This window comes from Clavibacter michiganensis subsp. tessellarius (genome assembly GCF_021922985.1).
Lineage (GTDB): Bacteria > Actinomycetota > Actinomycetes > Actinomycetales > Microbacteriaceae > Clavibacter > Clavibacter tessellarius.
Window position 1 is genome coordinate 2926376 of record NZ_CP040788.1, and the last position, 55459, is coordinate 2981834.

At 75.0% G+C, this 55459-nt stretch carries 58 protein-coding genes (2 of these 58 cut by a window edge); 38 read left to right on the top strand and 20 right to left on the bottom strand.

From position 1 onward, the window contains the following. The 3 genes in view from FGG90_RS13920 to FGG90_RS13930 are tightly spaced (each overlapping or abutting the next) and all read left to right on the top strand, a layout consistent with a single transcriptional unit that may run on beyond the window. Positions 1-306 carry the 3' end of a LamB/YcsF family protein gene (locus tag FGG90_RS13920; RefSeq protein ID WP_094126438.1) on the top strand. It extends 495 nt beyond the left edge of the window, so only the last 306 of its 801 coding nucleotides appear in the window; its start codon lies off the left edge, out of view; its stop codon occupies positions 304-306. After that, positions 303-923: a 5-oxoprolinase subunit B family protein gene (locus FGG90_RS13925; RefSeq protein ID WP_094126437.1), complete on the top strand. Its 621-nt coding sequence runs from the start codon at positions 303-305 to the stop codon at positions 921-923. Before FGG90_RS13920 ends, FGG90_RS13925 begins: the two co-directional genes overlap by 4 nt. Continuing rightward, on the top strand, positions 920-1852 hold the full coding sequence (locus FGG90_RS13930; protein ID WP_165771352.1) for a 5-oxoprolinase subunit C family protein: 933 nt from the start codon (positions 920-922) through the stop codon (positions 1850-1852). The genes FGG90_RS13925 and FGG90_RS13930 overlap by 4 nt, the downstream gene beginning before the upstream one ends. A gap of 48 nt (positions 1853-1900) precedes the next feature. Here FGG90_RS13930 and FGG90_RS13935 read toward each other — a convergent pair whose 3' ends face one another. The 4 genes from FGG90_RS13935 to FGG90_RS13950 form a co-directional block, all read right to left on the bottom strand. Next, on the bottom strand, positions 1901-2719 hold the full coding sequence (locus tag FGG90_RS13935) for a DUF2510 domain-containing protein (RefSeq protein WP_094126436.1): 819 nt from the start codon (positions 2717-2719) through the stop codon (positions 1901-1903). Between the two features lie 74 nt (positions 2720-2793). Next, positions 2794-5334 (bottom strand): excinuclease ABC subunit UvrA, encoded by a 2541-nt coding sequence (locus FGG90_RS13940; RefSeq protein ID WP_094126435.1) that lies wholly within the window; start codon positions 5332-5334, stop codon positions 2794-2796. 111 nt (positions 5335-5445) lie between these two features. Beyond that, a complete protein-coding gene (locus tag FGG90_RS13945; protein WP_094126434.1) occupies positions 5446-5658 on the bottom strand; it encodes a hypothetical protein in 213 nt (70 codons plus the stop codon). Positions 5659-5908: 250 nt separating this feature from the next. After that, positions 5909-6955, bottom strand: coding sequence for a sigma-70 family RNA polymerase sigma factor (locus FGG90_RS13950; RefSeq protein WP_094126433.1), 1047 nt, complete (start codon positions 6953-6955; stop codon positions 5909-5911). Positions 6956-7271: 316 nt separating this feature from the next. On the opposite strand from FGG90_RS13950, the gene FGG90_RS13955 reads away from it, so the two are divergent. From FGG90_RS13955 to ccsB, 5 genes are read left to right on the top strand one after another with little or no spacing between them, the layout of a single operon-like run. Continuing rightward, positions 7272-7916 carry a histidine phosphatase family protein gene (locus tag FGG90_RS13955; RefSeq protein WP_086518109.1) on the top strand — a complete coding sequence of 215 codons (645 nt, stop codon included), beginning with the start codon at positions 7272-7274 and terminating at the stop codon, positions 7914-7916. Continuing rightward, complete coding sequence (locus tag FGG90_RS13960) at positions 7916-8518, top strand: TlpA family protein disulfide reductase (protein WP_094126432.1); 603 nt, start codon at positions 7916-7918, stop codon at positions 8516-8518. The genes FGG90_RS13955 and FGG90_RS13960 overlap by 1 nt, the downstream gene beginning before the upstream one ends. Beyond that, a complete protein-coding gene (locus tag FGG90_RS13965) occupies positions 8519-9259 on the top strand; it encodes a cytochrome c biogenesis CcdA family protein (RefSeq protein WP_094126431.1) in 741 nt (246 codons plus the stop codon). Then, positions 9243-10901 (top strand): cytochrome c biogenesis protein ResB, encoded by a 1659-nt coding sequence (gene resB, locus FGG90_RS13970; protein ID WP_094126430.1) that lies wholly within the window; start codon positions 9243-9245, stop codon positions 10899-10901. Before FGG90_RS13965 ends, resB begins: the two co-directional genes overlap by 17 nt. Beyond that, complete coding sequence (gene ccsB / locus FGG90_RS13975; protein WP_094126429.1) at positions 10898-11896, top strand: c-type cytochrome biogenesis protein CcsB; 999 nt, start codon at positions 10898-10900, stop codon at positions 11894-11896. Before resB ends, ccsB begins: the two co-directional genes overlap by 4 nt. Positions 11897-11936: 40 nt before the next feature. Here the strand turns inward: ccsB and FGG90_RS13980 are convergent, their stop codons facing one another. Continuing rightward, positions 11937-12923, bottom strand: a complete 987-nt coding sequence (locus tag FGG90_RS13980) for an o-succinylbenzoate synthase (RefSeq protein WP_094126428.1) — start codon at positions 12921-12923, stop codon at positions 11937-11939. A gap of 76 nt (positions 12924-12999) precedes the next feature. Here FGG90_RS13980 and FGG90_RS13985 point away from each other — a divergent pair, with 76 nt between their 5' ends. After that, positions 13000-13911: a 1,4-dihydroxy-2-naphthoyl-CoA synthase gene (locus tag FGG90_RS13985; RefSeq protein WP_094126427.1), complete on the top strand. Its 912-nt coding sequence runs from the start codon at positions 13000-13002 to the stop codon at positions 13909-13911. Positions 13912-13930: 19 nt separating this feature from the next. Continuing rightward, on the top strand, positions 13931-15115 hold the full coding sequence (locus tag FGG90_RS13990; protein ID WP_094126426.1) for an AMP-binding protein: 1185 nt from the start codon (positions 13931-13933) through the stop codon (positions 15113-15115). Positions 15116-15206: 91 nt separating this feature from the next. On the opposite strand, the gene FGG90_RS13995 is transcribed toward FGG90_RS13990, so the two are convergent. Continuing rightward, positions 15207-15380 carry a CsbD family protein gene (locus FGG90_RS13995; protein ID WP_094126425.1) on the bottom strand — a complete coding sequence of 58 codons (174 nt, stop codon included), beginning with the start codon at positions 15378-15380 and terminating at the stop codon, positions 15207-15209. Between the two features lie 168 nt (positions 15381-15548). Between FGG90_RS13995 and FGG90_RS14000 the strand changes: the two genes are divergently transcribed. Further along, on the top strand, positions 15549-15905 hold the full coding sequence (locus FGG90_RS14000; RefSeq protein WP_094126424.1) for a hypothetical protein: 357 nt from the start codon (positions 15549-15551) through the stop codon (positions 15903-15905). On the opposite strand, the gene FGG90_RS14005 is transcribed toward FGG90_RS14000, so the two are convergent. The 4 genes from FGG90_RS14005 to FGG90_RS14020 are packed head-to-tail and all read right to left on the bottom strand — an operon-like array spanning position 15895 to position 19031. Next, positions 15895-16440, bottom strand: a complete 546-nt coding sequence (locus FGG90_RS14005; RefSeq protein ID WP_210433011.1) for an NUDIX hydrolase — start codon at positions 16438-16440, stop codon at positions 15895-15897. The two genes, FGG90_RS14000 and FGG90_RS14005, sit on opposite strands and share 11 nt — an antisense overlap. Before the next feature lie 7 nt (positions 16441-16447). Further along, positions 16448-17065 carry a GNAT family N-acetyltransferase gene (locus FGG90_RS14010; protein ID WP_094131209.1) on the bottom strand — a complete coding sequence of 206 codons (618 nt, stop codon included), beginning with the start codon at positions 17063-17065 and terminating at the stop codon, positions 16448-16450. 14 nt (positions 17066-17079) lie between these two features. Then, positions 17080-17715, bottom strand: a complete 636-nt coding sequence (locus tag FGG90_RS14015; protein WP_237583433.1) for a GNAT family N-acetyltransferase — start codon at positions 17713-17715, stop codon at positions 17080-17082. Then, on the bottom strand, positions 17712-19031 hold the full coding sequence (locus tag FGG90_RS14020; RefSeq protein ID WP_094126423.1) for a glutamyl-tRNA reductase: 1320 nt from the start codon (positions 19029-19031) through the stop codon (positions 17712-17714). Before FGG90_RS14020 ends, FGG90_RS14015 begins: the two co-directional genes overlap by 4 nt. A 173-nt stretch (positions 19032-19204) precedes the next feature. Between FGG90_RS14020 and hemE the strand changes: the two genes are divergently transcribed. The 13 genes from hemE to hemL all read left to right on the top strand — a co-directional run bounded on the left by hemE (position 19205) and on the right by hemL (position 31656). Continuing rightward, on the top strand, positions 19205-20329 hold the full coding sequence (gene hemE, locus FGG90_RS14025; RefSeq protein ID WP_094126422.1) for a uroporphyrinogen decarboxylase: 1125 nt from the start codon (positions 19205-19207) through the stop codon (positions 20327-20329). After that, a complete protein-coding gene (hemG, locus tag FGG90_RS14030; protein ID WP_094126421.1) occupies positions 20322-21764 on the top strand; it encodes a protoporphyrinogen oxidase in 1443 nt (480 codons plus the stop codon). Before hemE ends, hemG begins: the two co-directional genes overlap by 8 nt. Before the next feature lie 124 nt (positions 21765-21888). Further along, positions 21889-22230 carry a hypothetical protein gene (locus FGG90_RS14035; RefSeq protein WP_094126420.1) on the top strand — a complete coding sequence of 114 codons (342 nt, stop codon included), beginning with the start codon at positions 21889-21891 and terminating at the stop codon, positions 22228-22230. Positions 22231-22262: 32 nt separating this feature from the next. Then, positions 22263-22679: a phage holin family protein gene (locus FGG90_RS14040; RefSeq protein ID WP_063072416.1), complete on the top strand. Its 417-nt coding sequence runs from the start codon at positions 22263-22265 to the stop codon at positions 22677-22679. After that, the gene (locus FGG90_RS14045; protein WP_094126419.1) at positions 22669-22944 is read left to right on the top strand and encodes a DUF3618 domain-containing protein; all 276 of its coding nucleotides are present in this window, start codon (positions 22669-22671) and stop codon (positions 22942-22944) included. The genes FGG90_RS14040 and FGG90_RS14045 overlap by 11 nt, the downstream gene beginning before the upstream one ends. 119 nt (positions 22945-23063) lie before the next feature. Beyond that, positions 23064-24626: a polyprenol phosphomannose-dependent alpha 1,6 mannosyltransferase MptB gene (gene mptB, locus FGG90_RS14050; protein ID WP_165771351.1), complete on the top strand. Its 1563-nt coding sequence runs from the start codon at positions 23064-23066 to the stop codon at positions 24624-24626. 142 nt (positions 24627-24768) lie between these two features. Next, positions 24769-25332 (top strand): TIGR03086 family metal-binding protein, encoded by a 564-nt coding sequence (locus FGG90_RS14055; RefSeq protein ID WP_094126418.1) that lies wholly within the window; start codon positions 24769-24771, stop codon positions 25330-25332. An 88-nt stretch (positions 25333-25420) separates the two neighbouring features. Further along, positions 25421-26161 (top strand): hydrogen peroxide-dependent heme synthase, encoded by a 741-nt coding sequence (gene hemQ, locus FGG90_RS14060; protein ID WP_094131203.1) that lies wholly within the window; start codon positions 25421-25423, stop codon positions 26159-26161. Beyond that, complete coding sequence (locus tag FGG90_RS14065) at positions 26161-27411, top strand: ferrochelatase (protein ID WP_094126417.1); 1251 nt, start codon at positions 26161-26163, stop codon at positions 27409-27411. Before hemQ ends, FGG90_RS14065 begins: the two co-directional genes overlap by 1 nt. Then, positions 27408-28394: a hydroxymethylbilane synthase gene (gene hemC, locus FGG90_RS14070; protein WP_094126416.1), complete on the top strand. Its 987-nt coding sequence runs from the start codon at positions 27408-27410 to the stop codon at positions 28392-28394. Before FGG90_RS14065 ends, hemC begins: the two co-directional genes overlap by 4 nt. After that, positions 28391-29230 carry a uroporphyrinogen-III synthase gene (locus FGG90_RS14075; RefSeq protein WP_094126415.1) on the top strand — a complete coding sequence of 280 codons (840 nt, stop codon included), beginning with the start codon at positions 28391-28393 and terminating at the stop codon, positions 29228-29230. The genes hemC and FGG90_RS14075 overlap by 4 nt, the downstream gene beginning before the upstream one ends. Further along, positions 29227-30207, top strand: coding sequence for a porphobilinogen synthase (gene hemB, locus FGG90_RS14080; RefSeq protein ID WP_094126414.1), 981 nt, complete (start codon positions 29227-29229; stop codon positions 30205-30207). Before FGG90_RS14075 ends, hemB begins: the two co-directional genes overlap by 4 nt. A gap of 81 nt (positions 30208-30288) precedes the next feature. Next, positions 30289-31656, top strand: coding sequence for a glutamate-1-semialdehyde 2,1-aminomutase (gene hemL / locus FGG90_RS14085; RefSeq protein ID WP_094126413.1), 1368 nt, complete (start codon positions 30289-30291; stop codon positions 31654-31656). 64 nt (positions 31657-31720) lie between these two features. On the opposite strand, the gene FGG90_RS14090 is transcribed toward hemL, so the two are convergent. From FGG90_RS14090 to FGG90_RS14110, 5 genes are all read right to left on the bottom strand, one after another. Continuing rightward, positions 31721-32542 (bottom strand): DNA/RNA non-specific endonuclease, encoded by an 822-nt coding sequence (locus FGG90_RS14090; RefSeq protein ID WP_094126412.1) that lies wholly within the window; start codon positions 32540-32542, stop codon positions 31721-31723. A gap of 161 nt (positions 32543-32703) precedes the next feature. After that, complete coding sequence (locus FGG90_RS14095) at positions 32704-33363, bottom strand: biliverdin-producing heme oxygenase (protein WP_094126411.1); 660 nt, start codon at positions 33361-33363, stop codon at positions 32704-32706. A 79-nt stretch (positions 33364-33442) separates the two neighbouring features. Next, positions 33443-33835 carry a DUF1304 domain-containing protein gene (locus tag FGG90_RS14100; RefSeq protein ID WP_094126410.1) on the bottom strand — a complete coding sequence of 131 codons (393 nt, stop codon included), beginning with the start codon at positions 33833-33835 and terminating at the stop codon, positions 33443-33445. Between the two features lie 84 nt (positions 33836-33919). Beyond that, complete coding sequence (locus tag FGG90_RS14105) at positions 33920-34945, bottom strand: acrylyl-CoA reductase family protein (RefSeq protein WP_094126409.1); 1026 nt, start codon at positions 34943-34945, stop codon at positions 33920-33922. A 64-nt stretch (positions 34946-35009) separates the two neighbouring features. After that, the gene (locus FGG90_RS14110; RefSeq protein WP_043585234.1) at positions 35010-36035 is read right to left on the bottom strand and encodes a 6-phosphofructokinase; all 1026 of its coding nucleotides are present in this window, start codon (positions 36033-36035) and stop codon (positions 35010-35012) included. Between the two features lie 38 nt (positions 36036-36073). On the opposite strand from FGG90_RS14110, the gene FGG90_RS14115 reads away from it, so the two are divergent. Beyond that, positions 36074-36781, top strand: a complete 708-nt coding sequence (locus tag FGG90_RS14115) for a nucleoside/nucleotide kinase family protein (RefSeq protein WP_094126408.1) — start codon at positions 36074-36076, stop codon at positions 36779-36781. A gap of 93 nt (positions 36782-36874) precedes the next feature. Here FGG90_RS14115 and FGG90_RS14120 read toward each other — a convergent pair whose 3' ends face one another. Beyond that, the gene (locus FGG90_RS14120; protein WP_094126407.1) at positions 36875-37375 is read right to left on the bottom strand and encodes a pyridoxamine 5'-phosphate oxidase family protein; all 501 of its coding nucleotides are present in this window, start codon (positions 37373-37375) and stop codon (positions 36875-36877) included. A gap of 65 nt (positions 37376-37440) precedes the next feature. Here FGG90_RS14120 and FGG90_RS14125 point away from each other — a divergent pair, with 65 nt between their 5' ends. After that, positions 37441-38406, top strand: coding sequence for a DNA-3-methyladenine glycosylase family protein (locus FGG90_RS14125; protein ID WP_094126406.1), 966 nt, complete (start codon positions 37441-37443; stop codon positions 38404-38406). A gap of 26 nt (positions 38407-38432) precedes the next feature. Here FGG90_RS14125 and FGG90_RS14130 read toward each other — a convergent pair whose 3' ends face one another. Continuing rightward, positions 38433-39233, bottom strand: coding sequence for a DsbA family protein (locus FGG90_RS14130; protein ID WP_094126405.1), 801 nt, complete (start codon positions 39231-39233; stop codon positions 38433-38435). A 75-nt stretch (positions 39234-39308) separates the two neighbouring features. Here FGG90_RS14130 and FGG90_RS14135 point away from each other — a divergent pair, with 75 nt between their 5' ends. The 3 genes from FGG90_RS14135 to FGG90_RS14145 all read left to right on the top strand — a co-directional run bounded on the left by FGG90_RS14135 (position 39309) and on the right by FGG90_RS14145 (position 41380). Beyond that, positions 39309-40262 (top strand): aldose 1-epimerase family protein, encoded by a 954-nt coding sequence (locus FGG90_RS14135; protein WP_094126404.1) that lies wholly within the window; start codon positions 39309-39311, stop codon positions 40260-40262. 110 nt (positions 40263-40372) lie between these two features. Then, positions 40373-40831, top strand: a complete 459-nt coding sequence (locus tag FGG90_RS14140) for a VOC family protein (RefSeq protein ID WP_094126403.1) — start codon at positions 40373-40375, stop codon at positions 40829-40831. Between the two features lie 90 nt (positions 40832-40921). Beyond that, complete coding sequence (locus FGG90_RS14145) at positions 40922-41380, top strand: MarR family winged helix-turn-helix transcriptional regulator (protein WP_094126402.1); 459 nt, start codon at positions 40922-40924, stop codon at positions 41378-41380. A gap of 52 nt (positions 41381-41432) precedes the next feature. On the opposite strand, the gene FGG90_RS14150 is transcribed toward FGG90_RS14145, so the two are convergent. Then, on the bottom strand, positions 41433-43139 hold the full coding sequence (locus FGG90_RS14150; protein WP_094126401.1) for a glycoside hydrolase family 32 protein: 1707 nt from the start codon (positions 43137-43139) through the stop codon (positions 41433-41435). A gap of 265 nt (positions 43140-43404) precedes the next feature. Here FGG90_RS14150 and FGG90_RS14155 point away from each other — a divergent pair, with 265 nt between their 5' ends. Continuing rightward, complete coding sequence (locus FGG90_RS14155) at positions 43405-44970, top strand: glycoside hydrolase family 68 protein (RefSeq protein ID WP_094126400.1); 1566 nt, start codon at positions 43405-43407, stop codon at positions 44968-44970. A 61-nt stretch (positions 44971-45031) separates the two neighbouring features. Here FGG90_RS14155 and FGG90_RS14160 read toward each other — a convergent pair whose 3' ends face one another. Further along, positions 45032-45790 carry a hypothetical protein gene (locus FGG90_RS14160; RefSeq protein WP_094126399.1) on the bottom strand — a complete coding sequence of 253 codons (759 nt, stop codon included), beginning with the start codon at positions 45788-45790 and terminating at the stop codon, positions 45032-45034. Between the two features lie 113 nt (positions 45791-45903). Here FGG90_RS14160 and FGG90_RS14165 point away from each other — a divergent pair, with 113 nt between their 5' ends. The 3 genes from FGG90_RS14165 to FGG90_RS14175 all read left to right on the top strand — a co-directional run bounded on the left by FGG90_RS14165 (position 45904) and on the right by FGG90_RS14175 (position 48294). Continuing rightward, positions 45904-46548, top strand: a complete 645-nt coding sequence (locus FGG90_RS14165) for a hypothetical protein (RefSeq protein ID WP_094126398.1) — start codon at positions 45904-45906, stop codon at positions 46546-46548. 136 nt (positions 46549-46684) lie between these two features. Next, positions 46685-47452, top strand: a complete 768-nt coding sequence (locus FGG90_RS14170) for a YcnI family copper-binding membrane protein (RefSeq protein ID WP_094126397.1) — start codon at positions 46685-46687, stop codon at positions 47450-47452. Positions 47453-47466: 14 nt separating this feature from the next. Next, positions 47467-48294, top strand: coding sequence for a copper resistance CopC family protein (locus tag FGG90_RS14175; protein ID WP_094126396.1), 828 nt, complete (start codon positions 47467-47469; stop codon positions 48292-48294). A gap of 102 nt (positions 48295-48396) precedes the next feature. Here the strand turns inward: FGG90_RS14175 and FGG90_RS14180 are convergent, their stop codons facing one another. Continuing rightward, a complete protein-coding gene (locus FGG90_RS14180) occupies positions 48397-49299 on the bottom strand; it encodes a LysR substrate-binding domain-containing protein (protein ID WP_094126395.1) in 903 nt (300 codons plus the stop codon). A gap of 175 nt (positions 49300-49474) precedes the next feature. Here FGG90_RS14180 and FGG90_RS14185 point away from each other — a divergent pair, with 175 nt between their 5' ends. The 5 genes from FGG90_RS14185 to FGG90_RS14205 form a co-directional block, all read left to right on the top strand. Continuing rightward, positions 49475-53122: a proline dehydrogenase family protein gene (locus FGG90_RS14185; protein WP_094126394.1), complete on the top strand. Its 3648-nt coding sequence runs from the start codon at positions 49475-49477 to the stop codon at positions 53120-53122. Beyond that, positions 53123-53581, top strand: coding sequence for a GNAT family N-acetyltransferase (locus FGG90_RS14190; RefSeq protein ID WP_094126393.1), 459 nt, complete (start codon positions 53123-53125; stop codon positions 53579-53581). Between the two features lie 36 nt (positions 53582-53617). Continuing rightward, complete coding sequence (locus FGG90_RS14195) at positions 53618-54286, top strand: hypothetical protein (RefSeq protein WP_094126392.1); 669 nt, start codon at positions 53618-53620, stop codon at positions 54284-54286. 83 nt (positions 54287-54369) lie between these two features. Next, a complete protein-coding gene (locus FGG90_RS14200; protein WP_237583435.1) occupies positions 54370-55032 on the top strand; it encodes a hypothetical protein in 663 nt (220 codons plus the stop codon). A gap of 20 nt (positions 55033-55052) precedes the next feature. After that, positions 55053-55459, top strand: partial view of a 4'-phosphopantetheinyl transferase family protein gene (locus FGG90_RS14205; RefSeq protein ID WP_094126390.1) — the 5' portion only. It continues 175 nt past the right edge of the window; the window shows 407 of its 582 coding nt (coding positions 1-407); it begins with the start codon at positions 55053-55055; the stop codon falls past the right edge of the window.

The following is a 55459-nucleotide window of genomic DNA, read 5'->3' on the forward strand; positions in this document are numbered from 1 at the left end:
GCCGACCGCGCCTACACGCCCGAGGGCGCGCTGGTCTCCCGGCGGCAGGAGGGCGCGGTGGTCCACGACCCGGCCGAGGTCGCGGCGCGCTCGGTGCGCATGGCGACGGAGGGCACGGTCGTGGCGGTCGACGGATCCGTCGTGCGGCTCGACCCCGACTCCATCTGCCTGCACAGCGACACCCCCGGCGCCGTGGGCCTCGCCCGGGCCGTGCGCGCGGCCCTCGAGGAGGCGGGCGTCGAGATCCGCCCGGTGCCCGACGCGGACGAGCGCTCCCTCCCGGCCCGCGACCGGCGCGCCCTGTGACGCTCCGGCTCCTGCCGTGCGGCGACGCCGCCGTGATGCTCGACCTCGACTCCCTCGACGAGGTCCTCCGCCTGCAGCCCGTGCTCGACGCGACCCGGCCGCGCGGCGTCGTCGACGTGGTGCCGGGCGCGCGCAGCATCCTCGTCACGGTGGATCCGCGCGTGCTCCCGCTCGCCGCCGCGCGCTCCTGGGCGCTCGCCGCCACGCCCGAGTCGGAGGCGGGCGCCCGCGGCGGCGCCCCCGTCGAGATCGAGGTGGTCTACGACGGCGAGGACCTGGCCGACGTCGCCGCGCTCCTCGGCGTCGACGCGCGCGAGGTCGTCGCGCGGCACACGGCCGGCACCTGGACGGTCGCGTTCGGCGGCTTCGCGCCCGGATTCGGGTACCTCGCCGGGGTGCCCGGCCTCGAGGTGCCGCGCCGCACGTCGCCGCGGCCGCGCGTCCCGGCGGGCGCCGTCGCGCTCGCGGGCGAGTTCAGCGGCATCTACCCGCGCGCCTCCCCGGGCGGCTGGCAGCTCATCGGCACGACGCGGGCGGTGCTGTGGGATCCCGAGCGCGAGCCGGCGGCGCTCCTGCAGCCCGGATCGTCCGTGCGCTTCCGCGAGGTGGGCGCGTGACCGGGCCCGCGCCGCTCGACCCGGCGCCCGCCCGCCGAGGACGCCGCGCCACGGCCGCCGCCGCGCCCGCGCTCGTCGTCGAGCGCACCGGCCCGCTGATGCTCGTGCAGGACGCCGGCCGCCCCGGCCACGGCGGCATCGGCGTCTCGCCCTCCGGCGCCCTGGATCCCCGGGCCCTCGCCGACGCCAACCTCCTCGTCGGCAACGCGCCCGGTGCCGCGGGCCTCGAGATCGTGCTCGGCGGCGCCGTGCTGCGCGCGACCGCCGCCGTGTGGGTGGCCGTGACGGGAGCCGTCGGCCCGCTCACGCGCACGGTGGGCCGCGCGGCGCGCCCCGCGCCCTACGCCCGGGCGATGCTGCTCGACGCGGGCGACGTGCTCGAGGTCGGCACGGCCGAGCGCGGCATCCGCTGGTACCTCGCCGTACGCGGCGGAGTGGACGTGCCGCCCGTGCTCGGATCGCGCGCCACCGACCTGCTCTCCCGCGTGGGACCCGCGCCGGTGGCGGTCGGCGACGCGCTGCCCGTGGGATCCGCCGTCGCGGGCCCCGTCCCGCCCGTCGACTCCCTGGCCGTCTCGGCGCCCGCCGACGGCGAGGTGGTCCTCCGCGTCGCGCCGGGCCCGCGTCTCGACTGGTTCGTCGACGGATCCTGGGACGCCCTCCTCGACGGCACGTGGGAGGTCACGGCCGAGGCCGACCGCGTGGGCGTCCGCCTCGACGGCCGACCCCTCGAGCGGCGGGTCGCCGGCGAGCTCCCCAGCGAGGGCGTCGTCACGGGCGCGCTCCAGGTCCCGCCCTCGGGCCGTCCGATCCTGTTCCTCGCCGACCACCCCATGACGGGCGGCTATCCGGTGATCGGCGTGGTCGCGCGCGACGACGTCCGGCTGGCGGCGCAGCTGCGCCCCGGCCAGCGCATCCGTCTCGTGTGAGCGGACGCGCCGACCGGGGCGCGGGTGGGGCGGCGGAGCGCGCGTGGATCAGTAGCCGTAGGTGCCGTACCGCTGCATGACGCCCACGAAGGCCTCCAGCCACTTCACGGCGCCGACCAGGAGCACGAGGAAGGTCAGGGCGGCCCAGACCCAGATCGGGGACAGCGCGCGGCCCGGCGAGCCCTCGATGCGGCGCCGGACGATGACGGACCGGCCGATCACGTAGACGCCGCTGCCGAGGAAGGTCCACGCCCAGTGGAAGGGGCGGACGATGCCGCGTCGCCCGAGGTCGCGCCAGTCGAGGTAGGCGATCAGGACGCCGACGCCGTAGACGAGGAAGCTCACGAGCTGCAGCACCACCATGCCGAGGTCGGGCATGATCGGCCCGCGGTCGTACGGCGACGCGGGGATGGCGCTGCGGAAGTCGGCGCTCGACGCGAGGATCAGGGAGACCACCGGCAGCGCCGCCAGCACCCAGATCGCCCAGGTCCACGGCGACGTGCCCGCGGGCACCTTCGGCGGCGGGGTCGGGGCGCCGTAGCCGGCCGGGGAGTAGGGCTGCTGGGCGTACGGCTGCTGCGAGCGGGGCTGCTGGGCGTAGGGCTGCTGCGAGTACGGCTGCTGCGCGTACGCGGGCGGCGACGCGACCGGCGGCACGTGCGCCGTGGCCGGCGCGGTCGCGGCGTCCGCGGCCCGCTCCCCGGATCCGGACGCGGTCTCCGACGCCGACGCGCCCGCGCCCGCCGTCGGCGCGTCCGTCAGGTGGTCGGTCCAGCGGGTGCCGTCCCACCAGCGCAGGCGGTCGGATCCGGCGGGGTCCGCGTACCAGCCCGCGGGCGTGGAGGGTGTTCCGGTCGAATCAGTCACGAGGTGCTCCTAGGAGAGAGGTGCGGGATGCCGTCGGGCGTCGACGCGCGCGGGCGATGGCGCCGGAGGTCAGACTACCGACGCCCGTCGGGCGTCGCACCGACCCGCGCGGCCCCCGTCCCGGACGCGTCGAGCCGCCGGGCGAGGTAGGGCGCGGTGCGGCTCCCGGCCGTGTCGGCGACCTCGCGCGGGGTGCCCTGCGCGACGATGCGGCCGCCCTGGTCGCCGCCGGACGGCCCGAGGTCGATCACGCGGTCGGCGTCCGCCACGACGTCCATCTCGTGCTCCACGACGACGACCGTGTTGCCCGCGTCGACGAGCCCCTGCAGCTGGCGGAGGAGCAGCACGACGTCCGCCGGGTGCAGCCCGGTCGTCGGCTCGTCGAGCAGGTAGAGGGTGTGGCCGCGTGGGGCGCGCTGCAGCTCGGTGGCCAGCTTGATCCGCTGGGCCTCGCCGCCCGACAGCTCCGTCGCGGGCTGGCCGAGCCGCAGGTAGCCGAGGCCCACGTCGCGGAGCGTCGCGAGCGCGCGGGCGGCGAGCGGCACGTCGGCGAGGAAGCCGTGCGCCTCGTCCACCGTCATGGCGAGCACGTCCGCGATCGAGCGTCCGTGGTACTCGATCTCCAGGGTCGCCGGCTCGTACCGGGCGCCGTGGCACGTGGGGCACGGTCCGTACGAGCCGGGCAGGAAGAGGAGCTCGACGGTCACGGACCCCTCCCCCTGGCAGGTCTCGCACCGCCCGCCCGCGACGTTGAAGGAGAACCGGCCGGCGCCGTATCCGCGCGCCCGCGCCTCGTCCGTCGCCGCGTAGGTGCGCCGCACCGCGTCGAACAGGCCCGTGTAGGTGGCGAGCGTCGAGCGCGGCGTGCGGCCGATGGGGCGCTGGTCGACCGCGACGAGCCGGTCCACGGCCTCCGCGCCCTCGACCCGGGCGATGCGCGCGGGCCCCGAGGCGTCGTCGGCGGGCTCGCCGTCGCCCGCGTCCCCGGGCTCGACCACGACGCGGTCGGGTGCGAGCGACGCCCGCAGCAGGTCCGGCAGCACGCGGCTCACGAGCGTCGACTTCCCGGATCCCGAGACGCCCGTCACCGCCACCATCACGCCGAGCGGGATCTCGATGTCGAGGTCGACGAGGTTGTGCAGCGTCACGCCCGTGGCGCGGATGCTGCCGACGGGCGTCCGCGGCGTCCGCTCGACGCGCGCCGGCGCGAGGTCGGGGAAGAGGTGCGGCCGCGTCGCCGATCCCTCCACCTCGCGGAGGCCCTCGACGGGACCGCTGTAGACGACGGATCCGCCGGCCTGCCCCGCGCCCGGCCCCACGTCCACGATCCAGTCGGCCCGCCGCACGACGTCCATGTCGTGCTCCACCACGAACACCGAGTTGCCGGAGTCGCGCAGCTGCTCGAGCACCTCGAGGAGCGGCTCGGCGTCGGCGGGATGCAGCCCCGCGGACGGCTCGTCGAGCACGTAGACGACGCCGAACAGCCCGGACCGCAGCTGCGTCGCGAGCCGCAGCCGCTGCATCTCGCCGGGCGACAGCGTCGTGGTCACGCGCCCGAGGCTCAGGTAGCCGAGCCCGAGGTCCACGAGCACGGCGAGGCGCGCGACGAGGTCGGTCGTGATCGTCACGGCCACGTCGCCCATGCCGTCCGTCGGCGCGATGGCCGCGGCGAGGTCCGCGAGCGTGAGCGCGTTGAGCTGCTGGATGCTGCGGCCGGCGAAGGTCACGGCCAGCGCCTCGGGCGTCAGCCCGCTGCCGCCGCACCGCTCGCACGTGCCGGAGACCATGTGCGCGAGCGCGGCCTCGCGCAGGCGCGGGCTCGACGAGTCGGCGAGCGTGTGCAGCACGTAGGAGCGCGCGCTCCAGAAGCGCCCGTTGTAGGGCTTCGCCACGCGGTCCCGCTGCGGCGTGATCTGCACCACGGGCTGCTCCTCCGTGAAGAGGATCCAGTCCCGTCGCTCCTGCGGCAGCTCGCGCCACGGCACGTCCACGTCGTAGCCGAGGGCGATCGCGATGTCGCGCAGGTTCTTGCCCTGCCAGGCGCCGGGCCACGCGGCGATCGCGCCGTCGCGGATCGACAGCGACGGATCCGGCACGAGCGACGCCTCGGTCACGGTGTGCGCGACCCCGAGGCCGTGGCACACGGGACAGGCGCCCGCGGCGGTGTTGGGGGAGAAGGCGTCGGAGTCGAGCCGGCCCTGGCCGGCGGGGTAGGCGCCCGCGCGCGACATCAGCATCCGCAGGGAGTTGGAGAGCGTCGTCACGGTGCCGACGGTGGAGCGCGTGCTCGGCGCCCCGCGGCGCTGCTGGAGCGCGACCGCGGGCGGGAGGCCGGTGATGCTCTCGACGTGCGGCGTCTGCTCCTGCCGGATCAGCCGGCGCGCGTACGGCGCGACCGACTCGAAGAACCGGCGCTGCGCCTCCGCGTAGACGGTGCCGAACGCGAGCGACGACTTGCCGGATCCGGAGACGCCCGTGAAGGCGACGATGCGGTCGCGCGGGATGTCGACGTCCACGTCGCGGAGCGTGTTCTCCGATGCCCCGCGGACCCGGACGAATCCGTCCGAGCGGTCGTCGGCGGCGGATGCGGGCGGGCGGATCTCGGAGGAAGGCACCTGCTCGACCCTAGGCCCGCGCGTGCGCGACCGCGGGGTCGGTGCGCTCGCCGCACGGAGGTGGTAGCGGTCCCCGGGCGCGCGGCCTGCGCCGCGCACCCGGCCGACGGGTCAGGACAGGGCGGCGCGCGCCTCGGTCAGGGTGGGGAAGTCGCCGACGTCGCGGCCGAGGCGGTCGGTGACGTGGAAGCCCACGCCCCACCGCTCCTCGCTCATGCCGGCGAATTCGTCGCCGCGTCGGGCGACCCAGAGGCCCGCGGCGACGGGGGACCAGCTGATGCGGGGGACGTGCGTCTGGCCGGGTGCGGCCTGCGTGAGAGCCATGGCTCCTCCTTCATCGCGGCTCGTCGTCGAGCTCGCGTCATGTCGTCCGCGGCGTGGATGCGCGCCGTCGGAGGGGTGGGAATTGACTGTATGCGCACTAACGGCTAGCGCGCATGGTTTTCGGCGGATCCGCAGGAACGCGGGCCCGAACGGGACTCCGCGGCCCGCGACGAGCGCGGCGAGCGAGGTCCCGAGACGCCCGAGGGCCGTCCGCGCCGAAGCGCGGACGGCCCTCGTGGTCGCGACGGGATCAGCCGCGGATGTACGTCTCCAGCTCCGGGATGCGGAGCTTCGCGAGGCACTTCTTCTCGATCTGGCGCACGCGCTCGCGCGTCACGCCGAGCTGCTGGCTGACGTACGCGAGCGAGCGGGGCTCGAGGCCCGCGAGGCCGAAGCGCATCCGCACGACCTCGGCGTCGCGCTCGGCGAGCCCGTCGATGAGGCGCGTGACGTGCGCGGCCATGAGCTGCTGCGTCACCACGTCGATGGGCTGCGTGACGTCGGCGTCCTCGATGAGGTCGGCCATCTCGGTGTCGCCGTCGCCGCCGCTGCCGCCCACGAGGACCTGCAGCGACATGGGCTCCTGCGCGCGGTCGAGCAGGTAGCGCACCTTGGTGACGGGCGTGTCCGACTCGCGCGCGATCTCCTCCATGGAGGGGTCGCGGCCGAGCTCCACCGCGAGCTCACGCTGCACGGCGTTGATCCGGTTGATGTGCTCCACCGTGTGCACGGGGATCCGGATGGTGCGGCTCGTGTCGGCCATGCCCCGGGTGATGGACTGCTTGATCCACCACGACGCGTAGGTCGAGAACTTGAAGCCGGCCTGGTAGTCGAACTTCTCGACCGCCCGGACGAGGCCCATGTTGCCCTCCTGGATGAGGTCCAGGAACGGCAGGCCGCGGCCCGTGTAGCGCTTGGCGATGCTCACGACGAGGCGCAGGTTCGCGTTCACGAGGTGCTGCTTCGCGCGCATCCCGTCCTGGGCGAGCGTCTGGTACTCGCGGCGCTCGGACGCCGTCAGGTCGGTGCGGGTGTCCAGCACCTCCTGGGAGAGGACGCCCACCTCGATGCGGCGGGCGACGCTCACCTCCAGCTCGGCGGTGAGCAGGGGGACGCGGCCGATCTGGCGCAGGTAGTCCTTGACGGCGTCGGTGCTGGCGCCGGGCGTGACGAGCGACGGCTCGGGGAGGTCGGAGTCCGCGTACGGATCCACGGGGCCGACGGCCTCGATCGGATCGAGGGCGGAGTCGGTGCTGGTGGTGTCGGTGGCCGTGGGCCTGGTCGGTGTCATCGTCATGGTGCCCGTTCCTTCCGCGCCGTCCCGGACGGCATCGTCATGCGGGCCCGCGTCCGTTCGACGGGGGTCTCTGCGAGGTCCCGTGTGCCACGGGGCTCTCGCCGGGAGGCCGGATCACGACCTCGAGCACCTAACTTAGCGTGCGATTCCTTTGGGGCCCAAACGTTCGTATACGCATGTAATAACCGGTCGGAGCCGGTGCCGGAGCGCCGGCCCCCGCCGGTGCGCCCAATCGTATTGCGGACGAATGATTCGCGCATGGGGTTGCGCTCGCTGCTCGGCGGTTGTACATCCGCACGACACCTACACTTGACGGGTGGTCGCCTCACGAATCCATCTCGTCCGTCACGGCGAGGTGCACAACCCCGACGGAGTGCTCTACGGACGCATCCCGGGGTTCGGCCTCTCCGAGCTCGGCCACCGCATGGCCGACGCCGCCGCGCAGGCGCTGGAGGAGTCCGGGGCTCCCGTCAACCGGATCATCGCCTCGCCCCTGCAGCGTGCGCAAGAGTCCGCTGCTCCCTGGGCCGAGCGCTTCGCCCTCGAGGTCACGACCGACGAGCGCGTCATCGAGCCCACCAACCGCTTCGAGGGCTCCCGCTTCCCCTCGCCCGCCCGCATCGCGAGCTCCCCGCGGCTCTGGCCGCTCGTCGTCGACCCGGTGAAGCCGAGCTGGGGCGAGTCCTACCGCTCCATCGCGGCCCGCATGGCCGAGGCCGTCAAGGCCGCGCACCGGTCGGTGCCGGACGGCGACGTCGTCATCGTCAGCCACCAGCTGCCCATCTGGATGGTGCACCTCTCCCTCGCGGGCGAGCGCCTCTTCCACGACCCGCGCAAGCGCCGCTGCGCGCTGTCGAGCATCACCACCGTCGAGCGCGTGGGCGACCGGTTCGTCGAGACCGGCTACGTCGACGCGGCGGCCGGCCTGTCCGACCTCGCGGTCGACGAGGGGGCGGTCTGATGCCCGTCCGCCGCCGCACCCTCCTCGCCGCCGCGGGATCCGCGCTCGCCGCCGTCGCGCTGAGCGGCTGCACGCAGGATCCGCTCGCCGCCGAGTTCCGCGCGGGCGACAACAAGCGCTACATCGCGGGCGACGGCACGTTCACGGAGGTCCCGCTGGCCGACCGCGCCGCCCCCGTCGACTTCTCCGGCACCCTCTCCGACGGCACCGAGATCACGTCCGCCGAGTACCGCGGATCCGTCACGGTGGTCAACTTCTGGTACGCCGAGTGCCCGCCCTGCCGCCTCGAGGCGAAGGACCTGCAGGCCGCGAGCGAGGAGCACGCGGCCGACGGCGTGAAGTTCCTCGGCGTGAACACGCGCGACCAGGCGCCCAACGTCGACTCGTTCGACTCCACGTACGGCATCACCTACCCGTCCGTCCTCGACGTCGAGGACACGCGCATGCAGCTCGCGTTCGCCGGCACCATCGCGCCGAACGCCGTGCCCGCCACCATCGTGCTCGACCGCCAGGGCCGCGTCGCGTCCCGGGTGCTCGGGCAGATCGACCCCGGGGTGCTCCGCACGCTCGTCTCCGACACCGTCGCGGAGCCGGCGGGCTAGGTGGACCAGATCCAGGGCGCCCTCTCGGGCCAGCTCCTCGTCGCGGTGCCGCTGGCGCTGCTCGCGGGACTGGTCTCGTTCGCCTCCCCCTGCGTGCTGCCGCTCGTGCCGGGCTACCTCGGGTACATCGGCGGCATGGCCGAGGCCAAGGGCGGATCCGCCACGCGTCGCCGCCTGCTCCTCGGCACGGCGCTGTTCGTGCTCGGCTTCTCCGCCGTGTTCATCGTCACCACGCTCGTCTCGGCCACCGCCGGCTTCTGGCTCATGCGCTGGCAGGACCTCATCACGCGGATCCTCGGGGTCGTCCTCATCGTCATGGGGCTCGTCTTCACCGGGCGGCTCGGCTTCCTCCAGCGCCAGGTGAAGAGCTCGTGGCGGCCGGCCACCGGGCTCGCGGGCGCGCCGCTGCTCGGCGTCGTGTTCGGCGTCGGCTGGGCGCCCTGCATCGGCCCGACCCTCGCCGTCGTCATCTCGATGAGCCTCACCTCCGCCGACGCGGGCCGCGGCGTCCTGCTCGGCGTCGCCTACTGCATCGGGCTCGGCGTGCCGTTCCTCCTCGTGGCCCTCGGCCTCGGCTGGATGACGCGCACCGTCGGGTTCCTCCGTCGTCACATCCGCACCGTCAACCTCGTCGGGGGAGCGCTGCTCGTGCTCATCGGCGTGCTGATGGTCTCCGGCCTCTGGTCGGCGTGGATGCTCCAGCTCCAGGGGGTGATCGCCTCGTATGTCCCGGCCATCTGACCACGTCGACTCGCCGCGCCAGGCGCCGCGCCCGTCCTCCGCCGACGGCGCGCCCATCGCGCAGCCCAAGCTCGGGTTCCTCGGCACGCTCCGCTGGTTCTGGCGTCAGCTCACGAGCATGCGCACGGCGCTGTTCCTGCTCCTCATGCTCGCGTTCGCGGCCATCCCCGGGTCGCTCGTGCCGCAGCGCAGCTCCGACCCGAACGGCGTCACGCAGTTCCGCGCGGACAACCCGGACCTCTACCCGGTCCTCGACAAGCTCCAGGTGTTCGACACCTACAGCTCGGTCTGGTTCTCCTCCATCTACCTGCTGCTGTTCATCAGCCTCATCGGCTGCGTCGTGCCGCGCGCCAAGCACCACTTCGACGCGCTGCGCCAGGCGCCGCCCAAGACGCCCGCGCGCCTGTCCCGGCTGGCGGGGTACACGACGCGGACGACCACGGCGGATCCGGTCGACGCCATCCGCCAGGCCCGCGCGCTCCTCAAGCGCCAGCGGTACCGCACCCTGCTCGTGGACGACGCGTCGGCGGCGGGCGGCGTCCTCTCCGTGTCGGCCGAGCGCGGCTACCTGCGCGAGACCGGCAACCTCGTGTTCCACTCGGCGCTGGTGGGGATCCTCGTCACGGTCGGCATCGGCGGCGGCTTCGGCTACTCCGGGCAGAAGGTGCTCGTCGAGGGCCAGTCGTTCGTCAACACGCTCTCGACCTTCGACTCGTTCAACCCCGGCCGGTTCTTCGACGACTCCTCGCTCACCCCGTACCGCGTGAAGCTCGACGCGCTGCACGTCGAGTACGAGCAGGAGAACCCGAACGCCATCGGGCAGCCGCTCGACTTCACGGCCGACGTCACCGCCGACGTGCCCGGCGGCCAGCCGCAGGACCGCGAGGTCAAGGTCAACGACCCGCTCGCCATCGGCGGCACCGACATGTACCTGCTCGGCAACGGGTACGCGCCGCACGTGACCGTGCGCGACCCCGAGGGGAAGAGCGTCTACAGCGCGGACGTGCCGTTCCTGCCGCAGGACGCGAAGCTGAAGTCCCTCGGCGTCGTGAAGGTCCCGGACGGACTGCGCGAGCAGGTGGGCATGATCGGCTTCTTCTACCCGACGCTCGACGACTCCCGGACGCCGTTCACGTCCTCCTACCCGGATCTCGACGACCCCGTGCTGACGCTGAACGTCTACACCGGCGACCTCGGGATCAACACGGGAGTGCCCACCTCCGTCTACACGCTCCAGGTCGACACGCTGACCCAGCTCACGGGCGGGCAGACGGGGGTCCAGGGCCTCCGGATGGCCCCGGGCCAGACCGTCGACCTGCCGGACGGGCTCGGCACCGTCACCCTCGACTCCGTCCCGCGCTTCGTCTCGTTCGACGTGCACCACGACCCGACGCAGGGCTGGGTGCTGCTCTTCGCCATCCTGATCCTCGGCGGCCTGCTCACGTCCCTCTTCGTGCCGCGTCGGCGCGTGTGGGTCAAGGCCGTGCCGCAGGCGGACGGATCCACCACCCTCGAGTACGCGGGCCTGGCCCGCGGCGAGGACCCCACGCTGGAGGCCGCGGTCGCGGCCCTGGCGGACAAGCACGCGTCCGGCCTCGCGCCGGGCGCGATGTCAGAAGCGGAAGTTAGGCTCCCCTCGTGAACACGGCCATGCTCGACGACGTCTCCCTCATCGCGCTCCTCGTCGCGATGGGCCTCTACGCGGCCGCATTCATCGCGTTCGCCCTCGACCTCGCCCGCCGCTCGGCGCTCGTGGCCGACGCGGCCACCGCGCGGCAGCCCTCCGCCGTCGGCGCCACCGCGGCCCGCCGGGGCGGCACCGCCACCCTCGAGCGCCAGCCCGCCTCCTCCGGTCCGGACGCGCCCGTCGCAGCCGGCCGGTCGATCAGCCTCAACGTGGCCATGGTGATGCTCGTCGTCGGCTTCGTGGTGCACGCCGTCGCCACCGTGCTCCGCGGCCTCGCGGCCTCCCGGGTGCCGTGGGCGAACATGTACGAGTTCGCCATGACGGGCACGCTGCTCATCCTCAGCGTCTACCTCATCGTGCTCACGCGCCGCGACCTGCGCTTCCTCGGCACGTTCGTCACCGGGCTCATCCTCATCCTGCTCGGCATCGCCGTGGTCCAGTACCGCGTCGAGGTGTCGCCGCTGCCGCCGTCGCTGCAGTCGTACTGGCTCGTGATCCACGTCTTCGTCGCCGCCCTCGGCACCGGGTTCTTCGCGCTCGCCTTCGCGCTCTCGGGCGTGCAGCTGCTGCAGTTCCGGCGCGAGTCGCTCGCCGCCGACGCGCAGGCCGTGAAGATGCGCTTCCTCGCGACGCTGCCCGACTCCGTCACGCTGGAGTCGATGGCGTACCGCCTCAACATCGTGGGCTTCATCTTCTGGACCTTCACGCTCATGGCCGGCGCCATCTGGGCCGAGCGCGCATGGGGTCGCTACTGGGGGTGGGACACCAAGGAGGTCTGGACCTTCATCATCTGGGTGCTCTACGCCGGGTACATCCACGCGCGGGCCACGCGCGGTTGGCGTGGGTCGCGGTCGGCGTGGCTGGCCATCATCGGGTTTTCCGCCGTCATGTTCAACTTCGGCGTCGTGAACGTGTTCTTCAAGGGCCTGCACACCTACAGCGGCCTGTAGGCCCGCGGCCGCTCGAGCTCGGTCGACCGCCTCGGCGGGTTCAGCCGCGCGTCGCGAGCACGGCGTGCGTGCGGCGGATCCGGTCGAGCCACCAGTCGCGGCGGTCCGGGTCCGCGGCGTGCGCGTCGAGGAGCCGGGCGTCCGGCGTCACCCGGCGCACCGGGATCCGGCCGTCGACCGGCAGGAGCGGCTCCGCCACGACGTCCTCCACGAAGAGCGACACCGTGCCGAGCCCGCAGTCGTGCGGCAGGTCGGGGATCGCGGCCGCGAGGTGCGCGGCCATGGAGATGCCGACGCTCGTGTCGAGCGCGCTGGACACGACCACGGGCAGGCCCGCGTCGCGCGTGATGCCGAGCGCGCGGTGGATCCCACCGAGTGGCTGCGCCTTGATGACCAGCAGGTCCGCGGCGCCGGCGCGCGCCACCCGCAACGGGTCCTCGGCCTTGCGGACGCTCTCGTCGGCGGCGACGGGCACGCCGAGGTGGCGGATCCGGTCGCGCAGCTCCGCGAGCTCCTCCACCGACGCGCAGGGCTGCTCCACGTACTCGAGGTCGTGCTCGGCGAGGGCGTGGATCGCGTGCTCGGCCTCGTCGACCTTCCAGGCCGCGTTCGCGTCGATGCGCACGCGGCCCTCGGGGCCCAGCAGGCGGCGCACCTCGGCGACGCGCGCCACGTCGTCCGCGAGCACGGTGCCATGCTCGGCCACCTTGACCTTCGCGGTGCGGCAGCCGGGGAACCGGGCCAGCACCTCGGCCACGCGCGACCCCTTCACGGCCGGGATCGTCGCGTTCACGAGCACGTGGTCGCGGAGGGGCGCGGGCGGCGCGGTCCAGCCGAAGTCGATCGCGGCCTCCAGCCAGGCGGCGGACTCGGCGTCGTCGTACTCGACGAACGGCGAGAACTCGGTCCAGCCGAGCGGACCCTCGATCAGCACGGCCTCGCGCACGTCGAGGCCGCGGAAGCGCGTGCGGAGGGGGAGGGCGACGACGCGGGCCGTGGCGAGGAGGTCGTCGATCGCGGGGAGCATGGGTCCAGCCTCGCACCCGCGGACCGCGACGGCCCGCCCGCGGTCGGCCCGGCACCCGGCGCCTAGGCTGGGCGTCATGGTGAAGCAGGTCTCCGACATCCTCGATCCCACCCGCTGGCGCGACGTGCCCCTCGCGGAGGGCTTCACCGACGTCACCTACCACCACGACCTCTCGGGGCGGATCGCGCGCATCGCGTTCGACCGGCCGGAGGTGCGCAACGCCTTCCGCCCGCGCACGGTCGACGAGCTGTACCAGGCGCTCGACGACGCCCGGCAGGATCCGCGCATCGGCGTCGTGCTCCTCACCGGCAACGGCCCGAGCCCGAAGGACGGCGGCTGGGCGTTCTGCAGCGGCGGCGACCAGCGCATCCGCGGGCGCGACGGCTACAAGTACGCCGACGGCGAGACCGCCGAGGGCGTCGACCCGGCGCGTGCCGGGCGCCTCCACATCCTCGAGGTCCAGCGCCTCATCCGCTTCATGCCCAAGGTCGTGATCGCGGTCGTCCCCGGCTGGGCGGCCGGCGGCGGGCACTCGCTGCACGTCGTCTGCGACCTCACCATCGCGTCGGCGGAGCACGGCCGCTTCAAGCAGACCGACGCCGACGTCGGGTCGTTCGACGGCGGGTACGGATCCGCCTACTTCGCCCGCCAGGTCGGCCAGAAGGCCGCGCGCGAGGTGTTCTTCCTGGCGGAGGAGCACAGCGCCCAGCGCATGTACGAGATGGGCGCCGTGAACCGCGTCGTGCCGCACGCCGAGCTCGAGGCGACGGCGCTGGACTGGGCGGAGACGATCCTCGGGAAGTCGCCCACCGCGATCCGCATGCTCAAGTACGCCTTCAACGCGGTGGACGACGGCATGGTCGGCCAGCAGGTGTTCGCGGGCGAGGCCACGCGCCTCGCCTACGGCACCGACGAGGCCGTCGAGGGCCGCGACTCCTTCCTCGAGAAGCGCGCGCCCGACTGGTCGCCGTTCCCGTGGCAGTTCTGATCCGCGCGGCAGCGCTCCCGTGAGGCGCCTCGAGCGGCTCACCGCGTCCGGCGCCGACGTCGTGCCCCTCCTCCGCGCCGCGCTCGCGGGGGACGGCCCGGCGCTGCTCGCGCGCCCGGTGGACGCGCCCGCGGCCGTCGGGGATCCGCCGCCGGTCGAGGTCGAGCGACGCGTCGCGCTCGTGGTCGAGACCTCCGGCACCACCTCCCGGCCCAAGCGCGTGGCCCTGTCGTCGGATGCGCTGCTGGCGAGCGCCGCCGCGTCGCAGACCGCGCTCGGGGCGCCCGGGCAGTGGATCCTCGCGCTGCCCACCCACTACATCGCCGGCCTGCAGGTGCTCGTGCGCTCGATCGCGGCGGGCACGGCACCGGCGGTCCTCGCGCCCGGCAGCTTCGACCCGCGCGCCTTCGCGGACCTGGCCGCGTCGATGGACGCGCGCCTCGCCCGGTACACGTCGCTCGTGCCGACGCAGCTGCACCGGCTGGTCGAGGCGGCGGACGGCGGCGCAGCGGGGGACGACGCCCGCCGCGTCCGCGACGCCGTCCGCCGCCTCGACGCGATCCTCGTCGGCGGGCAGGCCACGCCCCCGCACCTCGTCGACCGGGCCGCCGCGCTCGGCTGGCGCGTGGTGCGCACCTACGGATCCAGCGAGACCGCCGGCGGCTGCGTGTACGACGGCGTGCCGGTCGCGACGGCCGAGGTCGCCGTCGTCGACGGCCAGGTCGAGCTCGCCGGCCCGATGCTCGCGGAGGGCTACCTGGGCGACCCCGGCGCCACCGAAGCGGCGTTCGGCGAGCACGACGGCCGCCGCTGGTACCGCACGGGCGACGGCGGCGCGCTCGTCGACGGCGTGCTGCGGATCACCGGGCGGCTCGACGACGTCGTGATCTCCGGCGGCGAGAAGCTGCGGCTGGCCGCGGTCGAGGAGGCGGTGCGCTCGCTCGCGGCGTGGGACGCGCGCCTCGGCGAGGCCGTCGCGGTGCCCGGCGAGCACGCGGGGTGGGGCCAGCGTCCGGTGGTGTTCGTGCTGGGCGCGGTGGATCCTCAGCTCGCCGAGCGCGTGCGCCGCGAGCTGGCCGCGCGCCTCGGTCGCGTCGCCGGGTCGACCGCCGTGCGCGGGATCCCGGAGATGCCGACGCTGCCGTCCGGCAAGCCCGACCGGCGCGCGCTCCGGGCCCTGGCCGACGCGCATCCGGCCGCCTGAGGCACCGCGGCCCCGCGCCCGGGCATGACGAGGGGCCGGATGCTCGGCACCCGGCCCCTCGCCTCTCAGGAGGGACGTCCCTCCGGAACTCTTACTTCTTGAAGACGTCCTTCACGTTCTCGCCGGCCTGCTTGGCGCTTGCCCCGGCCTGCTCCGCTTCGCCTTCGGCGACCTTGCTGTCGTCGCCGGTCAGCTTCCCGAAGGCCTCCTCGGCCTTCCCCGCGAGCTTCTCGCCGGTGTTCTGGGCCTTGTCGTCCGCACTCATGGGCGCTCCTTCGTTCGGTGGATGTGACGTCTCCGACGCTACGCCGGTCGGGCGCGGGCGTCACCCGGCTCACACCGGACGCTCGGGCGGGCGGATCCGGCCGGCCCGTCCGACAGCGCGAGCCCGGCCGGCCGGATCCGCCCGACGGCCGCATGGGAGGATGGGCGCATGGCGACCCGCACCCCCGACGCGCGCGCGAAGGGCCTCCTCTCCTGGCTGATCCTCGCGGTCGGCGTCGTCATCGCCGGCTTCACCGTGGCCATCCTCGTCGCCGCGATCGAGGCCGACGGGGTCGGCGAGGTCACCGGCACGCTCGTCGCGGGCGCCGTCGCGACGGTCGCGGCCGTGCTCGCCTTCGTGGACCAGCGGCGGAAGGTGCGCGCCACGCGCGCGGCCGAGCTGGCGGCGCGAGCGGATCCGACCGCATCGCGTGCGGGCGACGACGCCACCGCCGCCGCCGGGCCGACGGACCCCGCGGATCCGGCCCGCCCCTCCGCCGACGGGGACGCACCGCTCAGTCGATGAGCCGGAGCGCCACCAGGCGCTCCAGGGCCGCCTGCCCGGCGGGCGGGCAGCGGTCGGCGTCCGCGGACCCCACGAGCTCGAGCTCGGCGACCTCGCCCGAGGCGACGGGCTCCTGCTCGCGGTCCCGCGGCTCCGCCCGGTAGACGGTCATGCTCACGAGGCGTCCGGCGTGCACGCCGTGGGCGTCGGCGAGGACCGTGAAGAGGTCCTCGACGGTCGCGGGGTCGATGTCGAGCCCGACCTCCTCGGCGGCCTCGCGCATCAGCGCCTGCCGCGCGCCCTCGCCCGGCTCGATCTTGCCGCCGGGCAGGTAGAGCACGTCCTGGCCCTCGACGCGCACCATCAGCACCCGCCGGTCGCGGATGAGGGCCAGCGCGGAGACGCGCAGCGGCCGCTCGGAGGCGGCGCGGAGCGGGTCGTCGGATGCGGGGCCGTCGGGGCCGTCCGGCTGATCGAGGTCGTCGTCGTCATCGTCGTCATCGTCGTCGATGACGGGGAGGACGGGTCGACGGGCCGGGTCGGGGGTCGAGGTCACGGGTCTCCTACAGTCCGTCGAGGCTCGTGCGAGCCGCCCACTCGACGTCGAGCAGGGCGACGACCACGGTATCGGCCCACGCCCCCTCGACCCACCTGTCGTGCACGAGCAGGGCCTCCCGGCGCATGCCGAGGCGCGTGGCCAGGGCGAGTGCCGCCGCGTCGCGTGCGTCCGCCCGGGCCGTGACGCGGTGGACGCCGGCCTCCTCGAACAGCAGCTCGAGGATCCGGTCGGCCGCCTCGCCCGCGAGCCCCGCCCCGCGCACGTCCTCGTGCAGGACGACGCCGAGCTCGGCCTGGCGGGCGGCGGGCTCGCGCAGCCGCGCGTGCGCCTCGCCGACCACGTGGGCGGGTCGCGGACCCTGGGCCGGCAGCTCCACGGCGAGGGCCAGCCGGTCGCCGACGGCAGCGAGGCGCGTCCAGCCGAGGCGGTCGGCGAGCAGGCGCGCCGCGTCGGGTCGGGCGCCCGTCGGGGTGCCGGCCAGGTGGCCGCGCGCGCCCGGCGAGGTCGCGTAGGCGTCGACGGCGACCAGGTCGTCGGGCGCGAACGGACGGAGCACGAGGCGGGAGGTGCGGATCGGCCCGCGCACGTCGACGGGGCCGATCGCGGGCAGGTCTCCGTGCACGATGCGGCTCCGGGTCAGGGCGCCGGCGGCGTGGCCGCCCACTCGTCGGCGAGCACGGCGTAGTAGAGGCTGTCGACCCACTCGCCCTTCACGAGGTGCTCCTCGCGGAAGCGGCCCTCGAGGCGCATGCCGAGGCGCTCGGCCATGCGCGCGGAGGAGGAGTTGCGGGCGTCGAGCTGCGCGACGACGCGGTGGGCGCCGGCACGCCGGAAGGCGATGTCGATGAGGGCGCGGCTGGCCTCCGTGGCGTAGCCGCGGCCGGCGAAGTCGGGGTTCATGACCCAGCCCACCTCGAGCTGCCGCGACGGGACGTTGCGGAGGAGGAGCGACACGTCGCCCACCACGCGGCCCGACGACGCCCGCGGGTTGAGGCTCGGCTCGTCCGGCAGCTCCACGGCGAGGCCGAGGAAGTCGTGGCCCTGCTCGAGGCGGGTCTTGCGGCGGCGGTCGGCCAGGTGGCGCTTCGAGGCGGCGCGGTCGCGGAGCGGCCAGAACATGTACTCGACCACCTCGCGCCGGCGCTGGATGTCGGCGAAGTCGTCGAGGTCGTCGGCCGTGTAGGGCCGGAGCACGAGGCGCTCGGTGCGCACCGGATCCGTCATCCGGAGGGGCGCGTCGAGGCGCGGACCGCGGAGGACGCGGGGCCTCACGACGCCGAGCCCGCCTCACCGGTGCGGGGCAGCGCGACGGCGACGGGGGAGGACACCGCGGCGGGCACCTCCACGTCGAGCCCGAAGAGCGCCTGCACGGCGTCGACCACGCGGGCGCCCTCGCCCTGGCGCGCGAGCTCGCGGGCCCGGACGGACGGCTGGTGCACGAGGACGCTCACGAGGTGGCGGAGCGCCTTCTCGGTGGCCTCGGAGGAGTCGCCGCGCTTGCGGACGCGCTCCAGCTCGCCCTCGAGGACGTCGAAGATGTGGGTGCGGAGGGCCACGACCGCGGGGGCCACCTCGTCCTCGGCGCTCGCGGCGCGGAACTCGGCGGCGGCGGTGCTGACGATCTCGCGGGCGTCGTCCGTGGCGGTGAGGTCGCGGAGCGGCGCGTGCAGGCTGATGGTCTCCAGGTCGAGCAGCTCGACGCCGTCGACCGTGACGACGTCCGGATCCACGTTGCGCGGCAGCCCGAGGTCGATGACGAGGCGGCGGCGGCCGTCCCCTGAGACGGCGGCGGCGGCCTGCATGTGATGGGCGGCGAGCACGGACTTCGGCGCCGTGCTGCAGGTGACGACGATGTCGGAGGCGGCGAGCGCGCGGAGCAGGTCGCGCCCCTCCACCGCGGGGATGCCGTGGGGGCCGGCGAACTTCTGCGCGCGGCCCGAGGGGGAGTAGACGTGCACGTCGACGACGCCGCGGTCACGGAGCGCCGCGAGGCTCGCGCCGGCGTAGGCGCCCGTGCCGACCAGGAGGACGCGGGTGGCCGACCAGTCGGCGATGCGGCTCTCGGCGAGGTCGAGCGCGAGGCGGACCATGGATCGCCCGGCGCTCTGCAGGCCCGTGCGGGTCTTGACGCCGCGCGAGGTGTTGGACGCGGTCTGGAAGAGGCGCTCGAGGCCCGTGCTCGTGGTGCCGCCCGTGCGCGCGCCCTCGAGCGCGCGGCGGACCTGCCCGGCGATCTCGCCCTCGCCGACCACGACGGACTCGAGGCCCGAGGAGACGGCGAACAGGTGCTCGGCGACCGCGTCACCGCACTTCACGTCGACGCTGCCGCGGACGTCGTCGCGGTCGATGCCGCTCGCCCCGCTGACCACGTCGACCGTGGCCTCGACGGCCAGCGCGCGGGCCGCGGTGAGGGGCTCCTCGACGTCGAGGTAGGCCTCGAAGCGGTTGCAGGTGGCGAGGACGACGGCCCCCGCGATGAAGTCGTTCTGCTCCATGAGCGTGCCGGCGACGGAGGGTGCGGCCACGGACAGCTTCTCGAGGACCTCGAAGCTGGCGTTGTGATGACTCGCCGTCAGACATATGAGCACAGTCCATGGTAAACCTCCCCGCCGTGTGGTCGGGGCCGGTGAGGGTGCCCTGCCTCCCGGGGTCGGGGCCCCGGCGCCGGCAGCCTCGGCGTCCGCCTCGCCGACAGCCTCGCCGTCCGCGTCGTCCGCCGGCCCGCGTCCCCAGCCGAGCGGGCGCGCAGGCGGGGGATGCGATGATCTCCTCCGTGATCACGCCCGCATCCTCCGCCTCCGCGCCCGCATCCGCCGCCCTCCCGCTCCCCGCCGAGCACCCGCTCAACACCCGCACCGCGTCGTCGCTGCTCGTCGAGGCGTACCGCGGCCACCGCGGAGACCGCGCGCCCGTGTGGTTCATGCGCCAGGCCGGCCGCTCGCTGCCCGAGTACCGCGAGCTGCGCGTGGGCACCCGCATGCTCGACGCGTGCCTCGACCCGGAGATGGCCAGCGAGATCACGCTCCAGCCCGTCCGCCGCCACCACGTGGACGCGGGCATCTTCTTCAGCGACATCGTCATCCCGCTCAAGCTCGCGGGCGTGGGCGTCGACATCGTCGCGGGGCGCGGACCGGTGCTCGAGAAGCCCGTCCGCACCGCCGCCGACGTGGCCGCGCTGCCGGCGCTCGACCCCGCCGCGCTCGAGCCCATCCGCCAGGCCGTCGCGCGCACCGTCGCGGAGCTCGGCGACACCCCGCTCATCGGCTTCGCGGGCGCCCCCTTCACGCTCGCCGCGTACCTCGTCGAGGGCGGGCCGAGCAAGGACCACATCGCGGCCCGCGGCCTCATGCACGCGGATCCCGACGCCTGGGACGCCCTCATGCGCTGGTGCGCCGAGATCACGGGCGTCTTCCTCCGCGCGCAGGTCATGGCCGGCGCCTCCGCCGCGCAGCTCTTCGACTCCTGGGCCGGCGGCCTCTCGCTCGCCGACTACACGCAGCGCGTCGCCCCGGCCTCCGCGCTCGCGCTCGACCACGTGCGCACCATCACCGCGGCCGACGGCCGCACCGTCCCGCTCGTCCACTTCGGCGTCGGCACCGGCGAGCTCCTCGGCGCGATGCACGACGTGGGCGTCGACGCGGTGGGCGTCGACTGGCGCATCCCGCTCGACGAGGCGTCGCGCCGGCTCGGCGGATCCGTCCCCGTCCAGGGCAACGTCGACCCGGCCCTGCTGGCCGCGCCGTGGCCGATCCTCGAGGCGCACGTCCGCGACGTGCTCGAGCGCGGGACGGCGGCGCCGGCGCACATCCTCAACCTCGGCCACGGCGTGCCGCCCGAGACCGACCCGACCGTGCTCACGCGCATCGTGGACCTGGTCCGTGGCTAGCGACCCGCGGCAGGCGGCCGGCGAGGTGGACCCGACCGACGTCGTCGTGGTCGGCGGCGGGGTGGGCGGCCTCATCGCCGCCCGCGCCTGCGCCCTGGCCGGCCGGCGCGTGATCCTCGTGGAGGCGTCGCCCGCGCTCGGCGGCACCGTCGGATCCCACGTGGTCGACGGCCTCCGCCTCGACAGCGGCGCCGAGAGCTTCGCGACCCGCCGCGGCACGGTCGCCGCCTACCTCGGCGAGCTCGGCCTCGCCGACCGCATCGTGCAGCCGAACCCGGACGGCGCGTGGGTGCAGCTCGCCGAGCGGGCCATCCAGCTCCCGCGCACGGGCCTCCTCGGGATCCCGGCGCACCCGTTCGACCTCACCATCGCCACCGCGATCGGCCGCGTCGGCGTCGTCCGCGCCAAGGCCGACCTCGCGCTCCCCGCCTCCGTCGGCGCGAAGGAGCGCACGCTCGGCGGCCTCGTCCGCGCCCGCATGGGCGACCGCGTCGTCGACCGGCTCGTCGCCCCCATCGTCTCCGGCGTGCACAGCGCGCACCCCGACGAGGTCGACGCCGACTCCGTCGCGCCCGGCCTCCGCGCCGGCCTCGCCGAGCACGGCTCGCTCGGGCGCGCGGTCGCGTCCATGCGCGCCGCCTCGCCCGCGGGATCCGCCGTGAGCGGCGTCGTCGGCGGAGTGCACCTCCTCGTCGACGCGCTCGTCGCCGACCTCCAGCGCCTCGGCGTCGACGTGCGCACCTCGCTCGCCGTGGAGTCCGTGCACCGGCACCGCTCCCACGAGGGCGCCGCCGCCTTCGACGACTGGCACGTCGAGCTCGCGGACGGCCGCGGCATCGACGCCGCCGGCGTGGTCCTCGCGATCCCCGCGGCGGGACTCGTCCGGCTCTTCTCCGGCCTCGCGCCGCGCGCCGTCACCGAGGGCTGGCCCGAGCCGTCCTCCGTCGAGCTCGTCACGCTCGTCGTCCGCGCCCCCGAGCTCGACGCCGCCCCGCGCGGCACGGGCGTGCTGGTCTCCGCCGACGTGCCCGACGTGCGCGCGAAGGCCCTCACGCACGCGACCGCCAAGTGGCCGTGGCTGAAGGACCTCGCGGGCGACCGGCACGTGCTCCGCCTCTCCTACGGGCGCGCGGGCGGGAACGACGACACCGCCGCGGTCCCCGACGACGAGCTGACGGCCATCGCGGTGCGCGACGCGTCCGCGCTGCTGGGGACCGACCTCGCGGGCCGGGTCACCGGATCCGCCCGCGTGCGCTGGACCAACGCCCTCCCGTTCGCCGCCTCCGGGCACCGCGAGCGCGTGCAGGCCGTGCGGGACGAGGCGGCCGAGCACCCGGGCCTCGAGATCACCGGATCCGCGGTCGCGGGCACCGGCCTCGCCTCCGTCGTGGCCGACGCGGTCGCCGCCGCCGACCGCGTCCTCGCGCGGCGGTGAGCCTGGCGAGACCCGGCTGGCCGAGCAGCGCCCGTCCCGCCGCCCCCGACCACGCGCGTGCGCCGGAGGGATACGCTGAACGGACGTGCGCCCCACGTGCCCCCTCAACGATCGGAGATCTCCCATGAAAGGCAAGCTTCTCTTCGTCGCCGGAGCCGGTGTCGGCTACGTCCTCGGCGCCCGCGCCGGACGCAAGCGCTACGAGCAGATCCGCACGAACGCCAAGAAGGTCTGGGACGACCCGAAGGTCCAGCGCCAGGTCGACAACGCGGCCGGCTTCGTGAAGGACCACACCCCCGACGTCGCGCACGCGGTCGTCGGCGGCGCCAAGAAGGTCGTCGGCACCGTCACGGGCGGCAAGAAGGACTCGTCCGCCGGATCCACGCCCTCCAGCGCGTCCACCTCGTCGTACCCGACCATGGACCCCGCCTCGCCCGAGCCGAACGGCTCCGGCACCTCCCGCTGACCCGCCCGCCCATCCCCAGGAGGGAACCCCGCATGACGGATCAGGATCTCAATCCGAAGAGCAAGCGCTCGCTCGTCCGGCTCGTCGCCGACCTGCCGACCCTCATCGTCCAGCTGGTCAAGGACGAGATCGAGTCGTTCAAGAACGAGCTCGTCTCCAAGCTCAAGCACGCGGGGATCGGCGCCGGCTTCCTCGTCGTCGCGCTCTTCTTCGCGTTCATCGCGTTCCTGGTGCTCGTCGCCGCCGCGATCCTCGGCCTGTCCGAGGCGTTCTCGCCGTGGCTCTCCGCGCTCATCGTCGCCGGCGTGTTCCTCCTGATCACGGTGGTGCTGGCGCTGCTCGGCATCCGCTGGCTCAAGAAGGGCGTCCCGCCGACGCCCGAGGAGACCGTGGACAGCCTCAAGGAGGACGTCGACGCGGTGAAGGGGACCGGCAAGTATGAGCACTGACCGCCCCCGCCCCGTCGGCCCGCGCTCGCGCACGGAGCTGAAGCTCGACATCCAGCACACGCGCGAGGAGATCGCCGCCACGCTCGACGCGCTGGAGTCGAAGCTCAACGTGCGGCGCCGGGCGAAGGACGGCATCGCCGACCTCCGTCGCCGGATCCGCCGCACCGCGGACGAGGACCCGTTGCTGCTCGTGGCCGTCGGCGTGGGCGCGGTCGTGGTGATCGGCGGCGTGGTCTGGGCCGTGTCGCGCGCCGCGCGCCGCTGACGCCGGACCGGACGGGACCGCTCGTCGTGCCCGCGCGTCCTCGCGCCGCCGCAGATCGCCCCGCGTCGCGGATCCCGCGCACGCCGCGCGATCCCGACGCCCTCGGGCGGCATCCGCTGATGCTGCCCGGGCTCGTGGGCCTGGGCGGCTCGCTCATGCTCGTCGCGGCGTCGTTCGTCGTGGGCCATGCGCCCGCGGAGTCCGGCCTCTCGCAGCTGGCCGTGGTCGGCGGCCTGCGGGTCTCGCCGACGGCGACGGGGATCGCGTCGGCCGCTGTCGTGATCGGCGGCGTGCTCATGGTCGCCGCCTGGCTCCTCCTCGGCGCCCTCCTCCCGCGCCTGGGCGACCGCGCGATCCGCGCCGTCCTCGGCCTCTCCGTCCTCTGGACGACGCCGCTGCTCGCGAGCGTGCCCCTGTTCAGCCGGGACGTGTACTCCTACATCGCCCAGGGCCGCGTGCTCGGGGCCGGCCTCTCGCCCTACGAGCACGGCCCCGCGGTGCTCGCCGACTGGCGCTCCACGGGCGTCGACCCGCTGTGGGCGCACAACCCGGCACCCTACGGCCCCCTCTACCTCCTCGTCGAGCGCGGGCTCGGCGCCATCGACACGGCGATCAGCACCGAGGCCGCCGTGCTCGGCGCGCGCCTCGTGTCGGTCGCGGGCGTGATCCTCATGGTGTGGTGCGGCTACCGCATCGCGCGCCGGCGGCGCATCGATCCCGTGCGCGCCCTCTGGTTCCTCGCCGCTAGCCCGCTCGTGAGCTTCAACTTCGTGATCGCCGCGCACAACGACGCGCTCATGATGGGCCTCCTCGTCGCGGGCCTCCTGGCCGCCATCGACTCGCGGCCGGTGCTGGCGGTGCTGCTCGTGACCGCGGCCGTGGCCGTGAAGCCCATCGCCCTCGTGGCGCTGCCGGTCGTCGCCATCGTCCATGCCGAGATGCGCGCGCGCCGCGTCGACGACCGCGCGCCCGCCGGCGTCGCCGTGGACGGATCCGCGGGTGCGGTCGTCGGCCTCCGCGCGCCCACGCGCGACCCGCGGGTCTGGGCCGCGTGGACCGCGTCGGGCATCGCCGCGATGGGCCTCCTCGCGATCGGCGGGCAGCTGCTCGGCGTCGGCCTCGGCTGGATCTCGGCGCTCTCGAGCCCCGTGTCCGTCGTGTCCTGGTTCATGCCGTTCGGCCTCGCCGCCGGCGCGATCGGCCCGCTCGCGGACGTGCTCGGCGGACCGGGCGACGCGGTCGAGGGCGGCATCAAGACCGCGGGGATCCTCATCGGCTTCGCCGGCGCCGCCTGGTGCATCCTCACCACCCGGACGCTCTCCGGCGAGGCGCGGCTGGCGCTCGCCTTCGCCTGCATCGTCGCGATGTCGCCCGTCGTGTACCCCTGGTACGGCCTGTGGGTGCTCGTGGTGCTCGCCGTCGTGGGCATCGCGGACGGCGCCGCGATGTCGCTCGCGGTCTCCGCGACGGTCTTCCTCGTGGGCGTGAACCTGCTCGAGCCCATGGCGGTCGTGCACACGGTCGCGTCCGGCTGGCCGCGGTTCCTCGTCGTCCTCATCGCGGTGGTCGGCATCCTCGGGGTGCTCGCGCCGGGGCTGCAGGGGCTCGCGGGGACGGATCCCTTCCGCGCGCTCCGGGCGCCCCGCCACCAGTTCTCCGCCGCGCGGGTGCCGCCGGCCTGATCCGCGACGGCGCCCGACCGCGCCCGCCCGCGGCACCCGCCCGCGCGGCCCGGCGGCGCCGACCCGCGCGAAGGATCGGGTGCGGGAATGCGCGCGACCGGCCCGGACGTTCCCCCGGGACACCACCGACGGGAGCGCGACCATGGACACCGACCACGACTGGACCGACCTCATCCGCCGCGCGCACGACGGATTCGGCGACCGCCTCCGCGCCGTCACCGACTGGTCGGCGCCCACGCCCGACGTCGAGTGGGACGTCCGCGAGCTCGTCGCCCACGTGATCGAGGAGCAGCAGTGGGTGCCGCTCCTCCTCGCCGGCCACACCGCCGAGACCGGGCAGCCGCTCATCCGCGGGCTCGACGACGACCTCGTGGCCGAGTGGGGCCGCTACTCCCGCGAGGCGCTCGACGCCTGGCGCGACGCGGATCCCGAGCGCCCGGTCGTGCTCTCGACCGACCGCGTGCCCGCCCGCGAGTACCTCCGCGAGCAGCTGTCCGACGTCGTGATCCACGGCTGGGACCTCGCGCGCGCCATCGGCGCCGACGAGCGCATCGACGACGACCTCGTCCGCGCGACCTGGACGGTCTTCGAGCCGCAGCGCGACACCCTCGAGGCGAGCGGCCTCTTCGCCTCGCCCGTGCCGGTGGGGGAGGACGCGCCGCTGCAGGTCCGCCTGCTCGCGCTGACCGGGCGCGACGCCCGCTGACCGGCCGGGCGGGCGTCCGCCTGCGGATGATCTGACGGCCGCCCGCCCGATGCGGGACGGGGTGCCCGGGCGACGTACCATGGAGACCATGAGCATCCCGGCTGCCGAGTCGGCGGCATCTCAGGTCCCCCCGATCGAGCCCCCCGCGGAAGCGTCCCCCAGCGGCTACGCCCTGTGGGCCGTCCTCCGTCGCGATCCCCAGCGCCCCGACGACCTCGACGGCCGCGAGGTCCCGGGCGCGGTCGACGAGCTCGACGGCATCGTGGACATCGTGGAGGCGGAGGGCGTCACCGTCCGCGGCTTCTACGACGTCTCCGGCATGCGCGCCGACGCCGACCTCATGGTCTGGATCCACGGCCCCCAGATGGAGACCCTCCAGTGGGCGTTCCGCGAGATCCGCCGCGCGCGCCTCGTCCGCGCGCTCATCCCGTCGTGGAGCGCCGCGGGCGTCCACCGCGACGCCGAGTTCAACCGCAGCCACGTGCCCGGGTTCCTCCGGGGCGAGGAGCCGCGCGACTGGCTCTGCGTCTACCCCTTCGTCCGCTCCTACGAGTGGTACCTGCTGCCGCCCGAGGAGCGCGGGCGCATGCTCGCCCAGCACGGCCGCCAGGGCGCGGCCTTCCGCAGCGTCATCGCCAACACGGTCTCGTCGTTCGGCCTCGGCGACTACGAGTGGATCCTCCCGCTCGAGTCGAACGAGCTCGTCGACCTGGTCGACATGATGCGCGACCTGCGCAACACCGACGCGCGCCGTCACGTGCGCGAGGAGGTCCCGTTCTACACGGGCCGCCGCATCACCACCGCCGAGCTCGTGGAGGTCCTCCAGTAATGGCCGCAGTGAACCTGGGTCGCAAGCCCGCCCCCGCCACCGACGCCCCCCGGGCGCCCGGCGCCCTCGTCTCCGCCGCGAGCGAGGCCGCGAAGATGGGCCCCGCCCACGTCGAGGAGCCCGTCGCGTACGACGCGATCCTGCTGGCCTCCTTCGGCGGACCCGAGGGCCAGGACGACGTCATCCCGTTCCTCCGCAACGTCACGAGCGGCCGCGGGATCCCCGAGGAGCGCCTCGAGGAGGTCGCCCACCACTACCGCGCGTTCGGCGGCATCAGCCCCATCAACGAGCAGAACCGCGAGCTGAAGGCCGCCCTCGAGGCGCGCCTCGCCGAGCGCGGCATCGACCTGCCCGTGCTCTGGGGCAACCGCAACTGGGGTCCGTACCTCAACGACGCGCTCCGCGAGGCCGAGGAGAAGGGCTACCGCCAGCTCATCGCCGTCGCCACGAGCGCCTACAGCTCGTACTCCTCCTGCCGCCAGTACCGCGAGGACTTCGCGGACGCGCTCGAGGACACGAGCCTGCAGGGCGTCGTCCGCATCGACAAGGTGCGCCAGTTCTTCGACCACCCCGGCTTCGTCACGCCGTTCATCGAGGGCACGCGCGACGGGATCCGCGACGTCGTCGCGCACTTCGAGGCCGAGGGCGCGCCCGTCGACCTCGCGACCGACGTCGAGGTCATGTTCTCCACGCACTCCATCCCGTCCTCCGACGCGGCCAAGTCCGGCCCCGCCGAGCGCGGCTTCGACGAGGACGGCGCGTACGCGGCGCAGCACCTGGCCGTCGCCGAGGTCGTGATGCACGAGGTCCGGAAGGAGCTCGGCATCGACCAGGACGTCCCGTGGCAGCTCGTCTACCAGTCGCGCTCCGGCCCGCCCTCCATGCCGTGGCTCGAGCCCGACGTGAACGACGCCATCGGCGAGCTGCCCGCGCAGGGCCGCCGCGCCGTCGTGATCGTGCCGCTCGGCTTCGTGAGCGACCACATGGAGGTCAAGTGGGACCTCGACAACGAGGCCACCGAGTCCGCCCAGGAGAACGGCCTGTACTCGGTGCGCGTGCCCACCCCGGGCGTGCACGCCGCCTACGTCGACGGCCTCATCGATCTCGTGCTCGAGCGCCGCGACGGCGTGAAGGCGGAGGACCGCCCGCACATGACCGACCTCGGCCCCTGGTACGACGTCTGCCGTCCGGGCTGCTGCGAGAACGTCCGGCTCGGGTTCAAGCCGGCGGTCTCCGGGCTGGCACCGTGACGGACGGTCCCCTCACGTCGGAGGATCGCGGCACGCTGCGCATCGGGACCCGGGGGAGCGCGCTCGCCCTGGCCCAGACGCGGGCCATCGCCGCGGAGATCACCGACGCGTCGGGACTCGAGGTCGAGCTGGTGCCCGTGACCACCCACGGCGACACGTCGCGCGAGTCGCTCGCGAGCCTCGGAGGCACCGGCGTGTTCGCGAGCGCGCTCCGCGAGTCGCTGCTGCGCGGGGAGTGCGACCTCGTCGTGCACTCGCTCAAGGACCTGCCGACCGCGCCGTACGACGGCCTCACGGTCGCGTCGGTGCCCGTCCGGGCGGATCCGCGCGACGCGCTCTGCGCACGCGACGGCCTCACCCTGGCGACCCTGCCGCGCGGCGCCCGCGTCGGCACCGGATCCCCGCGCCGCCGCGCCCAGGTCCTGGCCGAGCGGCCGGACCTCGACGTGGTCGACATCCGGGGCAACATCGACACCCGGCTCTCCCGCGTCACCGCGGGCGACCTCGACGCGGTGGTCCTCGCGGCCGCCGGGCTCCAGCGCATCGGCCGGCTCGACGCCGTCACGGAGCACCTCGAGCTCGACCGCTGGCCCACCGCCCCCGGGCAGGGCGCGCTCGCGCTCGAGATCCGCACGGAGGACGCCGAGACGCACTCGGTCGTCGGCCGCGCGGTCGAGGGCGTCGACGACCCGTTCACGCATGCGGCCGTGCTCGCGGAGCGCGGCGTGCTCGCCGCCCTCGAGGCCGGCTGCGCGGCGCCCATCGGCGCGCGGGCCACGGTCACGAGCGCGCGCCTCGAGCTCACCGCCGTCGTCTACCGGCCCGACGGGTCGCAGCGGATGACCGCGAGCCACGAGCTCGACACCGCGGGCATGGGCATCGACCAGCTGACCGCGTACGCCTCGACGCTCTCGGGCCCCGTGTCCCGCGAGCTCCTCGACGCCGGAGCGGCCGGACTCGCGCCGCTGGGAGGGACCCGATGACCGCGACGGACCAAAAGCCCCTGAAGGGCTGGCGCGTGCTCGTGCCCCGCGGCGGGCCGTGGGGCGACGGCGTGGCGTACGACCTGCGCGCGCAGGGGGCGACCCCGGTGGTCGCGCCCATGATCAACTTCGCCGCCACGCAGGACGCGCAGGCGCTGGAGCGCGCCCTCGCCGACCTCGCCGCGGGGTCCTTCGACTGGCTCACCGTCACGAGCGCCACCACGGTCGACGTGCTGGCGTCGCACCGCGCCGTCGTGCCCGTGGGCACGCGCATCGCGGCGGTCGGCGAGACCACGGCGGCGGCCCTCGTCGCCGCGGGCTACACGGTCGACTTCGTGCCGTCCATCGAGTCCTCCGCCACCGCGCTCCTCGAGGAGTGGACGGAGATGGACGCGGGGTCCCCGCGCCGTCGCGTCCTCACGCTCCGCTCCGAGATCGCCAAGCCCACCCTCACCGACGGCCTCATCGCGCGTGGTCACGACGTGCGCTCGGTCGTCGCGTACCGCACGGTCGGCGTGCCCGTCAGCGACCGGATCCGCGAGGACGTCGCCTCGGGCCGCGTCCGCGCGATCCTCGTCACCTCGGGCAGCGTCGCGGAGCAGGTGCACCAGCAGCTCGGCGACGTGCCGGACGGCGTGGTCATCGCCTGCATCGGGCCGCGCACCGCGAAGGACGCCCGGCGCTCGGGCGTCCGCGTCGACGTGGTCGCGCCGGAGCGCTCGGCTGCGTCCCTCATCCAGTCCCTCGTCGACCTCGCCCGCCATCAGGAGCCGCGCACCGACACCGCGGGGCTCAGCGGCCTCGCCGACCTCCTCGATCGGAACACCACGGAATGACCTCCCCCTACTACCGCCCGCGCCGCCTCCGCACCTCGCCGGCCATGCGCCGGCTCACGGCGGAGACGCGCCTGCACGCGGCCGACCTCGTGCTGCCGATGTTCGTGCGCGAGGGCCTCACGGAGGCGTCGCCCATCACGTCGATGCCCGGCGTCTCGCAGCACTCGCTCGACAGCCTGCGCCGCGCGCTCGTCGAGGCGGCCGAAGCGGGCATCGGTGGCGTCATGCTCTTCGGCGTGCCCGAGGTGCGCGACGCCGAGGGCTCGGGCGCGAGCGACCCCGAGGGCATCCTCAACGTCGCCACGCGCGTCGCGGTGGAGGAGGTCGGCGACGCGCTCGTCGTGCAGACCGACCTGTGCCTCGACGAGTTCACCGACCACGGCCACTGCGGCGTCCTCGACGCCCACGGCGTGGTCGACAACGACCGCACCCTCGACCGCTACCGCGCCATGGGCCTCGCCCAGGCGGAGGCGGGATCCCACCTCCTCGGCCTCAGCGGCATGATGGACGGCCAGGTCGGCGCCGTCCGCGAGGCCCTCGACGACGCCGGGCACCACGACGTCGCGATCCTCGCCTACGCCGCGAAGTACGCGAGCGCCTTCTACGGCCCGTTCCGCGAGGCCGTCGACTCGCAGCTCGTGGGCGACCGCCGCACCTACCAGATGGACAACGGCAACCGCCGCGAGGCCCTCCGCGAGGTGGAGCTCGACATCGAGGAGGGCGCCGACGTCGTCATGGTGAAGCCCGCCATGAGCTACCTCGACATCCTCGCCGACGTCGCCGCCACGAGCAGCGTGCCGGTGTGGGCGTACCAGATCTCGGGCGAGTACGCGATGATCGAGGCCGCCGCGCAGAACGGCTGGATCGACCGCGAGCGCGCCATCGAGGAGAGCGTCCTCGGCATCAAGCGGGCCGGCGCCGACGCGATCCTCACCTACTGGGCCGTCGAGCTGGCCGAGCGCCTCGCCCGGCGCTGAGCCCCTCCCCCCTCTCCTCGCCGGACGCGAATCCGGCCCCGTACCCGAGCGGATCCGCGCCCGGCACCGAAGGACTTCACCGTGACCCACTCCCAGGACCTCTTCGACCGCGCACGCGACGTCATCCCCGGCGGCGTGAACTCGCCCGTCCGCGCCTTCGGCTCCGTCGGCGGCACCCCCCGCATGATGGTCAAGGCCGCCGGCCCCTACGTCACCGACGCGGACGGCGTGGAGTACGTCGACCTCGTCAACTCGTGGGGCCCCGCGATCCTCGGCCACGCCCGGCCCGAGGTCGTCCGGGCCGTGCAGGACGCGGCCGCGCTCGGCCTCGGCTTCGGCGCCACCACGCCCGCGGAGACGGAGCTCGCCGAGCTCGTCACCGAGCGCGTGCGCGTCGCGGGCGTCGACGGATCCGCCGACCGCCGGCCCGTCGAGAAGCTCCGCCTCGTGTCCACCGGCACCGAGGCCACCATGACCGCGATCCGCCTCGCCCGCGGGTTCACGGGCCGCGACCTCCTCGTGAAGTTCGCCGGCCACTACCACGGCCACTCCGACAGCCTCCTCGCCGAGGCGGGCTCGGGCGTCGCCACGCTCGCCCTCCCCGGCTCCGCGGGCATCCCCGAGGCCATCGCCGCGCAGACGATCGTCGTGCCCTACAACGACCTCGACGCCGTGCGCGCCGTGTTCGCCGAGCACGGCCCGCGCATCGCCGCCGTGATCACCGAGGCCGCCGCCGCGAACATGGGCGTCGTCCCGCCGCTGCCCGGCTTCACCGCCGAGCTCGCGCGCATCGCCCACGACAACGGATCCCTGCTCATCTCCGACGAGGTGCTCACCGGCTTCCGCGTGCACCCGGCCGGCTACTGGGGTCTCGACAACGCCGGCCTCGCGGCCGACCACCCGGACGCGTGGACGCCCGACCTCGTCACCTACGGCAAGGTCATCGGCGGCGGCCTCCCCGTCGCCGCGCTCGGCGGCCGCGCCGACGTGATGGACCACCTCGCGCCCCTCGGCCCCGTCTACCAGGCGGGGACGCTCTCCGGGAACCCGGTCGCCGTCGCCGCGGGCCTCACCACGCTCCGCCTCGCGGACGCCGACGTGTACCGCGCGCTGGAGATCGCCGCCGACATCCTGATCTACGCCGTGCAGCTCGCCTTCGACCGGGCCGGCCTCGCCTACTCCGTGCAGCGCGCGGGGAGCCTCTTCAGCTTCACCTTCGGCACGCCGCCCGAGCGCGGGATAGTCGACTACGCCACCGTGCAGGCGCAGGAGACCTGGCGCTACCCGGCCTTCTTCCACGCGATGCTCGACCAGGGCGTGAGCCTGCCGCCGTCGGTCTTCGAGGCGTGGTTCGTCTCGGCCGCGATGGACGAGGCCTCGCTCGACCGCGTGATCCGCGCCCTCCCGGCCGCCGCCCGCGCGGCCGCGGACGCCCGCCCGCCGGCCTGACCCGGCCCGCGCACGACGGAGGTCCCCGCCGGGTGGCGGGGACCTCCGTCGTGCGGGACGCGCGTCAGAGCGTGATCGCCGCGTACCGCTCCAGCTCGACCCAGGCGTCGCGGCCGTCCTCCGGCGTGCCGACGCGCGCGGTCGCGGGCACCCCGAGCCGGTCGGCGGCGGCGAGCTGCGCCACGTCGAGGCCCGTGAGCGCGCCGATCTCGGACACGGCCACCTGGTAGGTGCGGTACGGCCCGAGCTCGGGCGCGTCCGCGGTCGCGGTCGTCCGGTCGAGGTCGCCCAGCTGCGGGGCCTGGTCGAGGAGGTAGGCCGTGGCCGCCAGCCGGTCGCCCGAGACCCAGGCCGCGATCTTCCAGAACATCAGCGGGATCCGCACGCCGCGGTACACGGGGTCGTCGTCCGAGAAGACGGGCCCGGTGAAGACCGTCATGCGCCGGTCGCCGAGGTCGGCGTTGTCGAGCACGAAGTCCTCGAGGCCGAGCCACAGCTCCTTCGACTGGTTGAACTCCGCCGCCTGGGGCGCCGCGTTCGTGTACGCGAAGGTGTCGGCGCTCGCGCGGGCCGCCTCGGCGATGCCGCCCCACACCGGGTCCCGCCGGCGCACCAGGTGCCCGCGGTCGATGTCGTTGCGCGCGTAGAGCTCGGGGCCGCACTGCTGCTCCTCGGGCAGGCGCGGATCCAGGTGCCAGTCGTCCGTGCGCTCCACGTCCACGAGGCGGGCGCCGTCGATGTTCACGGCCGTGAGCGCGGCGAGCCGGCGATCGACGTCCATGAGCACCGAGAAGTGCAGGTAGTCGAGGCGCACCGGCCGGGCGTCGGCCGGGGGATCGGGCAGCGGGAGCGGGATGGGCAGGAAGTCGAGGTCGTAGCCGTCCATGACCGGAGCCTATGCCCGCCCTCGGACGTGCGACCCGGCCGCGGGGCGGACGCCCAGGGGCCGGCGGGCGACGGGCGTACGTGCGGCGACGCGGCGGACGCGGCAGGCGCCGTGCGACGCGATCGGGCTCGGGAGCCGCGCGGGCTCGGGAACCGCGCGCGTCAGGCGCGCCGCAGCGGCGCCGTGGCGCGTCCCCGCGCGAGCTCCGCGAAGACGTCGGTCGTGAGCCGGTACGCGTGCTCGACCTCGGCGACGACGCGGGCGCGCTCGTCGTCGTCCCACGGGACCTGGTCGAGCGCCTCGCGGTAGGTGCTGCAGAAGCGGCGCGGCTCCGCGATCTCGGCGAAGAGGTAGAGGCCGACGCCGTTCGTGTCGAAGCCGAACTGCCGCTGGAGGAGCGTGCGGAGGAGGCGGCCCCCGGAGAGGTCGCCGAGGTAGCGCGTGTAGTGGTGCGCGACGAAGCCGCCGACCCACACCGAGGCGACCCGCTCGATCCGCTCGACGTACGCGGCCGTGCTCGCGAGCGGGCGCACGACGTCGCGCCAGTCGGGCCCCACGAGGAAGTCGAGGTCGGCCTCGATGGCGGGGAGGCGGGTGAGGTGCGGGTCGATGAAGCGGGCGGCGACGGGATCCGCCGCCATGCGCTCCGTCGCCGCCTCGATGGCGCGGTAGATGAAGTAGTGCTGCGCGACGAGGGCGACGTAGTCGTCGCGGCAGCCGCGGCCGGTGACCAGCGCCGTCATGAACTCGTCCGCGTCCGTCGCCTCGGCGCGCGGTCGTGCGCGGTCGCGGAGGGCCTCGGTGAGGGGGACGACGTTCATGATGTAGGTGAGCCTAACCTCATCTGCGGGCCCGGCGGAAGGGCTCGCACGCCCCGTCCGGCGGACCCGCGGGTGCGGCTCAGGAGGCCGCGGCGAAGAAGACGAGGCCGAGCAGCGGCGGCACGCCCTGGACGAGCGCGGGGACCAGGTACTTCTTGCCCGTGCTCGCGATGATGATCGAGGCCAGCACCATGCACGCCGTCGTGAAGAGCACGAGCGTGAGGCCGGCGGGCACGTTGCCGACGAAGTACAGGATGAGCCCGAGGCCCGCGCCGAGCGCGAGGAACAGGTTGTAGAAGCCCTGGTTGTAGGCCCACGGCTTGATGATGAGCGCCTTCTCCTGGTCAGCGACGCCGAAGCGCTTCCAGGCGAAGGGCTTCTCGAACCAGACGCTCTCGAGGAGGAAGAAGAACGCGTGCAGCACGGCCGCGAGCCCGACGAAGATGGTGCCGGTGGCGGCGACTGCGGTCATGATCCCTCACTCCGGCGGCAGGGTGCCGCATCGCGCCCAGGCTAGCGCGCGGCGGACGGCCGCGGGGCGCGCCTCCGGCGGGTGCTAGGCGCGCACGTCCACGACGATCCGGCCGCTGGAGGTGCCCGCGAGGATCCGCGCGCCGGCCGCGATCGCGCCGTCCAGGGGCACGGTCGTGGTGACCGAGTCGAGCAGCCCGAGGTCGAGGTCGGTCGCGAGCCGGCCCCACGCCTCGCGCCGGAGCGCGGCGGGCGCGTCGACGGAGTTGATGCCCGCGAGCGTCACGGCCCGGAGGATGAACGGGAGCACGGTGCCCGGCAGGTCCGGCCCCTGCGCGAGGCCGGCCGCCGTGACGACGCCGCCCCACCGGGTCTGCGCGAGCACGTTGACGAGGGTCGCGCTGCCCACGCCGTCGACCGCGCCCGCCCAGCGGATGCGCTGCAGCGGCTTCCCGGGCTCGCCGAGCTCCGAGCGGTCGATCACGTCGGCGGCGCCGAGCGCGCGCAGCCGGTCGCCGAGCTCGTCGACGCGGCCGGTGCTCGCGACGACCCGGTGGCCGAGGCGCGCGAGGAGGGCGACCGCGACGGATCCGACGCCGCCGCCCGCGCCCGTGACGAGCACGTCGCCGGAGCCGGGCTCCACGCCGCCGCGCTCGAGCGCGAGCACCGAGAGCATCGCGGTGAAGCCGGCGGTGCCGATCGCCGCCGCGCGCGCCGCGGAGATCCCGTCGGGCACAGGGACGAGGGCGTCGGCCGGCACCCGAACGCGCTCGGCGAGCCCGCCGTCCCGGCTCTCGCCGAGGCCGGCGCCGTTCAGCACCACGAGGTCGCCGGGGGAGAAGGCGTCGGATCCGCTCGCCGCGACCGTGCCGACCGCGTCGATGCCGGCCACCAGCGGGCTCGTGCGCGCGATGCCGGGGCGACCGTCGAGCAGCATGCCGTCCTTGTAGTTGACGCTCGAGTGGAGGACGTCGAGCACGACCTCGCCGGCGGCCGGGCCGTCGGCGCCGCCCGTCGCCCGCTCGTCGGGGAGGTCGCGCAGCGCCACCTCGATGCCCTCGGTGCCGTCGTCGGCGACGGTCTGCTCGGCCACGAGCGCGCGATACGTCATGCGGTCACGCTACGCCCGGGTGATCGCGAGGCGCGAGCGGCCGCGGGGCGACAGGGCCGAAGGATCAGCCGAAGAGGATCGCGGCCTCGTCGTACCGGTGCTGCGGCACGGTCTTGAGGCGGCCGAGCGCCTCCTCGAAGCCCACGTGCACGATGTCGGTGCCGCGGAGCGCGACCATGCGGCCCCAGTGGCCGTCGCGCACGCTGTCGACCGCGGCGAGGCCGAGGCGGGTCGCGAGCACGCGGTCGTAGGAGGACGGGGTGCCGCCGCGCTGGATGTGGCCGAGGGTCGTGGCGCGCGTCTCGATGCCGGTGCGCTCCTCGATGATCGGCGCGAGCTGCTCGCCGATGCCGCCGAGCCGCGGGCGGCCGAAGGCGTCGAGCCCGCGCTCGCCGTGCGCGTCCGACGCGTGCTCGGGCACGAAGCCCTCCGCCACCACGACGAGCGGCGCGCGCCCGCGGTCGTAGGCCGAGCGGACCCACGCGATGATCTCGTCCATCGACGTCTTCTGCTCCGGGATGAGGATCGCGTGCGCGCCCGCGGCCATGCCGGAGTGCAGCGCGATCCAGCCGACGTGGCGGCCCATCACCTCGGCCACCATGCAGCGGCTGTGCGAGTCGCCCGTGGTGCGGAGGCGGTCCATGGCGTCGGTCGCGATCTGCACCGCGGTGTCGAAGCCGAACGTGTAGTCGGTGGCGTCGAGGTCGTTGTCGACGGTCTTGGGGACGCCGACGATCTTGAGGCCGGCGTCGGTGAGGCGCTTCGCCGCCGCGAGCGTGCCCTCGCCGCCGATGGCGAGGATCGCGTCGATGCCGAGGCGGTCGAGGTTCTCCTGGATCCGCTCCACGCCGCCGTCGCCCTCGAACGGGTTCGTGCGGCTGGTGCCGAGGATCGTGCCGCCCTGCTTGCCGATGCCCTGGATGTCGCGGCGCGCGAGCGGCATGACGTCGCCGTCGACGACGCCCCGCCAGCCGTCGCGGAAGCCCACGAACTCCTGCTTGTGGATGGTCGTTCCCTTGAGCACCGCCCCGCGGATCACCGCGTTGAGTCCGGGGCAGTCTCCGCCTGAGGTGAGGATTCCGATGCGCACGACTCCATCATGGGGCACGGTCCCGCGAGACTGGGCGGATGGACACCGAGCCGGACGCGCGCCCGCACCCCTCCCCCCGCCCCGTCGACGACCTCGACGCGCTCGCCCGCCGCGCGCTCGGGCTCGTGCGCGACTGCCGTCGGGCGATCCTCGCCATCGCCGGCAGCCCGGGCGCCGGCAAGACCACGCTCGCGCGGGCGCTCGTGGCCCGCGTCGACGCGCTCGCCGGCGCGGGCACCGCCGCGTACGTGCCCATGGACGGCTTCCACCTGGCGAACGCGACGCTCGACCGGCTGGGCCGGCACAACCGCAAGGGCGCGATCGACACGTTCGACGGATGGGGCGTGCTGGCGCTCGTGCGGCGGCTGCGGGCCGAGACCGGGCACGCGGTCTACGCGCCGTCGTTCGACCGCGCCGTCAACGAGGGCGTCGCGGGGGCGATCGCGGTGGAGGCGGGCGCGCGCCTCGTCGTGGTCGAGGGCAACTACCTGCTCGTGGACGAGGATCCGTGGGCGCTGCTGCGCGCGGAGGTCGACGAGGCGTGGTTCTGCGCGACGCCGGGCGACGAGCGGTTCGCGCGCCTGGTCGACCGGCACACGACGGGCGGCCGGGCGCCCGACGCCGCGGAGGCGTGGGCCCGCGAGGTCGACGGCGCGAACGCGGTGCTCATCGAGGGGACGCGCGGGCGGGCCGACCTCGTGGTGGCGGGCACGGCGCCGGGCGTCCCGGCGGCGGTCGACGGGTAGCGCCCGGCACCCGGACCCGCCGGGCACCCGGACGCGACGACGGCCCGGACCCGCGTGCGGATCCGGGCCGTCGGCGTCCGCGGCGGAGGCCGGTCAGAGCTCGACGGTGCCGTGCTCCCCGACGTCCTTCGGGCGCTCGCCCGTGATCGCGGCCTTGGCGTACTTGATGAGCGCGATCGGCTTCGGGGTGTCCTGGTACCAGTACTCGGCCGCGTCGGCGTGCACGCGGATCAGCGCGACCGTCGGGTCGTCCTTGCCGCCCTCGAACCACGCCTCGGCGCCCGTCGACCACAGCTCGTCGATGCGCGCGCGGTCGCGGGTGATCTCCGCGGTGCCGGCGATGGAGAGGAACCCGTCGCCCGACTGCAGCGACACGTTCACCTGGTCGTTCGCGCGGATCTCGGCGGTCTTGTCGCTCGGATCCTGCGTGAAGAACCACAGGTCGCCGTCGAAGTCGCGCTCCTGGCTGGCGAGCGGGCGGCTCACGAGCTGCCCGTGCGCGTTGACGGTGGTGAGGAGCGCGATGCGGGCGCTCTTCACGAGCTCGGCGACGCGCGCGCGGTCGTCCTGGTGGTCGTTCGTGGTGTCGGTCATGCGGCCGACGCTACGCGCGCCCGGCGCGGCCGAGGAGGGTCGGCGGCCGTGCGTACCCTGAGGGGATGGACGAGGGCGGCGGCGAGGCGACCGCCCCCGACGCGCGCACCGCGTACGTGCCCGACCGCGAGGTCGACCTCCGGCTCGTGCTCCGCCCGCTCTTCCGCGGCGTCGCGGATCCGACCTGCCGCTGGGATCCGGCCCCGCCCGGATCCCGCCGCACGGGCGTCTGGCGCACGGCCCGCACGCCGCTCGGGAACGCGTCCCTGCGGCTCGACGCCCGGCCCGGCGGCGGCGTCGACGCGCGCGCCTGGGGCCCCGGCGCCGAGTGGGTGATCGAGGGCGTGCCCGAGCTGCTGGGGGAGGGCGACGACTGGTCCGACCTCGACGTGTCGGCCCATCCGCTCCTCCGCGACGCGCGCCGCCGCCTGCCCGCGCTCCGGCTGATGCGCACGAACCACGTGCTCGAGGCGATGGCGTCCGCGGTGCTCGAGCAGAAGGTCACCGGGCTCGAGGCGCGGCGGGCGTGGCGGCAGCTGGTGCTCGCGCACGGCGAGCCCGCGCCGGGTCCCGCGCCGGTCGGCATGCGCGTGCTGCCGTCCCCCGAGCGCTGGCGCCTCATCCCGTCGTGGGAGTGGCACCGCGCGGGCGTCGACCCGAAGCGGTCGCGCACGCTCATCGCCGCGGCGTCCTCGGCGGCCGGCCTCGAGCGGACGCTCGCGCTCGGGCGGGGGAGCGAGGAGATCACGCGGCGGCTGCGGTCGATCCCGGGGGTGGGGATCTGGACGGCGGCCGAGACCACGCAGCGCGCCCACGGGGATCCGGACTCCGTGAGCGTCGGCGACTACCACGTGCACGACACCGTGGGGTGGGCGCTCGTCGGCCACCCGGTCGACGACGACGGCATGCTCGAGCTCCTCGAGCCGTGGCGCGGGCACCGTCAGCGGGTGATGCGCCTCATCGAGGCGAGCGGGTTCCGCAAGCCGCGGTTCGGGCCGCGCATGACGGTGCAGGACCACCGCGGGCACTGAGCCGCGGGAGCGCCGCGCCGGGCGGATCAGCTGTCGGCGGCGATGCCGTCCGGGAGCTGCGCGCCGGCCGTCGTGAGCGCGTCGACCAGGTCCTGGCCGGCGACCGTCTTCACGATGTCGCCCTGGATCCGGAGCGTCGGCGTGCCCGTGACACCCGCCGCGGTGGCGTCCGAGGTGTTCTCGGTGATCCACGACGAGTACTTCCCCTCGGCCACGCACGTGCGCGCGGCGTCCGAGGACACGCCCTCGGTCGTCAGCCAGGTGACGAAGTCGGCATGGGTCCACGAGTCGGTGATGGTGGAGTGGTTGTCGAACAGGGCCGAGTGCACGGCGGGCCACTTGTCCGGCTCCTCGGCGAGCACGCACGCGGCGGCGCTGCCCGCGACCTGGCCGTACTTCGTGACGATCTGGATGGGGTGGTACACGATGCGCACCTGGCCGGTGGCGGCGATCCGGTCGAGTAGCGGGCCGGTCTCGGCCTCGTACTGCGCGCAGTGGGGGCACGAGTAGTCCTCGAACACGTCGAGCGTGACGGGGGCGTCGGCCGCGCCGACGCTCACGCCGTGCGGCTCGGTCGCGACGCGCACCGTGTCGCCCGTGGACAGGGGAGCGGTGGTCTCCTGCACGGGGCCCGCGGCGCTCGCCGACTGCGACTGGCCGAGGAGGTAGACGCCGCCCGCGATGGCCGCGATCACGACGACGAGGCCGCCGGCGACGGAGAACTGCGCGATGAGGCGGCGGCGCTTGCGGCGCCGGTCGTCGAGGGCGCGCTCGATGCGGGCCTTCTCGCGGATCGCGCGTACCTTGTCGTTCTCATGCCGGGCCATGCGCACGATCCTAGGGATCGGCGCGCTGGTGCCCCTGGGAGGCGCCACAGCGCCGCGTATGGATAGGCTCGGCGCGTGCCCGACGACGTGACGTACGTACCCCGCCTCCCCACCGGCCAGCAGCACGAGATCGTCGCGGAGGTGGACGGCCGCACGCAGCGCATGGTGATCGCGGAGGTCGGCGCCGCCCTCCGCGTGCTCCAGGTGGACGGCACGGACCTCGTCCAGTCCTACCCCGACCGGGCGACGCCCCCGTTCTGCAGCGGCATCGTGCTCGCGCCCTGGCCCAACCGGATCCGCGACGGCGTCTGGGAGCAGGACGGCGTGCAGCACCAGCTCGACATCACCGAGGTCGACCGCGAGAACGCGATCCACGGCCTCCTGCAGCACGCGCCGTACCGCCTCGTGGAGCGCGACGACGCGTCGATCACGCTGGCCGCCGACGTCCACCCGCAGCACGGCTACCCCTTCGCCCTCGAGACCAGCGTGCGGTACGAGCTCACGGGATCCGGCGTCCGCGTGACGCACGGGATCCGCAACGTCGGCGTCCAGGACGCGCCCGTGGCCGTCGGCACGCACCCGTTCCTCCGCGTCGGCGACGTTCCGACCGAGGACCTCGAGGTCGTCATCGACGCGCCCACCCACATCGAGGTGGATCCCGTCCGCCTCAACCCCACGGGCGTCCAGACCCCGGTCGAGGGCACCCGGTTCGACCTGCGGCAGGGCGTGCGCGTGCGCGACGCCCAGCTCGACGACGCGTGGGCCGACGCCCGCGTGGTCGACGGCGTCACCCGCCACGGCGTGCAGGCGCCCGACGGCCGCCGCACCGAGATCTGGGCCGACGGCGAGTTCACCTACTGGCAGGTCTTCGTGACGCCGTGGTACCCGGTCGCGGACGGCCACGTGTGGGCGGTCGCGGTCGAGCCGATGACGGCGCCGGCCGACGCGTTCAACTCGGGCGACGGCCTCATCACCCTGGAGCCCGGATCCGAGTGGACCGGCACCTGGGGCATCGACCTGCACGACTGAGCGGTCGGGCGGAGGCTCGCCGCGGGTCCCCGCTGGGTGCGCCCGGGGAGCCGTGGTCGCAAAGCGAAGCCGACCGGGACGCCGCCGGCGCACCGTCCTAGCGTCGGACCATGACCGACACCGCTCCGACCTCCGCCGCCCTCGACTCCATCACGGGGGTGCACCACGTGCGCCTCTCCGTCACCGACCTCGCGCGCTCCCGCGCCTTCTACGAGGGCGTGCTGGGGCTCACGCCCGCCATCGAGAGCGAGGGCGACCCGAGCGACCCCGCCGTGCGCGAGGATCCGGCGCAGTACTTCGGCGGCGTCATCTACGGCGTCGGCTCGCAGCTGCTGGGCCTCCGCCCGGTCGCGGGCGCGGGCGCCGACGCCGCGTTCGACCCCGAGGCGCGCGGGCTCGACCACGTGAGCCTGCAGGTCGGCTCGCGCGACGACCTCGTGCGCGCGGCCGCCCTCTTCGCGGAGCGCGGCATCTCCCACGGCGAGGTCATCGACTTCCCGACGGGCATGTCGATCCTGTCCGTGCAGGACCCCGACGACATCAACGTCGAGCTCGTCGTCGCCGGCTGATCCCGCCCGCCGCGGATCCGCATTTCCCCGCTTGCGTAACATCAACCCCGTGCACTGAGGGGTGCACCGCGCGACGGTCGAGGAGGACGCATGACGACGACGGATCCGCTGGCGCTCGAGAGCCAGGTGTGCTTCCAGGCGGTGGTCGCCGCGCGGTCCGTGGTGGCCGTGTACCGGCCGATCCTCGAGCCGCTCGGGCTGACGCATCCGCAGTACCTCGTGATGCTGGCGCTCTGGGAGCGGGACGACCGCTCCATCTCCGACCTGGGCGTCGCGCTCCAGCTGGAGCCCGCGACCCTGACCCCGCTGCTCAAGCGCCTCCAGGGCGCGGGCTTCGTCGACCGGGCGCGCAGCCGGGCGGACGAGCGCGTGGTCGTGGTGTCGCTGACCGAGGCGGGCCGGGAGCTCCGCGAGCGCGCCGTGCACGTCCCCGCCCAGGCCGCCGCGCGGACGGGGCTCTCGATCGCGGAGCTCGAGGCGTTGCGCGACGCGCTCGACGACGTGGTGGGGCGCCTCAGCGGCGCGGCGGCGGAGGCGGCCGAGGTCTGAGGACGGCTGCGGCCGGGGCCCGGCCGCGGACCGCGGACGCGCGCGGATCCGATCAACCGGCCGCGTCGAACGCGGTCCAGCTCGCGTCGGTCACGCGCGTCGTGCCGTCCACGGCCTCCACGGAGAGCGCGGCCCCGTCGAGCGAGCCGACCGTGGCGGTCGTGAGCACGGCGGCGTCGCCGTCGACGAAGGCCTCGAGGACCCGGTCGTCCACGACGAGGTCGAGCGTCACCGGATCCCCCGGCGCGGAGGCGGGCAGCGGCGCGGTCGACGGCCGGTCGTAGGCATCCGGCACGATCCCGTCGGGGTCGTCGTCGCGCACGACGAACGCCTGCCGGCGCTCGGCGTCGTAGCCCACCGTGACGGTGCCGCCCTCGGGGGAGGCGAGGCGCACGCGGGTCTCGCGGGCCGGATCCGCCGGGTCGGGCGTCAGCGTGAGCCGGAGGCGGGACGGGCCGCCGGGTCCGTCGGCCAGGGGCGTCGTGCCGGACACCCGGGCGTCGGCGACGGGGCGGGCCTCGCCCTCGCGTCCGGCCAGGGCGTCGAGGGGCGTGGACCGCAGCGCCCATCCGGCGCCGTCGGGCTCGAGGCGGAGCTCCCGCACGATCGACTGGGCGCCGCCGGATCCGCCGTCCCGCAGGGGCAGCTGTCGCGCGTAGGCCCAGCTGCTCGCCCAGCCCATCGCGTACCGGCGGGTGGGGGCCGCGGGGTCGTCGGCGGGATCCGCCCAGGTCACGGCCGCGTAGAGGTCCGCGCCGCGGTCGAGCCAGCGCGGGGCGGCGTCGTCCGGCGTGAAGCGCTCGCCGTCGAAGTCGCCGACCCAGTACGCGGTTCCCGTGCCGCGGCCCTCGGCGGATCCGTCCGCGCCGGCCGCGAGGACCCAGCGGACGCGGCCGGGATCGTCCGGGCTCGCGAGGGGGAACACGTCCGGCGTCTCGAGCGTTCCGAGGTCGTCGCGCGCGAAGTCGGAGCGGTAGGTCCAGTGGATCAGGTCGGGAGACGTGTAGAAGCCGATCCGCCGGCCCTCCGCGAGCGCCATGCTCCAGCGGCCGTGCGCGCCGTCCCACACGACCTTCGGGTCGCGGAAGTCGGGCCCGCCCGGGTTGTCCATCACGGGGTTGCCGGCGTAGGGCGCGAACCGGTATCCGCCGTCGGTGGAGGAGTAGAGGGACTGCCGCTGCACGCCGTCGGACTGCTGCGTGAGGATCGCGACGACCGTGCCGGCGCCGAGGCCCGACGTGTTCGCGGTGTCGACCACGACGCTGCCGGTCTCGGCGTCGCCGAGCGGGGTGTCGTACTTGTCGATCGCGATGCCCTCGTCGTGCCACGTGACCATGTCCGGGCTCGTGTAGTGCCGCCACGACGATCCGTTGCCGCCCGGGTGGTCGCCGTTGACGAGCGCGTAGGCGTGCCACACGCCGTCGAGCAGGAAGGGCCGCTGCGGGTCGTTCATGAACTCGTCGTTCGGGGCGATGCGGATGCCGTCGGGTGCGGACCGCGGCGCGGGCGGCGGAGGCGCGACGGGGCCGCGGTCGGGGCCCATGATGCCGCGGACGGCGACGACGAGGGCGGCCACGACGAGGATCGCGACGACCGTGACGAGCGCGCGGCGATGGCGGCGGGCGAGGGACCGGATGTGGTCGCGGAGCCGCAGCGCGACGCCCGCGACGGGCGGCGTCCGGGCGGGCGTCGCCGGGGCGGTCGAGGGGCCGACGGCGACGGGCGGGACGGGGTCCGGGCGCGCCGGTGTCGAGGTCATGTCGTCGAGCTCCTCGCGTGGTCGATCGGGGGGCAGACGAGTGGCGGGCGGAGCGGGAGAGCATGCACCGCCGCACGACCGAGCTGCGACCGTACCGGTTCGGGACGGCCGCGTCCACCCCGTTCGGGGGACACGCCCGGGATCCGTCCCCGACCCCGTCCGGGGGCGCGGCGGGTGTCCTCGACCCCCTAGGCTCCCCGACCGGGGGAGCGTGCACCGCGCGTCGCGATCGGACTCATCGACACGAGAACGAGAGTGAGAACAGGTGACCAAGAGAATCAGGCGCGGGCTGTCCGCGTCCGCTGCGGCGACCCTGGTGGTGGCGTCCGCGCTGCTCGCCGGCGGATCCGCCCAGGCCGCGGGCACGACCCCGCCGCGGCCGACCGTGCACACCCAGAAGGCGTACGCGCCGGAGGACGACTTCACGGCCCACTGGACGCGCGCGGACGCCAAGCAGATCGCGAAGCTGTCCGATCCGAAGGCGCCACCGCGGACGAACTCCATGCCGTCCGCGCTCACCATGCCGCAGGTCCCGCAGGACTTCCCGACCATGACCGACCAGGCGTACGTCTGGGACACCTGGCCGCTCACGGACTCGTCGGGCCAGACCTACAGCGTCGACGGCTACGACGTGATCTTCGCGCTCACGGCCCCGCGCACCCTGTCGTTCGACGACCGGCACACGTACGCCAAGATCGGCTACTTCACGCGGCCCACCGGGATCCCGGCGGAGCAGCGGCCGGACAACGGCGGCTGGACCTACCAGGGGAACGTGTTCGAGGACGGCGTGACGGACGGGATCTTCCCCGACCAGTCGTTCACGCAGCAGGCCGAGTGGTCGGGATCCGCGCGGATCATGGCCGACGGCACGGTGAAGCTCTTCTTCACCGACGTCGCGTTCTACCGCGACGCGAAGGGCCAGGACGTGAAGCCCGCCGACCCGGTCATCTCGCTCAGCCAGGGGCGCCTCGAGAAGACGGACGGAGCGGTCAAGGTCGCCGGCTTCGAGACGGTGACCCCGCTCCTGCGCCCCGACGGGCAGAGGTACCAGACCAACGAGCAGAACTGGTCCACCAACTTCCGCGACCCGTTCACGTTCACGGATCCCGACCACCCCGGCAAGACCTACATGGTGTTCGAGGCCAACGTCGCCGGGAAGCGCGGCGAGCAGGAGTGCGACGCGACCGACCTCGGCTACCGGAAGGGCGACCCCGCGGCGGAGGACCCGAAGGAGGTGACCGCCTCGGGCGCGAACTACCAGATGGCGTCCATCGGCCTGGCGGTCGCGGACGACGCGGACCTCACGAAGTGGCACTTCCTGGATCCGCTGCTCGAGTCCGCCTGCGTCACCGACCAGACCGAGCGGCCCGAGGTGGTGATCGAGGACGGCAAGCACTACCTGCTCACGATCAGCCACCGGTCGACCTTCGCGAAGGGCATGGACGGCCCCGAGGGCGTCTACGGCTTCGTGGGCAACGGCCTCCGCAGCGACTACAAGCCGATGAACGGCGGATCCGGCCTCGTGCTCGGCAACCCGACGAACCTCAACTACGCCGGCGGCACCGCGTACGCGCCCGACTACAACCAGACGCCGGGCGCGTTCCAGGCGTACTCGAGCTACATCCTCCCGGGCGGCCTGGTGGAGTCGTTCATCGACGCCGTGGGCTCGAAGGAGTCGTTCCGCCGAGGCGGGACGCTCGGGCCGACCGTGAAGCTCGAGTTCGACGGGGACACGTCGAAGCTCGACAGGGGCTACGGCGAGGGAGGGCTCGGCGCGTACGCCGACATCCCGACCACGAAGGCCTTCGACCCGGCGCACCCGCCGCAGTAGGACCTGGCGCGGCGACGGCGGGCTCCCGTCGTCGCCGCGTCCTCGCGGCGGTACGCGCGCCTCAGTCGCCCCACGTGGTCATGCGGGGCGTGCGCGTCGCCGAGACGATCCCGCCGTGCTCGGCGGCCAGGTGCGCCTCGGTGTCCGCAGGGGCGTCGAGGTCCACGCCCACCGTGACGCGATCGCCGATGAGGTCCGGGGCGCACTCGGTGAGCGCCCCGGTGGCCCACATGGGACCGGTGACGAGCGCGTCGCAGAGGTCCCGCAGCTGCCGCTCCGTGTGCTGCGCGGGGACGAGCCGGAGGGGATCCGTCCCGCCGACGTCGAGGAGACGCTGCCGCACGTCGGCGCCCACGTCGCCCACGATCGCGACGACCATGACCTGCGGCTCGGCGACCGGGTTCTCCAGCCACACGCCGCCGAGGGCGCCGAGCGGCTCGAGGATCGCGGTCATCTGATCGAGCTTGGGGTGGAGGCCCTCCTGCCGCGCGAACTCGGCGGCCTCCGCCGGCGTGATGCGGAGGCCCCGCCAGTCGCTCTCGACGGCGTCCGGCGCGGCGGCGACCTCCTCCACGTAGGCGCGGTCGGAGCGGAGCGCGAAGATCCGCCGCTGCTCCATCTGCTGACCGATCTCGTCGAGCGGCGCCTCGGGGGTCGGGGTGGAGGTCGCCGCATCGACGTCGGCGCTCGCCGTGCGGCTCGACGCGCGGTCCTCCGGCCGCAGGGCCGTGGCGACGGCGAGGGTGCCGGACGCGACGAGGGCGACCGCCGCGACGGCGACCACGGCGCGGGGGATGCGGGGCGCGGCGGTGCGGGGCATGCGGTCGACCTCTCCGCGGAGGGTGCGTCCGCGAGGCGATCCTCTCCCGAGGTGGCGCCGGCGGGCAATGGCCGGGCCGGATCCTCCCTGCCCCGTCATCTACACTCCAGTCGATGCCTGCCTCGACCCCGATCGCCCCGCGCGTCCAGCGCGTGATCCGGGGGCTCGCCGCATCCACCACCGCCACGTTCGTGGCCGCGCTCTTCCACGAGGCCGGCGGCGGGGCCGCCCCGTCGTGGGCCGTCGTGGCGTTCGGGCTCGCGCTCGCGTCGCTCGCGGCCATCGCGCTCGCCGGCACGCGCGCGTCGCTCTGGCGGCTCACGGCCGCGGTCGGCGTCAGCCAGCTCCTCTTCCACGGGCTCTTCACGGCGGCGGGCGACGCGGCGGGCGCGACCGCCGCGGATCCGCACGCGGGCATGGCGGGGCACGGCGCCCTGCCGCTCGCGATCCCCGGCCTCGACGGCGCGCCCGCCGGCGCCGCGTCCGCGCTCGACGCCGGCATGCTCCTCTCGCACGGCGCCGCGCTCGTGGTCACCGTGCTCGCGCTCCGCCACGGCGAGGCGGCCCTCCGCGCGCTCGTCCGCGCGTCCGGCGTCCGCGTGCTGCTCGCCCTCGCGATCCCGTTCCTGCGCCCCGACGGCCGCCCGGCCGCCGCGCTCGCCCGCGCCGCCCGCGCACCCCGACCGCTCGGCGACCTCGTCGCCCGGATCGGCCGGCTGCGCCACCGCGGTCCGCCGCGCGCCCTCGCCGCCGCCTGACCCGCGCGACCGTCGTCGCGACGAGGCCGCCTGCCCGCGCAGGCGCCGCCCCTCCTCCTTCCCTCCCTCCGGACGCCGGCACCGCCGCGTCCGCTCCCGGGGCCGCCTCCGCGCGGCCCGGAACAGGACACCCGCCATGACCACCTCATCCACCCCCGCCCCCCGCCGCCGGATCCTCCGCTCGGCCACCGCGCTCGTCGGCGGCGTCGCGCTCGCCGTGGCGATGCCGCTCGCCGCCTCGGCGCACGTGCGCGTCTCGCCCGACCAGGCCACGGCCGGCAGCTACAGCACCCTGACGTTCAAGGTCCCGACCGAGTCCGCGACCGCGACGACCACGAGCGTCACGGTCGACCTGCCGAAGGACACCCCCTTCTCCAGCCTCTCCACCGAGCCCGTCCCCGGCTGGACCGCGAAGGTCACCACCGAGAAGCTCGACACCCCGGTGAAGACCGACGACGCGACCATCACCGACGCGCCCATCGAGGTCACCTGGACCGCGGACGACGGCGTGGGGCTGAAGGCCGGCGAGTTCCAGCGGTTCACGGTCTCCGTCGGACCGGTGCCGGAGACCGGGAGCATCATGCTGCCCGCGCACCAGGGCTACTCGGACGGCTCCGTCGTCGACTGGGACCAGGCGACGCCCGCGTCCGGCGAGGAGCCGGAGCACCCCGCGCCCACGCTGTACGTGCAGGACGCGCCGCCCGCCGACGCGATGAGCGCCATGAGCACCACGGCGCCCGGCGCCTCCGCCGCGACGGCGACCACGGCGTCCTCGACGGACGCCGCGGGCAGCGCGGTCGCGGTGGGCCTCGGCGTGGGCGGGCTCGCCTTCGGCGCGGTCGCGCTCGTCGTGGCGGTCTTCGCCCTGACCCGCGTGCGCCGCGAGGGCGGCGGCCAGGCGTGACGCCCGGACGCCGGATGCGCCCGAGCCCCCGTCCCGCGGGCGCGCCCACCGCTCCGCGCCGCCGCCTCCTGCGGGTCGCGGCCGCGCTCTCCGGCGCGGCCCTCGCGACGGCCGCGCTCGCGCTCGTCGGCCTCGGCCAGGGGAGCGGGCCGGACGGCGCGCTGCCCGCATCGGCGCACGACTACCTCGTCTCGAGCTCGCCCGCGGCCGGATCCACGATCGACGCCGCGCCGTCGGAGGTCACGCTGACCTTCAACGACGTGATCCTCGACCTCGGCGCGCCCGGCGGCGACGCGGGCGGGTCGTCGGCCGCGGCGGGCGGGTCCTCGATCGTGCAGGTCACGGGCCCCGACGGCCAGGGCACGCACTTCGAGACGGGCTGCGCCGTGAACGCCGGACGCGCGGTCACCGTGCCCGTGGCGCTCGGCGGATCCGGCGAGTACACGGTGACGTGGCGCGTGGTCTCGGCGGACGGGCATCCGGTGTCCGACTCGATCGCGTTCACGTACCAGGCGCCCGCGGGCGCGGCGGCGTCGGCGGGATCGGCGTCCGGGCCCGCGTGCGCGGCGGCCCAGGAGGGCGCCTCGGGGTCCGGATCCGGCGCGGGCACCGGATCCGGCTCCGCGGGCGGCTCCGCGACCGGCGAGGCCGGCACCGCCGCGGGCCAGGAGCAGGGCATCGCGCCCTACCTCGGCGTGATCGTCGGCGTGGGCATCGGCATCGTCGTGCTCGCGGCGGCCGCGGTCGTGCTCATCGTGGTGACCGGGCGGCGGAAGCCGGCCGGCGCGGCGGTCCGCCCGCCCCGCCCCGCGGACGACGACGACGGCCCGCCCGCCGCCTGACCGCGCGCCCCACGGACCGCGACGGGCCCGGATCCTCCGCGGATCCGGGCCCGTCGTCGTGCCGGGGCCGGTGCCGGTGCCGCCGCCGGCGCGGGCCGCGGATCAGCTCGCCGCCGGCCCCATCAGCTCGACCGCGCGCGCGAGGGCATCGCGGCACGCGCGGATCCCCGGCCGGTCGAGGCTGCCGACGCGCGACGACGTGAACACCGTGCGCCGGGGCGACCCCGGCAGCCCGACGAGCCGCACGTCGGGCTCGCGGCCGGCCCAGACGAGGTCCGGCAGCACGGACGCCGCGTGGCCGCCACGCACCAGGTCGATGTGCGCCTGCAGGTCGGCCGTCACGTACCGCACGTCCGGTTCGAAGCCCGCGACGCGGCACACCTGCTCGGCGAAGTGGCGCGACGCGGTGCCGGCCGGCTCCATCACCCACGGCAGGCGGCGCGCCTCCGAGACGGTGCGGACGTCCTCGCGGCCGGGCGGCAGGCCGAGGCGGAGCGGATCCACGCACAGCTCCTCGCGGTCGAGGTCGGCCGGCCGGGGCGCCGCGTGCGCGGGGTACTGCTCGGCGATGACGAGGTCGTGGTCCCGCGCCCACACGTCGTGCAGGCCCGACTCGGGCTCGCGCATCGTGATCTCGACCCGGAGGTCGGGGTAGTCGTCACGGAGGATCGTGAGCGCCGGCGGCACGAGCGCGAGCAGCGCGGACTGGAACGCGGCGATGCGGATGGTGCCGGACACGTTCGCGAGCGACGCGTTCACCTCGGTCTCGGCGCGCTCCAGCCGCTCGAGCAGGGCCGTCGTGTGCTCGACGAGGATCTCGGCCTGCGGCGTGAGGACCACCCGTCGGCCGACCCGGCGCAGCAGCGGGACGCCCGCCTCGCGCTCCAGCTGCGAGAGCTGCTGCGACACCGACGACGGGCTGAACGACAGCGCGTCGGCGACCGCGCCGATCGTGCCGCGGAGCTTGAGCTCGCGCAGGAGCCGCAGCCGTCGCATCTCGAGCACGTGCGCCTCCCGCGGGATCCCAGGCGAGCATGGAATCATCGGCAGGACCGCACGATGATCATCGGAAACGTTCAGCGCATCCGACGAGAGCATGGTCGCACACTGGGGGGACGCGCCCGCCGCGCGGCCGACGACGACGGGGCTGAAGGCCCACACGAGACGAAGAGGTTCCCGCATGACCGCCGAGACCGCATCCGCCCCCGAGACCGCCGCGATCCCGACGTCCGTCGGCGTCTCCGCCCCCGATCGCGACGACCTCGCCGACCGGTCCGTCGCGCTCGTGCGCACCTGGCTCGCGGAGGCGGCCCAGCACCCCGCGGATCCCTCCGCCGAGCGCCTCGCGGGCGTCCTCAAGGACGAGAACGGCCTCGACTTCACCATCGGCTTCGTCGACCGGGTCGTGCGCCCCGAGGACCTGCCGGTCGCGGGCAACAGCCTCGCCGCGCTCACCGCCAAGACGCCGGGCTTCCTGCCCTGGTACATGCAGGGCGCGATCCGCGCGGGCGGCATCCTCGGCCCCGTCCTCCCGCAGGTCGTCGTGCCCGTCGCGCGCCGCGTGCTGCGCGAGATGGTCGGGCACCTCATCGTCGACGCGACGAGCGAGAAGCTCGGGCCGGCGATCGAGAAGCTGCGCGCGGGCGGATCCCGCCTCAACCTCAACCTGCTGGGCGAGGCCGTGCTCGGCGAGCAGGAGGCCGCGCGCCGCCTGGCCGGCACGCGCGAGCTGCTCGCCCGCGACGACGTGGACTACGTCTCCATCAAGGTGTCGAGCGTCGTCTCGCAGCTGTCGATGTGGGCGTTCGACGAGGCCGTCGACAAGGTGGTCGAGCGCCTGACTCCCCTGTACGAGCTGGCGTCGGAGGCGGCGACCCCCAAGTTCATCAACCTCGACATGGAGGAGTACAAGGACCTCGACCTCACCATCGAGGTGTTCACGCGCGTGCTCGACCAGCCGCAGCTGAAGGACCTCGAGGCCGGGATCGTGCTGCAGGCGTACCTGCCCGACGCGCTCGCCGGGCTGCAGCGGCTCACCGCGTGGGCGCAGGAGCGTCGCGCGGCGGGCGGGGCGCCCATCAAGGTCCGCATCGTCAAGGGCGCGAACCTCGCGATGGAGCAGGTCGACGGCCGGATGCACGACTGGCCCGTCGCCACCTGGGCCACCAAGGAGCAGACCGACACGCACTACAAGCGCATGCTCGAGCACGCGCTCCAGCCCGCCGCGGCCGACGCCGTGAAGGTCGGCGTCGCCGGGCACAACCTCTTCGACGTCGCGTACGCGTGGCTGCTCGCCGAGGAGCGCGGCGTGACCGACCGGATCGAGTTCGAGATGCTGCTCGGCATGGCGACCGGCCAGGCCGAGGCCGTGAAGCGCACGGTCGGCGGGCTGCTGCTGTACACGCCCGTCGTGCACCCGACCGAGTTCGACGTGGCGATCTCGTACCTCATCCGCCGCCTGGAGGAGAACGCGAGCCAGGAGAACTTCATGTCGGCGGTGTTCGAGCTGAGCACGTCAGCTGAGCTGTTCGCGCGCGAGGAGTCGCGGTTCCGCTCGTCGCTCGCCGCCGTCGACGACACGATCCCGGCGCCGAACCGCACGCAGGACCGCCGCTTCCCGCCGGAGCTCGACGACGTGGATCCGCTGGCCGAGCCCGAGGCGCACGAGGAGCCCGAGGTCGAGGTCGACCCGCAGCTCACGAACGTGGTCCAGGGCTTCACGCGCGGATCGCTGCTCACGCCCGACGCGCTCGTCGACCCCGACGCCTCCACCACCCCGTTCCACAACGCCGCGGACACGGATCCGGCGCTGCCGACGAACCGCGCCTGGGGCCGCGAGATCCTGGCGCGCGTGGAGGCCTCGCGGCTCGGCGTCGCGACCATCGACGCCGCGCGCATCGACTCCACCGACCAGCTGGACGACGTCATCGACGGCGTGCGCACGGCCGCCGCCGCGTGGGGCGCCCGCCCCGGCGACCAGCGCGCCGCGCTGCTGCACCGCGTGGGCGTCGCCATCGAGCGCAACCGCGCGCGCCTCATCGAGGTCATGGCCTCCGAGACCGGCAAGACCATCGCCGAGGCCGACCCCGAGGTCAGCGAGGCCGTGGACTTCGCGCACTACTACGCCGAGCGCGCCCGCGACCTCGACCGCGTGCAGGGCGCCCGGTTCGTGCCGTCGCGCGTCACCGTGGTGGCGCCGCCGTGGAACTTCCCCGTCGCGATCCCCGCGGGCAGCATGCTCGCGGCCCTCGCCTCCGGCAGCGGCGTGGTCGTCAAGCCCGCCGGCCAGGCCCGCCGATCCGGCGCCGTGCTGGTCGAGGCGCTCCGCGAGGCCGGCGTGCCGCGGGAGCTCCTCGCGCTCGTCGACGCCGGCGAGGCCGAGTTCGGCGAGCACCTCATCGCGCACCCCTCGGTCGACCGCGTGATCCTCACGGGCGGCTACGAGACCGCCGAGGTCTTCCGCTCCTGGCGCTCGGACCTCCCGCTCCTCGCCGAGACCAGCGGCAAGAACGCCATCATCGTCACGCCCAGCGCCGACCTCGACCTGGCCGCGGCCGACGTCGTGAAGAGCGCGTTCGGCCACGCCGGCCAGAAGTGCTCGGCGGCGAGCCTGGTGATCCTCGTGGGGTCCGTCGGGAGGTCCCGCCGGTTCCTCACGCAGCTCACCGACGCGGTGTCGTCGCTGCGCGTCGGCTACCCGTCGGATCCCACCACGCAGATGGGCCCGATCATCGAGCCGGCCGCCGGCAAGCTCAAGCACGCGCTCACGCAGCTGGGCGTCGGCGAGAAGTGGCTCGTGGAGCCCGAGGCGAAGGACGAGACCGGCCGCCTCTGGTCGCCGGGCGTGCGCGACGGCGTGAAGCCCGGGTCGTACGTCCACCTCACCGAGTTCTTCGGCCCCGTGCTCGGCGTGATGCGCGCGCGGAACCTCGAGGAGGCCATCCGCTTCCAGAACGCGATCCCGTACGGCCTCACCGCGGGCCTGCACAGCCTCGACGCGCGCGAGCTCGAGCAGTGGCTCGAGACCGTGGAGGCGGGCAACCTCTACGTGAACCGCGGGATCACGGGCGCCATCGTGCAGCGCCAGCCGTTCGGCGGCTGGAAGCGCTCCTCGGTCGGATCCGGCACCAAGGCCGGCGGCCCGAACTACCTCATGGGCCTCGGCTCCTGGGTCGCGGACGAGGGCCGGCACTCGAGCTCGCTGCACCTGCGCGGGCTGTCGCCGCGGGTCACGGAGCTCATCGAGTCGGCGCAGCCCGCCATCCGCTACGAGGACTTCGACCTCGTCCGCCGCTCCGCGCTCAGCGACGCGGTGGCCTGGCACGACGAGTTCGGCCAGGTGAAGGACCCGAGCGGCCTCGGCGTGGAGCGCAACCTGTTCCGCTACCGGCCGCTGCCCGTCACGGTGCGGCTCACGGAGTCGGGCGCGCTCGCCGACCTGCTCCGCGTGCTCGCGGCCGGGCGCCTGGCGCGCGCCGAGATGCACGTGTCGGTCCCGGGGATCCTCCCGGCCGGCCTCGGCCAGGTGCTCGACGACCTGCCGAGCGTGCACGTGACCATCGAGACGGACGACGCGTGGCTCGCCCGCGTCGGCGCGTCCGGCATCGCGACCGAGCGCGTGCGCCTCGTCGCCGCCCGCGACGCGCGGCTCGTGGAGGCGCGGGCCCTGTCCGACGCGCTGCGCGGCACGCCCGACGTCGCGGTGTTCGCCGACGAGGTCACCGCGGCCGGCCGCGTCGAGATGCTCACGTTCCTGCGCGAGCAGGCCATCAGCATCACGGCCCACCGCTTCGGCAACCCGGACGACTGGAGCGAGGCGGTCATCTAGGTGACCTGCGTCGAGGTCCGCGCGCTCGCGGCCTCGGAGGTCGGGCGGCTCGAGCGGGAGGAGCCGTCCGGCCGCGGGTTCGCGCGCGCGATGTGGGCCGCGCAGGAGGCGGGCGGATCCACGCTGCTCGTCGCGTGGGACGGCGACCGGCCGCTCGGATCCGGCCAGCTCGACACCCGCGGCGCCGTGCCCGAGCTGCGGAACCTGCGGGTGGACGCGGCCGCGCGGGGTCGCGGCGTCGGCACGGCGATCATCCGCGCGGCCGAGGAGCGCGTCACCCCCGGCCGCCTCACCGTGGGCGTCGGCCTCGACAACCCGCGGGCCCGCGCGCTGTACGAGCGGCTCGGCTACCGCGGCACGGGGGAGATGACGACGACCTCGTACGCGTACGTGGACGACGCGGGCGTCACCCGGCAGGCGACGGAGACGGACGAGACGCTGGCGCGCGACCTCGGCTGAGTCCGGTCGGCCTCGCCGACCTGCCACGATGAGCGCATGCGCGAGACGGAGGCCATCGCCCGCGCCCGGGCGATGTGGGACGCGGGGCGGCGTCGGGAGGCGACCGCGTCGCTCGTGGACCGGGTGCGGGGCCACCCCCGCGAGGCGGACGCGCGCCTCACCCTGGCCGGCTGGTACCGCGAGCTCGGGGCGCCGGACCAGGCGGGCCGCTGGGGCATCGCGACGCCGGGCTGGACCACGGAACAGGAGCGCGACCGGCTGGCGCGCATGATCGCGACGTCCGGGCACCGCGACGAGGGCGTCGCCGCGTTCCTCGACCTGCCCGGATCCGAGCTCCCGGACCACGTGGCCGAGCTGCTCCCGCTCGTGGCGTCGCATCGGGAGCGGTACGCCCGGATCGGGACGCCGATCGGCGAGGCCGGCCCGGCGCCCGACCTCCGCAGGGAGTCGGCGATCGTGCTGGGCGTCGCGGCCGCGGTGGTGTTCGCCCTGGGGATGCTCCTCGCCGGGATCCTGTCCCTCTTCGGCGTGGACACGGTCGGCGTCGCGCGCTGGACGGGGGTCGTCGCCCTCGTCCTGCTGAAGTTCGCCGTCCTCACCGTGGGCGTGCGACCGCGTCGGGGCCCATGGTGGATCACGGCGATCGCCCTGGTCGTCGCCGTGTCGCTGGTCGTCGCCTACTGGGGCCTGGCGCGGATCGCGTAGCCGGGCGCCCGGGCGTCCGACCCGACCGCCGGGTCCCGGGGATGATCCGCTCGCAGCCCACCCGGATCCGCGACCCTGGACGGATGCAGCGCTCCGAGACCGTCGACCGCGCCCGGACGCTCTGGGACGACGGCCGGCGGCGCGAGGCGATCGTCGAGCTGCGGGATCGCGTCCGGGAGGAGCCGTGCGACGCGGTCGCGCGGCTGCTGCTGGCGTCCTGGTACCGGGAGGTCCGCGCGCCCGACCAGGCCGGCCGGTGGGGCATCGCGCTCCCGGGCTGGACGACCGCCCGCGAGCGCGAGCTGCTCGCGCGCCTGATCGCCTCCTCCGGCGTGCGCGACGAGCACCTCGGGCGCTTCCTCGCGCTGCCCGCGGGCGAGCTGCCCGCCGAGCTGGACGAGGTCATGGCGGTGGTGGGCGGGCTGCGCGCCCCCGACGGCTGGCGCGGCGCGAAGCCGCTGCGGCGCCGCGACCTGCGGAGCCGGATCGCGCACGCCGTCCACGTGCTCGGCTGGGGGCTGCTCGCGGGCGCCCTCCTCATGTCCGGCCTCGTGGCGCTGGCCGGCGACGACGCCACGCCTCCCGCGCGCGGCGGCGTCGCGCTGGGTCTCGTGCTGCTCGCCGTGGCCGCGGTCGTCGAGGGCACGCGGGCGCGACGCGGCTGGTGGTGGATCGGCCCTGCGGCCGCGCTGCTCGCCGCGGCCCTGGTGGCGGCCGCCGTGGCGCTCGCGCGGATGGCGGTCTGAGCGCCGCCTAGGGTCGTCACGTGACCCCCGCTCCCGCCGCCGTGAACGTGTCGGTGGTGCCGGTCGCAGGCCTCGTCGTTCGGGCCGCCCGGACCGCCGCCGGCCGCGCCGCCCTGCGGGCGCTCGCCGCGGAGATCGTGGGCGCGGATCCGGCCGACGTCACTGTCCGCGCCCGCTGCGCGACCTGCGGCGGAGAGCACGGCCGTCCGGTGCTCGGCGGATCCCGCGCGCTCGACGGCCTGCACGCGAGCGTCGCGCACGCGGGCGACGCCGTGGTGGTCGCGGTGTCGACGGACGGGCCGATCGGCATCGATGCCGAGCCGCGCGGCCGGGAGGCGCCGCCCGGGACGACGCTCGGGGAGTGGGTGCGGATCGAGGCGGTGCTGAAGGCCGACGGGCGCGGGCTCCGCGTCGACCCGTCGCGCGT

Excerpts from the sequence above, each read along its gene's own strand:
- FGG90_RS13945 (WP_094126434.1), bottom strand. The coding sequence starts at position 5,658 with ATGGCTCTCACGCAGGCCGCACCCGGCCAGACGCACGTCCCCCGCATC.
- FGG90_RS13950 (WP_094126433.1), bottom strand. The coding sequence starts at position 6,955 with ATGACGATGACACCGACCAGGCCCACGGCCACCGACACCACCAGCACC.
- FGG90_RS13960 (WP_094126432.1), top strand. The coding sequence starts at position 7,916 with ATGCCCGTCCGCCGCCGCACCCTCCTCGCCGCCGCGGGATCCGCGCTC.
- resB (WP_094126430.1), top strand. The coding sequence starts at position 9,243 with ATGTCCCGGCCATCTGACCACGTCGACTCGCCGCGCCAGGCGCCGCGC.
- FGG90_RS13980 (WP_094126428.1), bottom strand. The coding sequence starts at position 12,923 with ATGCTCCCCGCGATCGACGACCTCCTCGCCACGGCCCGCGTCGTCGCC.
- FGG90_RS13985 (WP_094126427.1), top strand. The coding sequence starts at position 13,000 with ATGGTGAAGCAGGTCTCCGACATCCTCGATCCCACCCGCTGGCGCGAC.
- FGG90_RS13995 (WP_094126425.1), bottom strand. The coding sequence starts at position 15,380 with ATGAGTGCGGACGACAAGGCCCAGAACACCGGCGAGAAGCTCGCGGGG.
- FGG90_RS14000 (WP_094126424.1), top strand. The coding sequence starts at position 15,549 with ATGGCGACCCGCACCCCCGACGCGCGCGCGAAGGGCCTCCTCTCCTGG.
- hemE (WP_094126422.1), top strand. The coding sequence starts at position 19,205 with ATGATCTCCTCCGTGATCACGCCCGCATCCTCCGCCTCCGCGCCCGCA.
- FGG90_RS14035 (WP_094126420.1), top strand. The coding sequence starts at position 21,889 with ATGAAAGGCAAGCTTCTCTTCGTCGCCGGAGCCGGTGTCGGCTACGTC.
- FGG90_RS14040 (WP_063072416.1), top strand. The coding sequence starts at position 22,263 with ATGACGGATCAGGATCTCAATCCGAAGAGCAAGCGCTCGCTCGTCCGG.
- FGG90_RS14045 (WP_094126419.1), top strand. The coding sequence starts at position 22,669 with ATGAGCACTGACCGCCCCCGCCCCGTCGGCCCGCGCTCGCGCACGGAG.
- mptB (WP_165771351.1), top strand. The coding sequence starts at position 23,064 with ATGCTGCCCGGGCTCGTGGGCCTGGGCGGCTCGCTCATGCTCGTCGCG.
- FGG90_RS14055 (WP_094126418.1), top strand. The coding sequence starts at position 24,769 with ATGGACACCGACCACGACTGGACCGACCTCATCCGCCGCGCGCACGAC.
- hemQ (WP_094131203.1), top strand. The coding sequence starts at position 25,421 with ATGAGCATCCCGGCTGCCGAGTCGGCGGCATCTCAGGTCCCCCCGATC.
- FGG90_RS14065 (WP_094126417.1), top strand. The coding sequence starts at position 26,161 with ATGGCCGCAGTGAACCTGGGTCGCAAGCCCGCCCCCGCCACCGACGCC.
- FGG90_RS14075 (WP_094126415.1), top strand. The coding sequence starts at position 28,391 with ATGACCGCGACGGACCAAAAGCCCCTGAAGGGCTGGCGCGTGCTCGTG.
- hemB (WP_094126414.1), top strand. The coding sequence starts at position 29,227 with ATGACCTCCCCCTACTACCGCCCGCGCCGCCTCCGCACCTCGCCGGCC.
- FGG90_RS14090 (WP_094126412.1), bottom strand. The coding sequence starts at position 32,542 with ATGGACGGCTACGACCTCGACTTCCTGCCCATCCCGCTCCCGCTGCCC.
- FGG90_RS14095 (WP_094126411.1), bottom strand. The coding sequence starts at position 33,363 with ATGAACGTCGTCCCCCTCACCGAGGCCCTCCGCGACCGCGCACGACCG.
- FGG90_RS14100 (WP_094126410.1), bottom strand. The coding sequence starts at position 33,835 with ATGACCGCAGTCGCCGCCACCGGCACCATCTTCGTCGGGCTCGCGGCC.
- FGG90_RS14105 (WP_094126409.1), bottom strand. The coding sequence starts at position 34,945 with ATGACGTATCGCGCGCTCGTGGCCGAGCAGACCGTCGCCGACGACGGC.
- FGG90_RS14115 (WP_094126408.1), top strand. The coding sequence starts at position 36,074 with ATGGACACCGAGCCGGACGCGCGCCCGCACCCCTCCCCCCGCCCCGTC.
- FGG90_RS14120 (WP_094126407.1), bottom strand. The coding sequence starts at position 37,375 with ATGACCGACACCACGAACGACCACCAGGACGACCGCGCGCGCGTCGCC.
- FGG90_RS14125 (WP_094126406.1), top strand. The coding sequence starts at position 37,441 with ATGGACGAGGGCGGCGGCGAGGCGACCGCCCCCGACGCGCGCACCGCG.
- FGG90_RS14130 (WP_094126405.1), bottom strand. The coding sequence starts at position 39,233 with ATGGCCCGGCATGAGAACGACAAGGTACGCGCGATCCGCGAGAAGGCC.
- FGG90_RS14140 (WP_094126403.1), top strand. The coding sequence starts at position 40,373 with ATGACCGACACCGCTCCGACCTCCGCCGCCCTCGACTCCATCACGGGG.
- FGG90_RS14145 (WP_094126402.1), top strand. The coding sequence starts at position 40,922 with ATGACGACGACGGATCCGCTGGCGCTCGAGAGCCAGGTGTGCTTCCAG.
- FGG90_RS14150 (WP_094126401.1), bottom strand. The coding sequence starts at position 43,139 with ATGACCTCGACACCGGCGCGCCCGGACCCCGTCCCGCCCGTCGCCGTC.
- FGG90_RS14160 (WP_094126399.1), bottom strand. The coding sequence starts at position 45,790 with ATGCCCCGCACCGCCGCGCCCCGCATCCCCCGCGCCGTGGTCGCCGTC.
- FGG90_RS14165 (WP_094126398.1), top strand. The coding sequence starts at position 45,904 with ATGCCTGCCTCGACCCCGATCGCCCCGCGCGTCCAGCGCGTGATCCGG.
- FGG90_RS14170 (WP_094126397.1), top strand. The coding sequence starts at position 46,685 with ATGACCACCTCATCCACCCCCGCCCCCCGCCGCCGGATCCTCCGCTCG.
- FGG90_RS14175 (WP_094126396.1), top strand. The coding sequence starts at position 47,467 with ATGCGCCCGAGCCCCCGTCCCGCGGGCGCGCCCACCGCTCCGCGCCGC.
- FGG90_RS14185 (WP_094126394.1), top strand. The coding sequence starts at position 49,475 with ATGACCGCCGAGACCGCATCCGCCCCCGAGACCGCCGCGATCCCGACG.
- FGG90_RS14195 (WP_094126392.1), top strand. The coding sequence starts at position 53,618 with ATGCGCGAGACGGAGGCCATCGCCCGCGCCCGGGCGATGTGGGACGCG.
- FGG90_RS14200 (WP_237583435.1), top strand. The coding sequence starts at position 54,370 with ATGCAGCGCTCCGAGACCGTCGACCGCGCCCGGACGCTCTGGGACGAC.